Below are 57,671 nucleotides of genomic sequence, written 5' to 3'. Positions count from 1 at the left end.
GTTCCTGACCAGGTCAGCGAGGGTCTGGCCATCTGTCAGCTGCGCGATGTGCTCGACCGGGTCGGCGACAAGTGGAGCGTTCTGATCATGGCGATCCTGGGGGACGGTCCCCGGCGCTATTCGGAGCTCCGGCGCTCGATCGACGGCATCTCCCAGCGCATGCTGACGCTCACCCTGCGCAGCCTGGAGCGCGACGGCCTGGTGATCAGGACCGTGACGCCCAGCACGCCGCCGCGGGTCGACTACGAGCTGACGCCGGTCGGGCACACCCTGTCCACGGAGGTGGGCTCCCTCATCAAGTGGTCCGAGCAGCACCGCGAGTACATCAGCATGGCGCGGCGGACCTTCGACTCCGAGTGAGTCGAGCGAGCGGCGTGACCGGGTGACACGTACGGGTACGGGGCGGCGGTCGCCGCCCCGTACCCGTATCGCCCGCCCGCCCGTCCGCCCGTCCGTCCGTCCGTCCGGTCAGACGATCTTCATCGTCGCCATCATGCCCATCGCCGCGTGGTCGAAGATGTGGCAGTGGTAGAGGTACGTGCCCCGGTAACCGGTGAACGTGGCCTGGATCTTGACCGTCTCCCCCGGGTTCAGGTTCACCGTGTCCTTGAGCCCGACCTCCGGACCCGAGGTGACCGGCACCCCGTTGCGCTCCAGCACCCTGAACTGCACCAGGTGGATGTGGAAGTTGTGCGGGATGATGGTGTTGGCGTTGGTGACGGTCCAGATCTCCGTGGTGCCGTAGGTGATCTGGGTGTCGATCCGGTTCATGTCGTAGACGAGGCCGTTGATGTAGCCCATGTCCGAGGCCATGCCGTTCTCGTCCATGCTCAGCGTGATGGAACGGTTCACCGTGGCCGGCGGGAGGGCCGGCAGGGTGCGCAGCTCGTACGGGATGGTGCCGAACTCCTTCCCCGTGCCGGTGACGCGGAACTGGATCACCTTGGTGATCGCGTCGGCGGGGCCGCCGGGCATCGCGTCGGGCGCGTTCTTGAGCTCCAGCGTGGTGCCGATCGGGTACTCGTAGAAGTCGATCATGATGTCGGCGCGCTCGCCCGGGGAGAGGGTCACGCTGGTGACCTCCTGCGGCTTGGGCAGGAGTCCGCCGTCGGTGCCGATCAGCGTGAAGGGCGCGTTGCCGGTGAGGCTGAGCTTGAAGTACCGCATGTTCGCGGTGTTGAAGATGCGGAAGCGGTACAGCTTGCGGGCGACCTCGAAGTACGGCCAGGCCTTGCCGTTGGCGAGGATGACGTTCCGGTTGAGGAAGTCGTCCATGGCGTAGACGAGTTGGCCCTGTTCGTCGAAGCGGGCGTCGCGGAGCTGGATCGGTATGTCGTACGCGCCCTTCGGCAGGATGTTGCCCTGCTCGACGTCGTCGGTGAGCAGGTAGGTGCCGGTGAGGCCGAGGAAGACGTTCTCGGACTCCTGGTGGTGCGCGTGGTCGTGGAACCAGAGGTTCGCGTGCGGCTGCTGGTTCGGGTACGTGTAGGTCTTGGTGCCGCCGCCGGGCGCGATGAGGTCCATCGGGCCGCCGTCGCTGTCCTCCGGCACGTGCGCGCCGTGCAGGTGGACCGAGGTGGCCACGGGCAGGGTGTTGGTCTGCTGCACCACGGCCCGCACGCCGGACTTGGCGCGGATGACGGGGCCCGGGAAGCTGCCGTTGAAGGTGCGGACCCGGGTGAGCCGACCGGGGATGATCTCGACGTCGGCCTCCTTCATCGTCATCGCGTAGTAGTCCGCGGTGCCCGTGGAGGAGTACGGGGCGAGCGTCGGGGCCAGGGGCATGGGCTGGGTGAACTTGGGGATGCCCGCCGGGTCGAGGTCGGCCGCCTGCGCGGAGCCCCCCGTCGCCGGGACCAGCAGGCCGGCGGCGCCGACCGCGCTGGTGGCGACGCCCGCCTTGAGCATGTTTCTGCGACTGATCACGAAATCCCCCATGGTGATCCCGGAAATGAAGACGCCGGGTGTCCGTCCTGAACGAGAGAGAGGCCGGCCGCGGAGAATCGGGCCGGATCATGGCCTTGATTCTCCGGTGGGCCGGAAACCTCGATCAACGGAAGGGGATTCAGGGCTGTGCGCACTTTCGCAGGTCATGCGCACGCTCTGTCGGTTTTCGCCAAGCGAATGTCAATATTCCGCTAGGACGGGCGCGGGAGCACCCCCGTCACGCGCGGCCGGAATTCGATGTTCCGTGCGGGATCGGGCGATGGACTCGTGGTGCCGGATCACCTCCGCCACGATGAAGGTGAGGAACTTCTCGGCGAACTCCGGATCCAGCCGGGCCGACTCGGCGATGCTCCGCAGCCGGGCGATCTGCCGGGCCTCGCGGCCGGGGTCGGCGGGCGGCAGGCCGTGCCGGGCCTTCAGCTCGCCGACCCGGCGGGTGTGGGTGAAGCGCTCGGCGAGCAGGTGCACCACGGCGGCGTCGATGTTGTCGATGCTGTCGCGGAGCCGGCCCAGCTCGGCGCGTGCGGCGCTCACGCGTCCTCCTCCGGCCGGGCGGGCGTCGTCACGCGCCCTCCCCGCCGTGCAGGAACTCCGCGACCAGGAACGCCAGGTCGAGCGACTGGCTGCGGTTGAGGCGCGGGTCGCAGGCCGACTCGTAGCGGGCGAAGAGGTCGGGGAAGCCGAGGTCGTGGCCGCCGCCGACGCACTCCGTGACGTCGTCGCCGGTGAGCTCGACGTGGATGCCGCCGGCGTGGGTGCCGAGGGCGCCGTGCACCTCGAAGAAGGCGCGGACCTCGCCGAGGATGTCGTCGAAGTGCCGGGTCTTGTGTCCGGAGGGGGCCCCGACGGTATTGCCGTGCATCGGGTCGCAGACCCACGCCACCCGGGCTCCGGAGGCGGTGACCTTCTCGACGAGCTCGGGCAGCACCTCGCGCACCCGGCCGACGCCGAGCCGTACGACGAAGGTGAGCCGGCCGGGCTCCCGGTCGGGGTCGAGCCGGTCGATGAGCCGCAGCGCCGTGTCCGGGGTGGTGGTGGGGCCCAGCTTCACGCCGATGGGGTTGGCGACGCGGGAGAAGTACTCAACGTGGGCGCCGTCCAGGTCACGGGTGCGTTCGCCGATCCAGAGCATGTGCCCGGAGGTGGCGTAGACCCGGCCGGTGTCGGGGTCGTGGCGGGTGAGCGGGGCCTCGTAGTCGAGCAGCAGGCCCTCGTGGGAGACGTAGAACTCGGAGTCGTCGAAGGCGCGCGGGCTGGCGCCGGTGGCGTGCATGAACTTCAGGGCGCGGTCGATGCCGTCGGCGATGGCCCCGTACTGCTCGCGCAGCGGCGAGCCGGCGATGAAGTCGCGGTTCCACTCGTGCACCTGGCTGAGCGCCGCGTAGCCGCCGGCGGTGAACGCCCGTACCAGGTTGAGGGTGTTGGAGGAGGCCTGGTACATCCGCAGCAGGCGTTCCGGGTCGGGGACCCGGGCCTCGGAGGTGAAGGCGAGGCCGTTGACGGCGTCGCCGCGGTAGGTGGGCAGGGTGAGGCCGTCGCGGGTCTCGGTGGGCTGCGAGCGGGGCTTGGCGTACTGGCCGGCGATGCGGCCGACCTTCACGACGGGCATCGCCGCCGCGTACGTGAGGACCGCGGACATCTGCATCAGGGTGTTGAGCTTGCTGTGCACCGTCTCGGCGGAGACCCGGTCGAAGGTCTCGGCGCAGTCGCCGCCCTGGAGGAGCAGGGCCTCCCCGCGCGCGACGGCGGCCAGCCGGTCCTTGAGGCGGTCGCACTCGCCGGAGAAGACGAGCGGCGGGGCGGTGGCGAGCTCGCGGGTGACGCGGTGCAGGGCGGCGGGGTCGGGGTACGCGGGCTGCTGGGCGGCGGGGAGGCCGGCCCATGTGTTCACCAGTTCGAATGCGGGGGTCTCGGGCTTCAGGGTCTCCATGACGAAACCTCTCGGAGAGGAAGACAAAAGGGGAGGTGCGGCAGGGCGGGAGGGCGGGAACGGCGTCGTTCCGTACGTCAGAGGTGCACGCGCCGGGCGTGCGCGCGGGCGCCCTCCAGCGCCTCCTTCAGCGACTCGGCCGCCAGCCGCTGGAAGCCGGCCAGCCGGGCCACCTGCCCGGACTTCGTCAGCTCGGCGTGCAGGAAGACCAGGTCGTCGGCGAGGGCGACCATGCCGAGGGCGGCCCGCAGGTAGGGCTCCTGGAAGTCGTAGGCGTGCCGGGGCGTGCCCGGCCCGTACGCGCCGCCGCGGGCCGTGACCACCACGACCCGACGGCCGGCCAGCGGGCCGGTGCCGGTCTCCGGGTCGACGACGAGCGGCGGGATGAGCACCCGGTCGAGCCAGGCCTTGAACGTGGAGGGCAGCGAGAAGTTGTGCATCGGCAGGCCCAGGACGATCGTGTCGGCGGCGAGCACCTCGTCGACCAGCTCCCAGGTGGTGGCCCAGCTCGCCTTCTCGCCGGCCGTGCGGGCCGCGTTCCGCGCCTCGTCGAGGTCCCGGACGCCGGCCGCCTCGATGCGCTGCGTCACGGCGATCTGGTCGCCGTCGATGTGCGGCACGGGGGTGGCGGCGAGGTCGCGGTGGAGGTGGGTGCCGCCCTCGTTGGCGGCGCGCCAGGAGGCGGCGAACTCGGCGGTGACGCGGCGGGTGGTCGAGCCGAGGCGGGCGCTGGTGTCGATGTGGAGCAGGGTGGGCGGCATGGGGACCTCCTGGAGGGGGCGGGTGCCGGGCCCGGCGGCGGTGGCGGGCCCGGCGGCCCGAGGCGCCCTCAGGTGCGGGCGCTCGGGGCGAGCTGGTCGGAGCGGAGGCGCTCGCCCGGGTGCCGTTCCGCCTCGGTGGTGCGCACGGCCGCGGGGCGGGGGCGCCACCTCGGGTAGCTCCCCAGGAAGCGGGCCGTCGCGCCCAGGGCGTACAGGCTCGACAGGGCTCCCCGCACCGCCGGGTTCTCCACGTGTCCGTCGACGTCGACGAAGTAGCGGTAGCTGCCGAGGCGTTCGCCGGTGGGCCAGGCGTGGACGCGGCTCACCTCGATGCCGCGGTCGGTGAAGAGGGCGAGGATCGCGGCGAGCCGGGCGGGCCCGCCGTCCTCGGTGGTGACGACCAGGGAGGTGCGGTCGCGGGTGGTGCGGGCGGGCGGGAACCATGCCTCGGAGACCGCGACGAAGCGGGTGACCGCTCCGCCGCGGCGCCCGAGGCCGGCGGCCAGCACCCGCAGGCCGTAGCGCTCGGCGGCCGGCGGGGCGGCGATGGCCGCCACCCCGCCGGCCGGCCGCCGCGCCACCTCGTGCGCGGCGGCGGCCGTGGAGTCGGCGGGCACGGCCCGGGCGCCCGGCAGGTGCTCGTCCAGCCAACCGGCGCACTGGGCGAGCGCGTGCGGGTGGCTGTACACCTCCCGTACGTCGCCCAGGTCCGTGCCGGCCGGTGCCATCAGGGCGAAGGTCACCGGGAGTTCGACCTCGCCGGTGATGTGCAGCCCGGACTCGGCCAGCTGGTCCATGGTGGCGGGCACGACGCCCTTCACCGAGTTCTCCAGCGGGACCACGGCCGTCGCGCAGTCGCCGCGGCGGACCGCGTCCAGGGCCGCGGGGACACTGGGGTAGGGGCGTCGGGGCGGTTCCTCACCGTGGGCGGCGTACGCGGGAAGTCTGCGCAGCGCCGCCTCGGTGAAGGTGCCCTCGGGGCCCAGGAAGGCGTACGCGGTGGCGGATGTCATGGCCGAGGGCGCCCGTCAGCTCTCGATCACCCGGTGGAACGCGACCGTGTCGAAGATGTCCTCCATGCGGACGGCCTTGCCGTCGCGGAACGTCCAGGAGTGGACGAACTGGAGCGTCTCGGTGTGGCCGGTGCGGGAGGTCACGTCGCGGACGCCGAAGACGACGACCCGGTCGCCGTGGTCGAGGAACTCCAGGGGCTGGAGCCGCATCCCGCCGAGGACGGTCGGGACGTGGGCCAGGAAGCCCCGGACCCCGGCGTGGCCGTGCTTGGTGCCGCCGAGGCCGTAGGCGTGCATGCCCTCGGGGTGGATCCACTCCATGTCCTCGGCCATCGTGGCGACGAGCGCGTCGACGTCACGGTCGCGGAAGGCGGCGTAGGCCGCGTGGATCAGGTCCAGGTTGCTGGTGGTGGTGGTCATCGCTCGCCGCTCCTCAGCGCTGCTTCGCGTACTCGGGATACATGGACTCGACCGTGCGGCGGATGCCCTCGCGCCAGTCGACCTTGCACGGGCCGGTGAGCCGCTTCCGCAGCGTCGGGTCGAACTGGTAGGTCTCGCGGGTGACCTCGCTCGGCACCAGCTTGGCCTCGACGCCGGTGAGCTCCTCCAGGTGCCGGACGCAGTCGGTGATGCCGACGGACTCGTCGCCGCCCCAGTTGGTGAGGGTGGCGGGCACGGTCGCCGCGTTCCACAGGTGGGGGACCTGCTCGACGAGGTCGTCGGTGTAGAGCAGGGAGCACCAGTTCTGGCCCTCGACCGGGACCGGGATGGGCTCGCCGGCGAGCATCCGCTTGAAGTAGAGCATCGGGACGCCGCCGTAACCGCCGGGGCCGTACGCGATGTTGAGGCGGGCGATGATCGTGGGCAGGCCGAGGGTCGCGGCGTACGCGCGGACCGCGCCCTCGGTGGCGATCTTGACGACCGGGTAGGCGGGCAGCCAGTCGGCGACGCCGTCGACCGGGTCGTCCTCCCGGTAGGCGTGGTCGAGGGTCTGGCGCTTGTAGAGGGCGCCGGTGGAGACGTACAGGAACGCCTCGGCGGTGCGACAGTGGGTCATCAGGCGGCCGGCGGCCACGGTGTTGACCTCGACCGCCCGGTTGAAGTCGCCGTCCTCGCCGCGGTTCACCGCGGAGTGGATGACGTGGGTGAAGTCCTCGGGCAGGCCCTTGAGGGCGTCCTCGCCCGTGTCGTCCATGTCCCAGCGGAAGGTGGTGATGCCGTGCTCGCGCAGGGCGTCCTCCGAGCCGGGGGTGCCGAAGCGCCCGAGCGCCCAGACCTCGTTGTCCTGGGCGAGCGCCTTGGCGACCGGTCCGGCCACCTGGCCCGTGCCGCCGGTGACCAGGATCTTCTTGCCGTTCATCTGTGCAGTCCCCTTCGATTCGTGCTTACTTGCCGTCGCCGAGCGTCCGGTCGAGCTCCTTGCGGAGGATCGACTGGAAGCCGGCCACGTGCTGCGGGCCCATCAGCGTGTAGTGCTCGCCGGGGACGTCGATGAAGCTGACGTCGTCGGCGTGCTCCTTCCAGCGGCTGAGCTCGTTGTTCAGCCAGTCCTCCTTGGTGCCGCGCAGCGGTATCGCGTAGAAGACGGACATGCCACGGACATGACCGGACGGCGCGTAGCTGCGGCCGAGGTCGGTGAGCCCGTCGGCGAGTTCGGCCCAGGCGGTGAACTTGGCGAGGTCCAGGTCGAGTTCGGCGAGACGTGCCTGCGGCGCGTGCTCGATGAAGTAGGCCAGCTGCTCCTCCTTCGACAGGTGGCCCAGCCGCTTCGGCAGCTCCAGCGACTGCTTCTTGTCGATGAGGGCGAGGAAGAAGGCCAGGTTGGCCGCGGTCTCGACGAAGTCCAGCTCGTCCATGCGGTACTTGATGTGCGGGGGCAGGTTGAAGCTGCCGATGAAGTCGACCCGCTCGCCCTCGGCCTCCAGGACCTTGGCGATCTCGAAGGCGACGGCGCCGCCGTACGAGTAGCCGGCGACGGCGTAGGGGCCGTGCGGCTGCTTCTCGCGGATGGCGGCCACGTAGGTGCTCACCATCTCCTCGAAGCTCTCGAAGGGCTTCTCGCCGGGGTTGAAGCCGCGGGCGCGCAGGGCGTAGAACGGCCGGTCGCCGACGAAGTACTTGGCGAGGTTGACGAAGACGAGGACCTCGCCGACGCCGGGGTGGACACAGAACAGCGGCGTCTTGTCACCGACGACCTGCATCGGCACGATCGGGTCGTACGGGCGGTCCGCCGCCCCGCCGGCCGCGTCCTCGGCGAGCCGGGCGGCCAGCGCGCGGACGGTCGGCGCCATCAGGACGGTGATGATCTGGAGGTCGTTCGCGCCGAGCCGGCGGGCGACCAGGCTGCGCAGCCGCAGGATGTCGAGGGAGGTGCCGCCGAGGTCGAAGAAGTTGGCGGTGGCGCTCAGCTTCGCGGGGTCGGTGTCGAACATCTCGGCGTAGATCCCGGCGAGGACCGTCTCGGTCTCGCCCTCGGGCGCGGTGTAGCCGCCGAGGCGGCGCAGGATCAGGTCGGCGACGGCGTCGGCGGTCTCCGCGTACGCCCCGGCTTCGAGGCGCTTGCGCATGAGCGGGCGCTGGATCTTGCCGAGGCTGGTCTTCGGGAAGGCGTCCTTCGGCAGCGGGAGGATCAGCGAGGGGCGGAAGCCCCAGTGCATGACGACGCTGGCGCGGACCGCGGACAGGACGCGGTAGAGGGCGAGTTCGTCGCCGTCCTCGACCTCGGGGTGGAAGGCGACGACGAGCTGCTCGGTGTCGGAGCCCGGGGCGCGGGTGGGGAAGGCGGCGACGTAGGAGCGGGCGACGTCGTCGAGCTCCTGGAGCAGGGTCTCGACGTCGTGGCTGAAGTAGTTGACGCCGTTGACGATGATGCTGTCCTTGCTGCGGCCGACGAGGGTGAGGCGTCCGTCGTCGATCCGGCCCAGGTCACCGCTGCGGAACCAGCCGTCGGCCGTGAAGGCGTCCTTCGTGGCCTGCTCGTTGTTGTGGTAGCCGGGCGTGATCATCGGGCCGATGAGCTGGAGCTCGCCGGTCCGCCCCTCCCCCAGCGGCCGGTCCTGCTCGTCGGCGACGCGGATCCGCAGGCCGTCGACGGGGCGCCCGAGGTTGGCGAACTCCTGGCCCTGGTCGGAGGCGGGGAACTCGCGGGAGTAGATGGACCCGGCGCAGGTCTCGGTCATGCCGAACGCGGGCCACAGGGTGTCGCCCTTGAGGCCGTGCGGCGCGAAGTGGGCCAGGAACGCCTCGCCGGTGGTGCGGACGACGGCCTCGCCGCCGCTGATGATGTGCCGCAGCTTCGACAGGTCGACGGGGCCGTGCTCGTCGAGCCGGTCGGCGGAGGCGTTGAGCAGCCCGAGCAGGAAGTTCGGGGTGAAGGTCATCGTGACGCCGTAGCGGGAGACCAGCCGCAGGAAGTCCAGCGGCTCGCCGAGGACGACGGCGGCCTCGACGTGCAGCTGGGTGGCGCCGACCGAGAGCGGCAGCAGGTGGCACTCCAGGAGCGCGGCGACGTGGTCGAAGGAGACCCAGTTGAGCGAGATGTCCTCGGGACCGATGTGGTGGGCGGTGTTCTTGCCCGCCATGGAGGCGATCAGGTTGGCGTGGGTGAGGCGGACGGCCTTGGAGTTGCCGGTGGAGCCGGAGGTGAGGACGAGCAGCGCGGTGTCCTCGGGCGCGGCCTCGTGCAGCAGGTCGGCGGGCTCGGTCCCGTACAGGGTGTCCAGGGCGGTGACGGCGAGGCCGTCGACGCGGGGCAGCTCGGCGGCCAGGCTGTCGTTGGTGACGACCAGCGGCCCGTCGAGCAGGGTGTGGACGTGGCCGAGCTGGGCGGCCCAGCGCTCCGGGTCGCCGCCGAGCGGGGCCATCGGGACCGGCACGTAGCCGCCGAGGAGGCAGGCCCAGAAGGCGGTGAGGAACTCCTGCGGGCGCTCCAGGAGCAGGACGACCTTGTCCTGCGGGGCGAGCCCGCGGGCGCGCAGGCCGGTGAGGACCCGGCGGGCCTCGTGCACGAGCTCCGGGTACGTCTGGAGCCGCGCGGCGGCGGCGCCGGCGTCGCCCTCGTGGTGGAGGACGCCGGAGCCGGGGTGGGCCTCCGCGGCCTGGAGCAGCAGGTCCGCGACGGTCCGGGTCGATGGGATGGCCACGGTCATGGCGATGTCCTCTCTCTGGTGTGCGGTGGGTGGTGCGGTGTCCCCGTGGAGGGGTTCGCGACGGGTGCCGGAACACGGCCGCCGCCGGCTGCGGGATGGGCAGCACGACGGCGACGGAGACGGCGTGGGGGCGGCCGGGGGACGGTGGATCCGGCCGGGCGGGCCGCGCGGTGGAGACAGCGCACCGACCTTCGCGTCCAGCTTCTTCGGACGGGCGCCGGCGTTCAATGGGGCTTGTGTCAGAGCTGTGTCGGGTTTCTCAAATCCCGGTCGGACTGTGCGGGTTCTCTCACAGCTCGGTCAGGGACGGCACGTGGTGCGCCACCGGGGGCCGGGTGTCGGGGCGGGGCGCGCGCAGGGCGACGGCGGCGTGGTGGCGGGGCCCGCAGGGCAGGTCGTCCACGGTCCAGCCGGCCGGGTCGGCGGCCAGGTCGTCGAGGGTGCTGTCGCGGCCGAGACCGGTGCCGAGGCCCTTCAGGTACGCCTCCTTGCGGGCCCAGACCCGGCCGAACGCGGCGGCCCGCCGGGCGGGGTCGGTCTCGGTCGCGAGGGCGGCGCGTTCGGCGGGGTGGAGGGCCGGCAGCAGTCCGGTCACGTCCTCGGGCGCGGGGCGCAGCTGGGCGTCGGCGCCGACGGGGACGGGGGCGGTGGCGACGAGGACCAGGCCCTGGGTGTGCGAGAGGGAGAAGTGCACCGGCGGTTCGGGGACGGCGAGCACCGGCCGGCCGTGCGCGGCCCCGCAGCACGGGCAGGGCTCGCGGGCGAACACCAGCTCCTCGGGGCGGGCGCCGAGCCGCCGGGCGAGGAGCGTGCGCAGGGCGAGGTGCGCGACGGTGTACAGCCTGCGGTCGGAGGCCCGTACGAACGAGGCGGCGCGCTGCCGCTCGTGGGCGTCGAGGGCGGTGGTGTCGAGCACGTCGGCGGACGCGACGGGGTCCACCTCAAGGAACCAGGCTTCGGCCTGCATCGGGCGCGATCTCCTCGGAAACGGCCCCGCCCCGCCGTCCGGACGGGAGCCGGGGCGGGGCGGGGCGGGGTTGGGCTGGGTCGGGCGGCGTTGGGCGGGGCGGGGTTGGTGGACGTGGGCCTGCGGTGGGTACCGGGGGTACCCGGGGGCGGCCGCCCTCCCGGTCACTTCATCGCGGGAGTGCGGGGCCGGCGACCGCTGAAGCTGCCGTGGACGTCGCTCTCCGCGTAGTACGTGCGGCCGCACCGGTTGCGTCTGCGCCAGCGCTGTTCGCTGGCCAGCCGGTACACGGTGCCGGTGGGCGCGCCCCACAGGTCCGCGATGTCCCGGGCGGTGAGCCAGCGCTCGACCGGTTCGGGCGCGGGCGGCGCGGCCTGGGCGGGGACCTGTGGCGCGCTCTGGGCCTGACCCAGTGCCGTCCCTTGGGCGGGCACCCGTGCCGCGCCCTGGGCCGGCACCCGCTGGCCGGGCATGGCGCGGCGCAGGCGGGTCCACTCGTGGCTCGCCCACTGGTGGGCCGGGTCCGCGTCGCACAGGATGCGGCGGGTGCCGCCGACGACCGCGAGCCCGCCCGTACAGCCGGGTTCCACGCAGGGGCCGACCGGGAGGTGGCGCACGGGTTCGCGGGCCACCCGGCGGGCGGCGCCGACCAGCCGGTCCAGCTCGCGGGTGGCGTCCGCGACGGCGGGGTGGGCGGCCAGCCACTCGGCGCTGCGCAGCAGGAAGGCCGCCAGGTGGACGGGGGTGCGCCGGGGTGCGGGGAAGCCCCGCTCGTCGGCGACGAGTCCGCTCCAGGAGCCGAGGGTGGCGACGATCGCCGAACGTACCTCGGCCGCCGGGCCGTTGAGCGGGATCCCGGCGGGTCTGCCGCCGGTGCCGCGCCGTTCGCCGGACCCGCGCGCCGGTCCGGCGCCGCCGAGCACCCGCTCGCACGCGGCGTAGAGACCGGGAAGTTCTTCGAGGGCCGCGACCAGCCGGCCCAGACATGGGGGGCAGAGCCGGAGGTCCGGCCGTACCCGTCGTTTGCCGCCGCCGTCGACGGCGCTCCGCCTGCAGTCCTCGCCCACGCACACGGCCCGCGGGGGCAGGTGCGTCGCCGGGTGAGCCATTTTCCGATTCTCCGTGTTCCGAAACCGTGCGCCGACGCTGCTTATTACACTTTGCCGAGTTTGAATCCGACACCGCGAATGGTGACGATCCAGTCCCGACAGCCGAGCTTGTTGCGGAGGCTGCTCACGTGCGTGTCAACGGTTCTACGGGACCAGGAATCTCCCCATATCTGCTGCATGAGCCTTTTGCGGGGGACGACGTTTCCGGGATTGGAGGCGAGCAGGTAAAGGACGTCGAACTCTTTTCTGGTGACGTCGATCTGCTTTCCGTGGAGGCTGACCTGACGGGCTCCGGCGTCAATGCGGAGCGGGCCCTGGTCGATGACGTCCACGACGCGCGGCCGGGGCCTGGCCCGGCGCATGACGGCCTGCATGCGGGCCATGAGCTCGCGGAATCCGTACGGCTTGACCATGTAGTCGTCGGCGCCGGCCTGGAGGCCGAGGACCCGGTCGAGTTCGGAGCCGCGGGCGGTCACGGCGATGATCGGGGTGTCTCCGGCGGCGCGGATCGCCCGGCAGACCTCGAGACCGTCGAGGTCGGGCAGTTCGAGATCGATCAGGACCAGGTCGGCCGAGGTGTAGACCTGGAGCGCGGCGCCGCCGGTCTCGACGGTGGACACCTGGTGACCGTGGCGGCGCAGGCCCGTCACGAGCGACTCGGCGTACCGGAGCTCGCTCTCCACGACGAGGATGCGCCAGCTGTCGCTGCCGACGGAATCACGGTCGATATAAAAGTCGGGTATCAGAGGTTTCGGTTTCTCCTGCGTACGCTGACTCATCGTCTCCCCCTAGACTGTTGTCCAACGAGTCTAAAAACCACCGCTTCGCTTTGTCAAAGATCGACGCCGTAAACGGGCTGTGTCTGCGAAGTAAAGGGGAACATTGAATTCCGGTTACATTTTCCGGACCTTTTTTGATCCCCGAGGATACACCGGCCCCATGTACGGCCCGTGGCGGCCGAAGCATTCCGGACACACCGACCCCACCCCGGCCGGGCCGTCAGCAGGTCGGGGCGGCCCCCGGCCAGCGCGCTTCGCGACCGAAAACAGTCAGGAACACGCGTGTGCGCTACCCACAGACGTGTACGCGAGACCCCTCGACCACATATCGAGACGCGGCCGGGACTTCATGGCGAATTCTTTACCCGCGCCCTCATTCGGGATGTGGCTGGGGTCACTTCCGGCCACCCCGCCGGATCACGCGGAGCGCTTGCGGGGGGCCGCCTTCTTCGCCTGCCGCTTCGACGCGGCGGCGCTCTTGGCCGGGGCCTTGGCGGCCGACTTGGCAGGGGACTTCGCGGTGCTCTTGGCGGCACCCCCGGCCGCGCTCCCGGACGTGTCCTTCGCGGCGGTTCCGCCGGACGCCGCCCTGGAGGTCGACTTGCGGGCCGGTGGTGCCGCCGTCTTCTTCGCCGCCGTCCGCGCCGTGGACTTCTTCGCACCCGTCTCCTTGGGCGCGGCGGGCGCCCGGGCCGCCTTCTTGCGCGGCTTGAGCTCGGTCACCTCGGCGACCTTCTCGGCGGCCGCCGCCCCGCCCGTCGCCGCGGCCCCCTCGCCCCGGGCCTCCTTGGCCGCGCGGACGCTGCTCTCCAGGGCCGCCATCAGGTCGATGACCTGTCCGCCGCCCTCCGCCTCGGGCTCGGCGGGCCCCAGGGCCGCGCCGCCCTCGGCCTTCGCCGCGATCATCTCCTCCACGGCCTCCCGGTAGTCGTCGTGCAGGCCGGTGATGTCGACCTCGCCCAGGGTGGCCATCAGGGCGTCTGCCAGGTCGAGTTCGGCGTCCCGCACCGTGACGGGGGTCTCGGGGGCGACCCCCTCGGGGGCCCGGATCTCGTCCGGCCAGAGCAGTCCGTGCATGGCGATCACGTCGTCGACCACCCGCAGCATCCCGAGCCGCTCGCGCCCGCGCAGCGCGTACTTCGCCACCGCCACCTTGTCGCTGCGCTTCAGCGCCTCGCGCAGCAGGGTGTACGGCTTGGCGGCCGGGACCCCGTTCGCGGAGAGGTAGTACGCGGCGTCCATCTGGAGCGGGTCGATCTCCCCCGCCGGGACGAAGGCCACGATCTCGATGGTCTTCGCCGTCGGGAGCGGCAGGGCGGCCAGGTCCTCGTCGGTGATCGGGATCATGGACCCGTCGGCGTCCTCGTACGCCTTGCCGATCTCCGCCGCGGAGACCTCCTCGCCGTCGAGCTCGCACACCTTGCGGTAGCGGACCCGGCCGCCGTCCTCCAGGTGGATCTGGCGGAAGGAGACCGACCGGCTCTCGGTGGCGTTCACCAGCTTGATCGGGATGCTGACCAGCCCGAAGGATATGGCGCCGTTCCAGATGGATCGCACGTTTCATCACCTTTCGAGCCGATTGACCTTGATCGCCCCGTGGAGTCGGGAATCATGGGATTCTCATCGTATGACGCCCATCACAGAGGTGGAGGGGCGGCGGCTGGCGCTCAGCAACCTGGACAAGGTCCTCCACCCCGCCACCGGCACCACCAAGGGCGAGCTGCTGCACTACTACGCCACCGTCGGGGCCGCGATCCTGCCCCATCTGCGCGACCGCCCGGTCTCCTTCCTGCGCTACCCGGACGGCCCCGACGGCCAGCTCTTCTTCACCAAGAACCCGCCGCCCGGCACCCCCGCCTGGGTGAGGACCACCCCCGTGCCCCGCTCCGAGGACCCGAGGGCCCGGCAGGTGATGGTCCAGGACCTGGCCTCGCTGATGTGGGCGGCCAACCTGGTCGTCGAGTTCCACACGCCCCAGTGGCGGGAGGGCTCCCCGGCCGTCGCCGACCGGCTCGTCCTCGACCTCGACCCGGGGCCGCCCGCGAGCGTCGTCGAGTGCTGCCTGGTCGCCCGCCACCTGCGGGAACGCCTCGCGGCCGACGGTCTCACCGCGTACCCGAAGACCTCCGGCGCCAAGGGCCTGCACCTGCTCGTCCCGCTGGAGCCGACCCCGTCCGAGCAGGTCTCCGCGTACGCCCGCAGGCTCGCCGTCGAGGCGGAGGCCGAGCTCCCCCGGCTGGTCGTCCACCGCATGGCCAAGGCGCTGCGGCGGGGCAAGGTCTTCGTCGACCACAGCCAGAACGCCGCCGCGAAGACCACCGCCACGCCCTACACGCTGCGGGCCCGCCCGCTCCCCGCCGTCTCCGCGCCGGTCACCTGGGCGGAGGTCGAGACCTGCACCTCCCCCGACCGGCTCGTCCTGCTCCTGGACGACATCGCCCCGCGCCTGGAGCGGTACGGGGAGCTGCTCGCCCCGCTCTTCGACCCGGCCGCGGCCGGAGCGCTGCCGTGAGCGGCGACGGGGCCGGCGCCCGCACCCCCGAAGGAGCGCCATGACCACGGACCGGACCCCCGACCCCGCCGTCGTGCTCCGCCCGCCCCTCGACGTGATGCGCCCGCGGTCCGCCGACGAGCTCCCCGCGCAGGGCAGCGTCCCCGGCGGCCTCCAGTACTCCCTCAAGCTGGACGGCTTCCGCGCCCTCGCCTTCGTCCTCGACGGGGGCCGGGTCCTCCTCCAGTCCCGGGCCCGCCGCGACCTCTCCCCCGAGTTCCCGGCCGTCGCCGCGTACCTGGGCGAGCGGCTGCCGCCGGGCGTCGTCCTGGACGGCGAGCTCTGCGCGTACCGCGAGGGGCGGCTGAGCTTCACCGACCTGCTCCGCTCGCACCGGGAGCGCGAGCGGGCCGGCGTCCCCGTCTCGTACATCGCCTTCGACCTGCTCGCCCTGCCCGGCCACGACCTGCGGGCCCGGCCCCTGCGGGAGCGCTGGGAACTGCTCGGCGCGGCCCTCGCCGGGACCGGCCCGCCGCTCCAGCGGGTGCTCGCGACCGAGGACGAGGACACCGCGCGGGAGTGGTTCGGCAGTCTGCGGGGGACGGGCGTCGAGGGGATCGTGGCCAAGGCCTGGACCTCGGCGTACCGGCCCGGCGGCACCTGGTCCTGGCGGAAGGTGCGGTACGCGGACACCCAGGACGCCGTCCTGGCCGGCGTCTTCGGGCCGCCCGACCGCCCGCACGCCGTGCTCGTCCGGCTGCCCGACGGGCGCACCCTGCGCACCAGCCCCCGGCTGACCGCGCCGCAGGCCCGCGAGGTCGCCGAGCTGACGGCGGGGCTCCTCGCGGGACCGATGGCCGACCCGGAGCACGGCACGGTGCGCCCGCTGACCGCGCACCTGCCCGTCGAGCTGCGCATGCCGGCGGGCCGCCAGGACACCGCGCGCTTCGTCCGGGTAAGGGAGCCCGGGCGGGACGGGGCAGGGGAGCCGGACGGCGGCGCCGGCCCTGACTCCGGCTCCGGTCACGGCCCCGACCCCGGCCCTGAATCCGGCCCCGCCCCCGACTCCGGCTCCGGTCAAGCCACGAACGAGCCCACTGGCTGATTCCCCCGCCTGTCCCGTCCCCCTCCCCCGGCGCTCCGTTCAGGACAAACTCAGCAAACGCCGCCGCGGCCGCCCGACGGCCCACCCGGTGCGGAACAGGGCCGGTCGGCCGTCGGTGGGTACGGGTATGGACCGGGTGCGGGGGCCTCGTGAGGGTCCTGAGGGGGTCCGGGAGGGGTACCGCGGGGCTCCGGCGGGGTGACGGGCGTTCCGCCGGGTGGCGCAAAGCGAGCGGCCGCGCGGGGGTTCGCCGAGAGCGTCCGGCAGGCGGGCCCTCGTTATCGGCACGTTGGTGCACACTTGCTGCCTGGTACAGCGCTCACGGGGAAGGCGGCCTGGCATGCTGACGGGGATCGAGGAGGTCGACTGGGCCTCGCTGGGGCACGCGTACGGCCCGGCGGACGATGTGCCGGAGCTGCTCCGCGGACTCGCCTCCGCCGATCCCGCGGAGCGGGAGAACGCGATCGACGGCATGTACGGGGCGGTCCACCACCAGGGCGACGTGTACGACTCGACGCTCGCCTGCATTCCCTTCCTGCTCGAACTCGTCGCCGACCCCGAGGTCCAGGACCGGGGCTGCATCGTCGAACTGCTGACCAGCATCGGCGGCATCGACCTCGGAGACGACGAGGAGCTCGCCGAACTCGACGCGGAGGACGAGGACTTCATACCGGCGGCGAACTTCGCGATGGCCGCCGCCGCCATCGCCGCCGGGGCCGACGTCTTCCTCGGCCTGGTCTGCGACCCCGACCCCGAGGTGCGGATCGCGGCCCCGTGCGCCCTCGCCTCGCTGCACCCCGACCCCGTGCGGGTGCTCGGCCTGCTGCGGGAGCGGCTGACCGTGGAGCGGGACACCGAGGTGCGGCTGGCCCTGGTCGCCGCCGTCGGCCGGCTCGCGCTGCGGCACGAGACGCTGCGCGCGGAGACCGCGGACTGGCTGGCCTGGCTCTCGCGCGCCGCGCAGGCGCCCGGGCTGCGGCTCGCCGCCCTCGCCCAGCTGGCCCGGGTAGCGCCGGCCGAGATCCCGCACGACGTGGTGGAGCGCGTCACCGTCCTCCTCGACGAGGTGCGCACCGCGCCGGGCGAGCCGGCCGGGGAGACCCCGCGGGCGGCCACGCCGACCCTCATCGGGCAGGTCCGCGAGCTCCTGGAGGAGCACTCGGCGGGCCGCCCCACGCCGTGGACCGAGGAGCTGCTGCGCACCCTGCACACGGCCCTCGACGACCGGGTCGACGACCGCATCGCGCTCATCCTGGCCCAGCTCCGCAGCCCCGACTGGGGGCAGCGTTCGGACGCGATCTGGCTGTGTGGCGCCCTGATACGGGTGTGGCGAGGGCGGTACGAGGAGGTGGTCCGGCTCGTCGGCGCGCAGCTGAGCGACCCGGAGCCGCGGCTGCGCGAGGCCGCGACCTCCTTCCTGGAGCGCCTCTTCGAGCTGGCGGGCCCCTCGGCGGACGCGCTGGCGGTCCGGCTCTCCGCCGCCCCTCAGGGTCCGCTGGGCCTGCCGGGTCCGGGGGCGCGGGCCGGGCGGGGCGGAGCCCTGCTCGCCCTGGCGCGCTGCGGGGACGCGCGGGCGATCCCGCTGCTCGCGCGGGCCCTGGAGGAGGGCGAGGTGCGGCGCGAGCTGCTGTACGCGGTGAAGGCGCTGGGCCCGGCGGCGCTGCCGCTCGCCCCGGCGCTGCGGCGCAGGCTGGCCGAGGTGGAGCTGGACGAGCTCCTGTACGACCGGGCGGCGCCGCTGCTGTGCGCGCTGGGCGCGGTCCGGGGCGTCCAGGCGCTGCCGGAGGTGCTGCGGGTGCTGCGCGGGGCGCCGCCGAACCGGCGGGACTGGGTGCGGGAGGCCTGCCTGCGGACGCTGGCGGCGTTCGGACCCGCGGCCCGGGGGGAGGCGCTGGAGGACGCGCGGGCGCTGCTCGGCGCCGAGTCGGCGGCGGTGTCCTCGATGGCGGCGCAGGCCGTGTGGGCGCTGGACGGCTCGCCGGCGGAGGCCCTGGAGGCCCTGGAGCGCTGGCTGCGGCCGGGCGCCTCGGGCGCGGAGTGGTGCGCGGCGGCGCGGGCGCTGGGCGCGATCGGCCCGGCGGCGGCCGGTGCGGCCCCGGCGCTGCGGGCCGGGCTCGGGGCGCGGGACCTGTGGGTGCGGGTGCGTTCGGCGGCGGCGCTGTGGCGCGTGTCGGGCGACGCGGAGACGGTGCTGCCGGTGCTGCTCTCGGCCTGGGAGGAGAACCGGCACACGCGGGTGACGGTGGCCGAGTGCCTGGCGGAGATGGGTCCGGCGGCGGCGGAGGCGGAGTTCGCGATCCGTACCGAGCTGGCCCGAAGACACCGCCACAACGCGCGCGAGGACGGTGCGGGCTCGCACGACGTGCACGACGACGAGAAACTGCTCACGCTGTGCCGGGCGGCGCTGGCCCGGATGGAGCGGCACCGGATGTGACGGCGGGGGCGGGGGCCGGCACGTCGGCGGGGGTGCGGCCGGGACGTTCGCGGAGCCGCTACGGAACGTGACGCCCCTCGGGGCGGGGCCCTTGATCGAAGTCCGAAGGGCGGACGGTGCCGGGCCCGGTTCGCGGTCCGTGCGGTACAACGGGTAGACAAAAAGGACTTCCCTACGAATAAGGTCTATGGGAAGACCGACCTCCCCGAGCCCCGCCTCCGCGCAAGCGGGGGCCCGTCCGGGACGGGCACCCCACCCCCGACATCATCGTCATCACTGTCCTCACCGACCCGGTGAAGTGAGACGCGAAGGAACAGCGTGACACCGCGCGGAGTGCAGCTCATCGGCGCCGTGGCCGTCCCGGCCGCGGTGCTGTTCGGCGCGCTCGCCCTGGCCGGCTGCGGCAACCAGGGCGAACTGAAGAGCGCGGGCCCCACCCCCACCGCCGTGGGGCCGGTCCGGCTCTGGCCCGACCTGCCGCCGGCCACGAACCCGCCGATCGACTACGGCGAGTCCGACACCGAGCGGGTCCCCGGCGTCGACGTCCCCGACAACGACGTCCACTCCGTCGACCCGGTGGCGGTCGTCCAGGCCGAGGTCCGCGCCCACGGCGACGCCCGCAGCGGCGCGGACGGGCTGTACGAGCAGACGGCCCGGGCGATCGGCGCCTGCGCCACCGACCGGAAGGACTGCCCGGTCCTCACCCCGTACTACCGCGATCTCACCGGCAACGGGCGCGACGAGCTGATCGTCGGCATCCGGATGCCCGACCAGCAGCTCGGCGTGCGGGTCTACCTCGCCGAGAACGGCGGGCTGACCCGGATCATGTCCACCGTCGACCAGGTGGTCAACGTGGAGCTGGCCGGCCGGGACCTGATCATGCGGGTCAGCTCGGCGGGCATCCCGGGCTACGAGTACCGGACCGCCTGGTCCTGGGACGAGCAGCAGCGCACGATGCTGCCCGCGCGGGACGAGATCGTCCGGGTCAAGCCGCCGGGCCGCGGGACCTCGGTCGTCCCGGCGCCCGCGTTCGTCAGCCCCAGCGCCACCCCGCGCCCGGTCGCGCCGCCGTCCGCCGCGCCCGGGGCCGGGCGGGCCGACACGGCCCCGCCCGAGGTGAGCCAGTGAGGCGACCCCGGCTGCCCGCCTGGACCGCGACGCTCACCTGGAAGGCCGCGGTCTTCATCACCGTCATGTGCTGCGCGCTCGCGGCGCTCCTCGGCGTGCTCGTCCACGTGTCGGTGGCGAGCCAGACGGTCAAGGACTTCCGCGACAAGGCGCTCGGCCGGCTCGACGAGGTCGGCCGGCTGTACGAGTCGGGCGAGCCGCTCCCCCGCTTCGCCGGGGTCGACCCGGCCGGGCTGCCCCCCTCGCTGCGGGCGCTCGCGCTGCGCGGCGACCGGGGCACGATGGTCACCGAGTACCTGGGGCGGCCGACGATGTGGGCGGCGGGTCCGGCGGACGGCAGGGCCCTCGCCGTCCGCGTGGACTACACGGCCGGCGCGGCCACCATCGACGGCCTGGACCGCTCGATCCTCGGCTCCTCCGTGCTCGCCATCGGCGCCACCCTGCTCGTCGGCGCCTTCGCCGTCACCCGGATCACCCGGCGGCTGCACCTGACCGCGCAGGTGGCCCGGCGGATCAGCGCCGGCGACCTCGACGCGCGCGTCAACGACCCCCGTACCGCCGACCCTTCACGCCCCCAGGACGAGGTGGCCACGGTCTCCGGGGCGCTCGACACCATGGCCTCCTCGCTCCAGCGCAAGCTCCAGACCGAGCAGCGCTTCACCGCCGACGTGGCGCACGAGCTGCGCACCCCGCTGACCGGCCTGTCCGCCGCGGCCGAACTGCTGCCCGAGGGGCGCCCGTCGGAGCTGGTGCGGGACCGGGTGAAGGCGATGCGCGGGCTCACCGAGGACCTGCTGGAGATCTCCCGGCTCGACGCGGGCACCGAGACCGTCGACCTCGCCGTGCACGACCTCGGCCCGCTCGCCGAGCGGGTGGTGCGCCACTCCGGCACGGCGACCGAGGTGCGGATCGCCCGGGACGCGACGGTGGAGACGGACAAGCGGCGCCTGGAGCGGGTGCTGGGCAACCTGGTCGCCAACGCGCACCGGCACGGGCTGCCGCCGGTGGTGCTGAGCGTGGACGGGCCGGTGGTGACGGTACGGGACCACGGCCCCGGGTATCCGGAGTACCTGCTGGCCGCGGGCCCGCAGCGGTTCCGCACGGAGAGCGGCGGCAAGGGCCACGGCCTCGGCCTGACGATCGCGGTGGGGCAGGCCGAGGTGATCGGCGCGGAGCTGGTGTTCGCCGACGCTCCGGACGGCGGGGCGGTCGCCCGGCTGACGCTCCCGGAGTACGTGCCGTTCACGGACCCCGACGGCGGGCCGGACACCCCCGGGACCGCGGACCCCCGGCCCCGGGGGAACTGACGCCCGCCCGACGGCACACCGTCACACAAAAGGGACATACGGCTTACTGCTTGCTACGTTGCGGACCATGACCGCACCGCCGCCGACGAACACGAAGGACGCGCGGGACGCGCCCCCGCCGGGGCTGCGCATCCCCAGGCGCCGCGGCGTGGAACTCTCCCTCCTCGTCTGCGCCGTCCTCATCTGCGTCTACGGCTACGCGGAGGTCGGCCTGGCCCGCAGCGGCGCCGTGCCGCCGGACGCCGCCCGGTACGGCGCCGGGCTCGGCACGCTCGCCCTCCTCGCGCACCTGGCGGTCCGCTGGCGCGCCCCGTACGCCGACCCGCTGCTGCTGCCGATCGCGGTCCTGCTCAACGGACTCGGCCTCGTCCTCATCTACCGGCTCGACCTGGAGACCCCCGGCGACCGGGCCGCCCCCACCCAGCTGATCTGGTCGACCCTCGGCGTCGGCCTGTTCATCGTGGTGGTGGTGCTGCTGCGCGACCACCGGGTGCTCCAGCGGTACGCGTACCTGTCGGTGGCGACGGCCCTGGTCCTGATGATCCTGCCGATCTTCTTCCCCGCGGTGAACGGGGCCAAGATCTGGATCCGGCTCGGCGGACTCTCCTTCCAGCCAGGGGAGTTCGCGAAGATCCTGCTCGCCGTCTTCTTCGCCGCGTACCTCGCCGCCAACCGCAACGCGCTCGCCTTCACCGGCCGCACGTTCTGGCGGCTCCAGTTCCCCACCGGCCGGGTGCTCGGCCCGATCGTCGCGATCTGGTTGCTCAGCGTCGGCGTCCTGGTCCTGGAACGCGACCTGGGCACCTCGCTGCTGTTCTTCGGCCTCTTCGTGATCATGCTGTACGTGGCGACCGGCCGCACCGGCTGGATCGCCGTCGGGCTGGTCCTCGCGGCGGCCGGCGCCTTCCTGGTCGGCTCCCTCGAACCGCACGTCCACAGCCGGGTCCAGGACTGGCTCGACCCCTTCGCCTCCATCCGGGCCGGCGACGGCCCCGGCCAGCTCGCCCAGTCGCTCTTCGCCTTCGCCGCCGGCGGGATGCTCGGCACGGGCCTCGGCCTCGGCCACTCCGTCCTCATCGGCTTCGCCACCAAGTCGGACTTCATCCTCGCCACCGCCGGCGAGGAGCTCGGCCTGGCCGGCCTGACCGCCCTCTTCCTCCTGTACGCCCTGCTGGTCGCCCGCGGCTACCGCGCCGGGCTCGCCCTGCGCGACCCCTTCGGCCGGCTCCTCGCCATCGGCCTCGCCTCGATCCTGGCCCTCCAGGTCTTCGTCATCGCCGGCGGGGTGATGGGCCTGATCCCGCTCACCGGCATGCCGATGCCGTTCCTCGCCCAGGGCGGCTCCTCGGTCGTCACCAACTGGATCATCGTGGCCCTCCTCGTCCGGGTCTCCGACTCGGCCCGGGCCCCACGCCCCGACATGGCCGACGGCGGGGTCATCGCGCCGATCACGGAGGACACGAAGTGAGAACGGGCCGAGACACCGGGGACACCGAGGACACCGAGGACACCGAGGACACCGAGGACACCGAGGACACCGAGGACACCGAGGACACCCGATGATCCGCTACATCCGCCGCGCGGCCGCCCTCTGCCTGGTCCTCCTCGTCGCCCTGCTCGTCAACGCGGCCCGGGTGATGGTCTTCGAGGCCGACGCGTACGACGACAACCCGGCCAACCGCCGGATCGCGATCACCCGCTGGGGCGAGCCGCGCGGCGAGATCGTCGTGGACGGGCGCCCGGTCACCGGCTCCCGCGACAGCGGCCAGCAGCTGCGCTACGAACGCACGTACACCCAGGGCCCGTTGTACGCGCCGGTCACCGGCTACGCCTCCCAGACGTACGGCACGAGCCTGGTCGAGAACGCCGAGGACGCGCTCCTGTCCGGCACCGACCCGATGCTCGCGCCGCTGCCACTGTGGAACGACGTCAGCCGCGGCCGGATGCCCGGCGGCGACGTCGTCACCACCATCCGGGCCCGGATGCAGGAGGCCGCGTACCGCGGGCTGGACGGCAGGCGGGGCGCGGTCGCCGCGATCGAACCGGCGAGCGGCCGGATCCTCGCGCTGGTCTCCTCCCCCTCGTACGACCCGGGCGTCCTGTCCGGCACGGGCCCGGCGGTGGCCGACTCCTGGAAGCGGCTCACCACCTCGCCGAACCAGCCGATGCTGAACCGGGCGCTGCGCCAGACCTACCCGCCCGGCTCCACCTTCAAGATCGTCACGGCGGCGGCGGCCCTCGACGCGGGCGTGGTCACCGACGTCGACGCCCCCACCCGCACCCCCGACCCGTTCGTCCTGCCCGGCACCCGCCGGGTCCTCCCCAACGAGGCCACGGGCTGCGGCGACGCCTCCCTCGCGTACGCGATCCAGTGGTCCTGCAACACCGTGATGGCCGGCCTCGGGGTGAAGGTGGGCCTCGCGGACATGGTGACGGCGGTCGGGCGGTTCGGCTTCAACGACACGGGCCTGAAGGTCCCGTCCTGGGTGGCCAGGTCCACCTTCGACACCGACATGAGCGACGACCAACTGGCCCTCTCCTCGATCGGCCAGTTCGACACCGCCGCCACCCCGCTCCAGATGGCGATGGTCGCCGCGGCCGTCGCCAACAACGGCGAGATCGCCGCCCCCCACCTCGTCGAACGCACCACCACCGCGGGCGGCGGCACCGTCGACACCACCGGCCGCCGCAGCTACCGCCAGGCCATGCGCCCCTCCACCGCCAACCAGCTCCAGAACCTGATGGTCCGCGCGGTCGAGGAGGGCACCGGCACCAACGCCGCCATCCCCGGCGCCCGCGTCGGCGGCAAGACCGGCACCGCCCAACACGGCCTCGGCAACACCGGCACCCCCTACGCCTGGTTCATCGCCTGGGCCCAGGCCACCGACTCGGCCCAGCCGGCCGTCGCGGTCGCCGTCGTCGTCGAGGACGCGGAGGCGAACCGCACGGACATCAGCGGCGGCGGGAACGCGGCGCCGATCGCGCGGGCGGTGATGGAGGAGGGGCTGCGGCTGGAGGCGGAGGGGCGGGGGCGGTGAGGTTCCGGAAACGGCGGAACGCCCGGCCGAGAAGACTCGGCCGGGCGTCCCGGATGTTCGGTTACCGCTTCGCGGTCAGAGCTCGCCGCGGCGTGCGAGCTGCTTCAGCGCGTTCTCACGGATGATCTCGTTCTCGTCATCACGCAAGCCTTCGAGGGCTTCCTGGGCCTCCGGGCCGGGAATGCCGCCGAGCGCCCAGATCGCCTTCACCGCGAGCGCCCGGAACTCGTCGTAGTCCAGGTGCTCGGGAACCCAGCGAGTCGCCAGGACCAGCGTCGGCACCGTCCTGGGCGAGTGGAGCGTCCCCAGCAGGGACACGATGTCCTCGTGGTCCCTGTGCCATTCGCCGGGGAACAGCTCGATCAGCGGCTCCAGGAACTCCTCGACCGAGGCGTCGGAGGCGCGACGGACGATCAACGCCATCTCGACGTCGTCGGCGTCCTGGCGCTCGATGGCGCCTTGGAGCAGCCGCAGCGCGAAGGCCTGACCGTCCGACTCGCCGAAGTGGGCGAGAACCTCGTCAAGCGTGCGCGTCGGACCGTCACCCAGTCCGACCGCCAGGTCCATGATCAGATCCTGCTCCTCAGGGGTCATCGCCTGACCACCTCCCATCCCGTGATGTTCTCGTTGAAGAGCTTAAGTGCCTTACCGCCGCCCAGACCGATGTTGATGTGGTTGTCGCCCTCCTTCTTGAAGAAGGCGTGGTTGTCGCGCCAATTGTCCACGTTCTTGATCCAGGGCATGTTCGGGTACTTCCTCTTCACCAAGTTGGAAGCGTCCCGCACGCCGATCGCCTCGAGGGCCGCCTTGGTGCCCGGCTTCACCGTGAACTTGACGGTGACACCGGTGTAGCTGTCCGAGAACGCCTGCGTCGGGGAGGTGAACGTCTCTCCGGTCGCCGACAGACCGCCACCTTCCTCCAGGATCTTGAAGTGCTCCTCGGGCATCGTCCGGAAGAATTCTTCCCCGTCCGAGTCGCCACCGCCGCCACCACCATCGGCCTTGCCGGAGCCACCGCTGCCGCTGGAGCCACCGTTGCTGCGGGAGGAGCCGCCGGACTTGCCGCCGCCTCCGCCGCCGGAGCTCTTGCCGTTGCCGGCCGCGGGCTTGCGCTGCGGCATGGAGGACGGCTTGGGCGCCGCCTTGGCCTGGGCCTGCTTGTGGGTGTTGTTACCCGTCTTGCGCTTGGCCGCGGCTGCCGCGTCGGCCTTTCTCTTGGCTGCTTCGGCGGCCTTCTTCTTGGCCCGTTGCGCGGCCTCCTTCTTGGCCTTCTCGATGGCCAGCTTCTTGGCCTTCAAGGCCGCTGCCTCGGCCGCCTTGGCGGCCTTGAGGACGATCTCGGCGGCCTTCTTCGCGGCCTTGAACGCCTGGATGGCGTCGATGGTGCGGTTGATCGCCTTCAGGACCGACGGGATCTTGCCGAGCTTCGTCCACGGAATGGCGTCCAGGATGATGCTGCCGCACGACCACATGTCACCGCCGAAGCAGGCCATGGCGTCGGTGATGCCGATGAAGTCCTTCAGCGTCGACCAGGCGATCGAGAGGATCACCGAGGACAGCGACTTGCCCATCATGGACTGCGCCTGGGCGACCTGCGCCGGGGACAGTCCCGCGCCCTTGAGGGCCGCGCCCCGCTCCGAGGCGGTCAGGGTGATCGCGAGACCGCTCGGGTCGGCGTACGTGAGCGGGTTGTTCTGCGCGTACGCGTACCCGTTGGACTGCAGCGGGTCGTTCAGGTCGAGCTCGGCGTCGACGGACAGGAAGCGTCCGACCACCGGGTCGTAGAAGCGAGCACCCAGCGGCTGGAAGCCGGAGGAGTCGTCACGCGTCTGACCCAGGAACCCCTTGCTCGTCTGGATGTTCTGCCCTGCCCTGTCGGCACCGCGCTGGTTGCCGAAGGGGTCCTGCTTGCGCACGCGCACCGGCATGGCGGTGTAGAGGCCGACCTCCGCGTACACGCTGCCCTGGTGATCCGTGGCGAGCGCGGTGAGCGTCTCGGAGCCCGTGCCGTTGGCGTAGCGCAGGATCGCGCCGTCGGGCGTCGAGTACGTGCGCTCGCTGCGGACCAGGACACCGCCCTGCTGGACGGTGATCTGGGATTCGCCCAGGTGCAGCGTGGCCTGCTTGCCCTGGACGGTCAGCAGGCGGCTGCCGTCGGGGCCGTAGATGTGACGGGTGTCGTTCTGCGGCAGCCACTGCTGGGCCGCGGCAGCGGCGTCGCAGGTGGCGAGCACGATGGCGGTGCCGTTCACGTTCGCCGCGCCCTGCACCGCGAGGCACAGGTTGGAGGCGACGTGGATCAGCTGACCGGAGGCGTTGCGCTTGACCTGCTGGTTGCCGGCGCCGCTGCACTTCTGCAGCTGGACCGCGGAGCCCGCCGTGTTGGCGGCCGGCTGGAGGCACCAGTTGCCGTAGACCTTCAGGGTGCCCAGGTTCGGGTCGGCCTGCGGGGTCTGCGGCGTGCCGGGAACCGGCTCGAACTGCCAGCTCTGCGCCACCGTGCCGTTGCACTGGTAGAGCTGGATCGCCTGGCCGGCGGACGCGAGGCCCGACTTCAGGTCGAGGCACTTCTGGCCCAGACCCACGTACGGGGTCTTGCCGCCCGAACCCTGACCGGTGATCCGGTCCACCTGACCGTCGTAGGTCCAGCCCAGTTCCTGCTTGTCACCGTTCTCGGCCGAGGTGATCGTCTTGGTATCGCCGGTCAGCTCGTACAGACGCGTGGCCTCGGCCTTGACCTGCTGCCCCGCGGGGGTGGTGTAGGTCTTCGACACCTTGGTCAGCGTGTGCGGCTGGCTGCCGTCGGCCTTGCCGTACGCGTAGGTGCTGACGGCGTCCTTGGCGGTGTTGCCGGTGAGGTCCTTCTCGGTGAGCTTGGTCCGGTTGCCGAGAAGGTCGTACTCGTACTCCTGCCAGTAGCCGGAGCCGTCGGTGCCGGAGACGGCGTTGAGCGTGCCGTCGGTGTTCTTCGGGGTGGTGCAGCCCTGCGTCGCCGGCGCCTTGTTGGTCCAGGCGGACTTCAGCTGGCCCAGCGGGTCGTACGAGAAGCACTGACGCTCCTCGATCCCGACGGACTTCTCCTCGATCGAGCTGACGTTGCCGGCCGGGTCGTAGGAGTACGCCCGGTTCGACACCAGGGTCCCGCCGACGAGGGTCCGGTCGGCGGTCGTGTCGTTGGGGCCGCCCTTCTCGCGGTGGACCGACTGCTCGGTGAGCTCACCGGTGCTCTCGTCGTACGTGTTCTGCGTCCACACCCGGTACGGCATCGCGCCGAGGGTGGAACGGAGCACCTGGCCGTACGGCGAGTAGATCGTCTCGGAGCCGTACCAGTCCTTTCCGGAGATCGCGACCGGCTTGCCGTCCTCGTTGTAGCGGACGACCAGCTTCTCGCTGGCGAACTTGCCGGCAGCGGGAAGGGTGCTCTCGTTGAGCATGCCGTTGTCGGAGTACGCGTAGTCGTACGTGTACTCCTTGGCGAAGCCCCACGTGTCGACGATGGACTGCGGCAGGGTCAGCGCGGTCGAGGTCGGCTGGTAGTCCTTCGTGTAGCCGTTGACCTTCTGCGTGTACGCCAGGCCGTCCGTGTAGCGGGTGGCGCTGGCGGGCATGCCCTTGCCGCCCGGGACGGAGTCGTAGGTGAGGTCCTCCAGCAGCTTGCCGGCGGAGCTGGTCTCACGCGTCTGGGTCGGCCGCGACAGCTCGTCGTAGCCGGTCCAGACCTTGACGCCACGAGCGTTGGTCGTGGTCAGCGGACGGTCGTAGGAGTCGTACTCGATCCGGGTGGTGCCCTTGTCCGGGTCGGTGGTGGTCTCCAGGTTGCCGCGGTGGTCGTACGTCCAGGACCAGGGGTGCGTCGGGTCCGCCGAGGCGGTCGCCTTCACGGGCTGGCCGTCCGCGTCGTACTCGTAGCGGGTCGACGTGTAGCCACCCGGCGCCGCCGGGTTGAACGTGTCCGTCCGGACGGAGCGGCCCAGCGCGTCGGTCCAGACGCGGTAGGTCGAGTCGCCCTGCGGCTGGATGACCTTCGACCAGTCCGGTCCGTACTCGTAGCGGACGGCCTTCGCCGGGACGTCCTGCGAGATGGCCTCGGTCGTGCCCGGGGCCTTCACCTTGAGGACCGGCATCTCCTCGAGCACGCGGCCGAGACCGTCGTACGTGTACCGAGTGATGTTCGGGACCGTGGTGTCCGCGAGCGGCGTGAACAGGTCTCCGCTCGGGGCGTCCTGGTTCAGGTAGGCGTTGTTGGTCTGGTAGATCTCACCGGCACTGTCGTACAGCGTGTCGGTGATCAGACGGCCGCCGCCGTCCGCCTGCTCCTGGGACTGCCGCTCGCGTCCCATGCCGTCGTAGATCGTGACCGACTTCTCGATCCGGTCCTCGTAGCCGCGCGCGTACGTGGCGACGTAGGGAGGCTTGCGGATCTTCTTGCCGTCCGGGTCGTCCGGGTCCGTCTCCTCCTTCGGGATCACGTACTCGGCACGGAAGTCCGGCACGCCGGAGCCCGGGGCGCGGCCCGTCGCCCATGCCTCGGCCATACGGCCCAGCGGGTCGTAGACCGCCTCGCTGACGTAGCCGTTGGCGTCGGTCGTCTTCAGCGCGACCGAACGGCCCGGCTCCAGCTCCTGGATCTGGCTGTGACCGAGGATGTTGCTCGTGGTGACCTTGAAGACCTGGCCCGTGGCCGGCCCCTCGGAACCGTAGGTGATCGTGGAGGACTTCGGAGCCGGCTTGGCCAGCTGCTCCGCGTTGGTCTGCCGGATCACCCGGCCGATCTCGTCGAAGCCACTGGTGCCGTTGGTCTGGAAGTCGGTGCCGGTGCGGTTCAGCGACCACGACTCGGTGGCCAGGCCACGGGTCGTGGCGCCGAGCACCGTTCCGAACGTCGTTCCGTCGTACGCCGTCCGCTGACCGCCGCTGAGGGTGGCCAGATTGTTCCAGTTGGCGTTGTCGCACAGCGTCGGCGAGACGAGGACCTGCTTCGACAGACCGATCAGGTTCTTGTCCGTGCGGTGCAGGTACTCCAGCTTGGTGCAGCTGTCGTCCGCGCCCTTGTCGGCCGCGTCGTCGCCCAGCGACTCCACCAGCACCGGCAGGCCGTACGTCGGCTCGTACGTCGTGCTCGTCCGCACGGTCCGCAGGGTGCGCTTGTCGTCGCCCGTGCCGGACGACTTGGTGTACGCGACCTCCTCCGGCTCCGTCACCCGCCACGCCTTCAGCGCGGTCAGGCCGTCGCCTCGGTCGCGGCTGGCCAGTTCGGTGGCCTCGGGGATGGTGATGCTGCGGGTCAGCCAGTTGGTGTCGGCGTCCGTCGCGTTGCTGTAGGCCAGCTCTTCCGCGATGCGGCCCGCGAACGCGTCGCGGTCGTAGACCGGCCGGCCGTCCGCCGTCTTGATCGGGTTGCCGTGGACGTCCTTCACGGCGACGGTGTCGCCCATGCCGCGGTAGAAGCGGGTGACGGCCTTGGTCTTGGGCGCCTCGGCGCCCGGGCCGCCCTGGCCGGGGGTGTCCTCGCCGGGGGCGGAGCCCTCGCCGCTGTCGGAGGCGGCCTTGCGCTCACCGGTGATGACCGAGGTCTGCTCGAAGCCCGCGAACTGCGAGTAGGTCCGGGTGGACTTCTTCGTGAACTCGGCCTCGGCCAGCTTCCAGCCGGCGTTCTTGTAGTCGTACGCCGTCGTCGTCGAGAACGAGCCGGCGACGTTCGGCAGCTCCTCGATCGAGTCGACCACGTACTTGTTGAACCAGTCGATGTCCTCGACTTCGGAGTCCGGGTGCCAGTACGAGGGGTAGCACAGGCGCGTGTTGGACTTCAGCGCCGCCGTGTCGGTCTTGCCCGGCAGGTTGGTGCCGGACAGGCACTCGTCCTTGCGCTTCTTGTACTCGACGACCGTCTCGCCGCCGTACTCGTTGACGACGCGGGCGACACGCAGCCGGGAGAAGCCCGGGCGCGGGTCGGTGGCCTCGCTGCCGCCGCGCAGGACGCGGTTGGGCATGTCGTCGGCGTTGTACTCGAAGCGGACCGGGTTCAGCTCCACCTTGGCGTCGGTCGAACCCTTGCGGGCGAAACCGGTGCGCTGGATGGACTCCAGCCACAGGGCCGTGTTGGCGCCCGTCCGGAGGACCGGGAAGCTCTGCTTGAGCTGGTACTCGTCGACGACCTGGCGCGCGGAGGTGGTGGTCAGGCGCTGCGCGGACGTGACGATCTTGTCCAGGCGCTTGGTGGTCCAGAAGGTCGGACCGGCGTTCCAGCACTTCCGCTTGTACGTCGCGGTGACGGCCTGGCAGCGCAGGTCGGCCGGGGTGTCGTACCAGATGCGGTACTTACCCGGGTCGGGCGACGCGAAGTTCTCGTCCGAGCAGGTCAGCGCGCCCTCTTTGTAGCAACGCTCGCCGACTTCGAAGCCGATGCGCGCCGGGGCGGTGGCGGTGAAGATCGAGTCCTTGCGCTGGCCGTAGTAGATGTGCGACAGGTAGCCGCCGCGGTCGTACTTGACCGGACCCTTGAAGTAGAAGTTCTTCGCGTAGTAGTTCACCTCCTTCTTCCACCAGAAGGACATCGCGTTGCCGTGGATGTCCTCGACGTAGTCGAGGTTCCACTGCCAGCCCTGGGTGCAGGACGACTTCTTCCAGTCCTCCTTGGTCGGGCCCGCGTAGCAGGGCTCGTCCGGGTGGTTGCCGTAGACGGGCGCCGTGAGGACGGAGTCGGTGGTCGGGTCGTCGGGGTCGGCACCGTGGTTCGACCAGCCCGGGAGCCGGTTCAGACCGAAGTGGTACTTGGTGCCGTCCTTGGTGGTGACGATCCAGTACTCGTTGTTGCGGGCCTTGTTGTCGGTGTCCTCACCGGTGACCTGCTGGATCGTGGAGCCGTCGCCGTTGGCGGTGAACCACTGCTTCTTGCCGGCGTCCCACACCAGCTCGGTGGTCATGCCGCCGAGGGAGAGGGTGGCGTTGTTGGAGCCCCAGCACAGGTCCGCGGTGCGGTGTTCCTTGTTGTTGGCCCCGGCCTTCTTGGAGTCCTGCCGGCAGTTGGTGTAGTTCCGGCTGATGGAGCCCGGGTTGTAGTCCCAGCCGTCGCCGACCCAGGAGGCCTGGTTGTTCGACGAGGAGGTGCGGCCGTCGACGGACTGCGAGTTGTACGACAGGTTCACCTTCGGCATCAGGCCGCCGGCGGTCTCCGGGGACTGCACCTGGTAGGCGTAGGTGAAGGCGCCGTTGGAGGAACCCGCGGCCCACGAGCCGGCGGACAGCAGCGGCGAGGCCGTGAAGTCACCGGACGCCGAGGAGCCGGTGTCCATCGCGCCGACGACCTGGCGGCCGGAGGCGTCGACGACCTGGAGGCCGTCCGCGGCCGGCAGGGACGCCTTGCGCGCGGAGGCGCCGGAGACGCCGGACGTGGCACCCGCGTCGGGGAGCAGATTCGCGACCGGAACGGTTCCCGACAGGATCTGCCGGGTCGCGGAGCCCTTCTTCGCGGTCGGCTTCAGACCGGCCTGCGCCGTCGGCACGTCCTTGACGGTGCTGCGCAGCCGCTCGACGCCGTGGTCCTGCTCGGCCTTCCCGGCCATGGTCTCGACGCCCTCGTCGGGGGCGCAGTCGCCGGTGTCCGGGGAGTCGAGGACACAGCTCGGCAGCAGCATCAGGCCGAAGCGCTCGGCGGCGAGCTGGCCGTAGCGGTCCTTGAAGCCGCTGGTGTCGACGTCGAGGAGCACCTGCGCCGTGGGGTCGGCGGTCGCCGGGGGCACGACCTCCATGACCATGCCGGGGACGCCGGACTCCTCGGAGGTGGTGGTCGACTTGATCGCGACCTGCCAGTCACCGGCGATCGTGGCGGGGTCCTGCCCGACCGGGACACCGACACCGACCGGCAGCAGCGCCGAGGTGGCCGTGTTGGTGACCTGGACGGTCTTGCCCGCCTCGATCTTGGAGGGGTCGGCCTTGCCGGCGTCCGCCACCCAGGGGTCGACCGCCTGCGGTACGTACGGCGTGACCTCTTGGGCCTGAGAGGTGTTCAGGACCTTCTGGGCCGCGACGTCGTCGGCCAGGGCGGTGCTCTCCGGGATGTCCGGGAGGTCGACCTCGGCGGTCGTCTCCTCGCGGCTCATCCCGTCTCCGGGGACGGCCAGGGCCTGCGAGCCCAGGCTGGTCACCGTCAATGTCGATGACAACAATAGGACGATCGCCGTGCGGCTTCGCCGACGGCGTCGTCGTTGTGACTCGGTCATGGTGAGGCGACGTCGCCCCAGCCATGACAGTGGACCTGAAGCACGCATACGCGTCGACTCCCACCCAGACGAACAAGACAACGGATGAGGTGCGGAAACACCAAAACGCACGCGCCCGGATCAGGCGCGTGCGTGCGCACTCTCTGTCATGAACGGCTCTGGATTCAAGATCGAGGATCACGTCCGGAATCGCGCGAGGTGAGATTCGCCACGGTGCATTCGCAAACAGAGCGTCGCATTGTGGATCTTTGCGATGGAGCGGACAGTTCGCGACATCCGGAATCTAATGTTCCGACAAATGGGCGGGATGCAGCCATCTTGACGATCCGTCGGATTCTCGCACACGCCTTCATAACATCTTCATAAAACTCTAAGATATGGACGTTTCTTGGTTGTCGTGTGATCGTGTGCGCGCCTGCGCCCCGTGGTCTGTACCGCGGGGCTGTCTGTGCTGTCCGAAATCCTCTGGTTCACACGGGAGTCGACCGCCGTGCCCGCGCCGCCCAGCCTTCTCAGCCCGTTCGTGCGCACGCGCACACGGCTGAGCCTCACTCTCGGCCTCGTCCTGGCCGCACTCACCGCCGCGCTGCTGCCCTGGTGGCAGCCGAACGGCCCGACCGTCCCGAATTCCCAGACCTCCACCGAAGCGCGGAACGCGTCGGTGGGTCCGCGAGACGAGGCCACCGCGGTGGCCGAGGCGAAGCGGACGGGCAAGAAGGTGCTCGTCGAGACGGCGACCACCGAGACCCAGCTGATCTGGGCGCAGCCCAACGGCAAGATGCTCACCCAGATCGACGCCCTGCCGCAGCGGGCGAAGAACGCCGAGGGCAACTGGGCGCCGATCGACACCACGCTGCACCGCACCAAGGCCGCCGGGTCGCTGAACGTCAGCCCGGCGAACGCGGTCGTCCCGCTCCGGTTCTCCGGCGGCGGCAAGGCCGGGCGCGCCGACCGGTCGTTCAGCCGGCTCCCGCTGGCCGAGGGGACCTCGAACGGCACCCCGCTCGCCGAGGTCGACATGGGCGACCACACCGTCACGTACACCTGGCCGACCGCTCTTCCCGAGCCGGTGCTCGACGGTCCGCGTGCGCTCTACCCCGAGGTCTTCCCGGGTGTCGACCTGCTGCTCGTGGCCCGCGCGGAGGGGGGCTTCGGCCAGGTCCTGATCGTGAAGAACCGCGAGGCCGCGCGGAACGAGGCGCTGGCGACGGTGACGTTCGGGGTGAGCTCGAAGACCGCCGTCTTCCGGCAGAACACCGCGGCGAACGTGATCCGGGTCCTGGACAAGGCGGGCGAGGAGATCGGCTCCATCCCGACCCCGTTCGCCTGGGACTCCGCCGGACGTGACTCCGAGAAGCCGGACGCCGCGCCGCGCACCGCCGTCGCCACCCCGGCGGACGTGCTCAAGCTGTCGGGTCTGACCGGCATCGAGCCGGGCGCGAAGTCGGCCCAGCTGCCGGTGGCGCTCGACGGCGAGGGCACGGGCGATCTGACCATCGGTCTGAAGGTGGCCGAGACCGGGCTGCTGAGCCGGCCGGACACCACGTACCCGGTCTTCATCGACCCGCCGCTCAACACGGGCTTCCTCAACTGGACCGTGGCGTACAAGAAGTACGCGAGCTCCAGCTTCTGGAACGGTACGAACTTCTCCTCCGGCACCTCCGACGCCCGGGTCGGCTACGAGAGCGACACCGGCGGTCTGGCCCGGTCCTTCTGGCAGATGCGGTTCTCCTCCTCCTACAAGTACGCCAAGTTCGACTGGGCCTACTTCAAGGTCAAGAACAACCACTCCTGGTCCTGCACCGAGCGGCAGATGGAGTTCTGGCTGACCGGCGGGATCTCCTCGGGCACCACCTGGAACGCGCAGCCGAGCTGGGCGAAGGTGCTGCACAAGAAGTCCTTCGCGCACGGCTGGTCGAGCTCCTGCCCGGACGAGTACGAGTCGTTCACCGTCACCTCCGCCGCCCAGGAGGCCGCCGACAAGGGCTGGTCGAACATCACCTTCGGCATGCGGGCGACCAGCGAGTCCGACACCCAGACGTGGCGCAAGTTCGCCGCCACCGGTGCGACCCTGACCGGTCAGTTCAACCGCCCGCCGACCCAGCCGACCTCCGGCACCTCCGCCCCCGGCGGCGCGTGCGTGACGGGCAGCTCGGGCACCGGCGCGCTGATCGGCCGTACCAACATCACCCTGAAGGCCAAGGGCGCCGACGTCGACGGGAACCTGTCCAAGCTGCGCTTCCGGTTCTGGAAGGACGGCGGCTCCGCGCAGGACCGGCCGCTGGCGACCCCGGACTCCAACGGCTGGGCGCAGGTGATCATCCCGGCCACGGATCCGCTCCTGAAGGACATCACGGCCAACACCACGTTCCTCTGGGACGTGCGCTCCGAGGACTCGACGTACCCCGCCACGGGCTCCAGCTCGTCGTTCTTCCCGGAGGGCTCCTACCCGTGCCGGCTCACGGTCGACCCGACCGCGCCGCCGCAGCCGGAGATCACCAGCACGGTGTTCGAGGAGGCCACCCCGGACGGCAAGACCTGGGCGAAGGTGAACTTCGGCAAGCCCGGTGACTTCACCTTCACCGCCCCCGGTGCGACGCGCTTCTCGTACGGCTTCGAGGGCCAGGGCTACCAGGACACCCCGAAGCCGGTCAACGGCAAGGTCACGCTGACGGGCGTCGCCCCGCCGCACGCCGGTCCGATCCAGATCAACGTGTTCGCGTACGACGCCAACGGCAACCAGAGCCTGCGCGGCGACTACTCCTTCTACCTGCCCCCGCGCGACACGGCCGACGGTCCGATGGACACCGGCGGTGACGGCATCCCGGACCTGCTCGTCCTCTACGCGGACGGCAAGCTGAAGAACTGCGTCGGCGCTCCCGCCGACCCCGCTGTCGCGGGCACCGGCGGTGAGCTCTACAGCTGCCTGGCCGCGTCCTACGTGACGGCCGGCAAGAAGACCGATCCGCCGAACCACTGGATCGACGCCGCGGGCACGCCGTCCCTGATCGCGCACTACAACGACGCCTACCCCGGCGACGGTACGACCGACCTGTTCGCGGTCACCCCGGACAAGCAGTTCTGGCTCTACCCGGGCGACGGCTACGGCACCTTCAACGTGGACAAGCGGATCAAGGTCCGGCTGCCGTCCAACGCCCCCGCGCCGAGCACCTGGACGCAGATGAAGGCGATCGGCGACGTCACCGGCGACAAGCACCCGGACATCGCGCTGCGCGCGGGTACCGCGTTCTGGATCCTGTCCGGTTACAGCGGCGCCTCCTTCCAGACGGCCACGCTCATGGAGGGCACCGCCTGGGCCCGCCGCGACATCGTCAACATCGCGGACATGAACAAGGACGGCACGCCCGACCTGCTCTGGCGGAACCTGGACAACGGCAACATGTACGCCCGTCACGGCAAGCCCGGTCCGGTCACCGGCAGCGTCGACCTGGAGTCGATCAAGGTGGCGGCGAACTCGCTCAACGGCGACGTCGCCTTCGGCACCGGCTGGACCGAGGTCGCCGTGAGCTCGGCGATCGGCATCCCCGACGTCAACAAGGACGGGATCCCGGACATCTGGGCCCGCTTCGGCGACACCGGCAACATCAAGCTGTACAACCCGTCCACCACCAACACGAACGGACCGGTCAAGACGGTCCTGGCGGTCGACTGGCGGACCGTCAAGGCCTTCGGCTGATCCCAGGCCGTCCGCACGACACCGAGCCCCCGGCGCCCGCGAAGGCGCCGGGGGCTCGGCCCGTTCCCGGGGGCTCACCCCTTCCCCCGCGAGCTAGGCGGAGGCCGCGCCCTCCGCGATCGCCGTCCCGACCTCCTCGACCCGCGCCCGCTCCTCGGCCGCGAACCGTTCGCGGTCCAGGGCCTCGGCGATCTCCTCGTCCTGGGTCATCAGGAGGTCGAGGTTGGAGTCGCCGAGGTCGAAGACGCCCATGTCGAGGTAGGCCTTCTGGAGGCGCTCGCCCCACAGGCCGATGTCCTTCACGCAGGGCACGATCCGGCTGAACAGCAGTTTGCGGAAGAGGTGCAGGAACTCGCTCTGCTCGCTGAGCTCCTCGGCCTCCTGCTTCGGGATGCCGAAGTTCTCCAGGACCTCGACCCCGCGCAGCCGGTCGCGCATGAGGTAGCAGCCCTCGATGACGAACTCCTCGCGCTCGCGCCGTTCGGCGTCGGAGAGCTGCCGGTAGTAGTCGCGCAGCGCCATCCGCCCGAAGGCGACGTGACGGGCCTCGTCCTGCATCACGTACGCGAGGATCTGCTTGGGCAGCGGCTTGTCGGTGGTGTCCCGGATCATGCCGAAGGCGGCGAGCGCGAGGCCCTCTATGAGGACCTGCATGCCGAGGTAGGGCATGTCCCAGCGGGAGTCGCGCAGGGTGTCGCCGAGCAGGCTCTGGAGGTTGTCGTTGATCGGGTAGAGCATCCCGATCTTCTCGTGCAGGAAGCGCCCGTAGATCTCGGCGTGCCGGGCCTCGTCCATGGTCTGGGTGGCCGAGTAGAACTTGGCGTCCAGGTCGGGCACCGACTCGACGATCCGGGCCGCGCAGATCATGGCGCCCTGCTCACCGTGCAGGAACTGGCTGAACTGCCAGGAGGTGTAGTGCCGGCGCAGCTCGCCCTTGTCCTTGTCGGTGAGCTTGGCCCAGTGCCGGCTGCCATGGAGGGCCAGGGCCTCGTCGGGGGTGCCCAGCGGGTCGTACGGGTCGACCTCCAGGTCCCAGTCGATCCGCGTGGCGCCGTCCCACTGCTTGTCCTTGCCCTTCTGGTAGAGGGCCAGGAGGCGCTCGCGCCCGTCGTCGTAATCCCAGCTGAACCGGGCTGCGCCGGTCGCGGGCACCTGCCAGACAGGCTCCTCGGGGGCCCGCGCGTAGAGGTCGTGCGTCGACACTGACGGCTCCTTCCTACGGTTCCCAGCAGGCTCACACGTTGGTAGACGCAGGGTCAACAAGTCGTGCGTGAGGGATTGACGACGTTACTGACGAGGAGTCTTATAGCTTGCATGGCCAGTCTCATCGAGCCCGACTTCACCCTCCTCCGTGACGCCCTCGGCCCGCTGCGCGACCGCGAGCAGGTCGCCGAACGGCTCCTGGAGTCCTCCCTCAAGCACTCCTTCGACCCCGAGACCGAACTCGACTGGGAGGCCCCCTTCGAGGACGGCAAGTGGTTCTGGCCGCCCGAGCTGGTCTCCCTCTACGACACCCCGCTGTGGCGGCGGATGTCCGAGGAGCAGCGGATCGACCTCTCCCGGCACGAGGCCGCCTCGCTGGCCTCGCTCGGGATCTGGTTCGAGATCATCCTCATGCAGCTGCTCGTGCGCCACATCTACGACAAGTCGCTGACCAGCAACCACGTCCGGTACGCGCTGACCGAGATCGCCGACGAGTGCCGGCACTCGATGATGTTCGCCCGGCTGATCACCCGCGGCGGCTCCCCCGAGTACCCGGTGCCGCGGGTCTACCACCACCTCGGCCGGGTCCTGAAGACCGTCTCCACCACCCCCGGCTCCTTCGCCGCCACCCTCCTCGGCGAGGAGATCCTGGACTGGATGCAGCGGCTCACCTTCCCCGACGAGCGGGTCCAGACGCTGGTCCGCGGGGTCACCCGCATCCACGTGGTCGAGGAGGCCCGGCACGTCCGGTACGCGCGGGAGGAGCTGCGCCGGCAGATGGCGACGGCCCCGCGCTGGGAGCAGGAGTTCACCCGGCTCAGCTGCGGCGAGGCCGCCCGGGTCTTCTCCACCTGCTTCGTGAACCCGCAGGTGTACGAGAACGTCGGCCTGGACCGCCGCGAGGCCGTCGCCCAGGTGAAGGCGAGCGGCCACCGGCGCGAGGTCATGCAGTCCGGGGCGAAGCGGCTGACCGACTTCCTGGACGACATCGGCGTGCTGCGCGGCGCGGGCCGCCGGCTCTGGAAGTCCTCCGGGCTGCTGGCCTGAACGCCCCTCTGAGCTGCCCCGATCCGTACGGAGCCGCCCGGCGCGGCCCCGTACGGCGTTACGCTGCGGGCATGACGAGTCCCGCCTCGCCCGCGTACCGCCGGCTCAGCGTCGAGGAGCGGAAGCGCCAGCTGCTCGACGCCGCCCAGACGCTCTTCGCGCACCGGGCCCCCGAGGAGGTCTCCCTCGACGACGTCGCCGAGGCCGCGGGCGTCTCGCGGCCCCTCGTCTACCGCTACTTCCCCGGCGGCAAGCAGCAGTTGTACGAGTCGGCGCTGCGCTCCTCGGCCGACGCCCTGGAGCACTGCTTCGCCGAGCCGGCGGAGGGGCCGCCGACCGAGCGGCTCGCGCGGGTCCTGGACCGGTACCTGGCCTTCGTGGACGGGCACGACGCCGGGTTCGCCGCGCTGCTGCGCGGCGGCAGCGTCGCCGAGACCTCCCGGACCTCGGCCATCGTCGACGAGGTCCGGCGGGCGGCGGCCGAGCAGATCCTCTTCCACCTGGGCGCCGACCGGCCCGGACCGCGGCTCGGGATGATGGTGCGGACCTGGATCGCGGCCGTCGAGGCGGCCTCCCTGATCTGGGTCGACGAGGGGAAGCAGCCGCCGGCCGGGGAGCTGCGGGGCTGGCTGGTGGACCATCTGCTCGCGCTCCTCGCCGCGACCGCCGCGAGCGACCCGGAGACCGGCCGGGTGGTGGCCCGGCTGCTCTCCCAGGAGACCGCGGCGGGGCCGGTCGGCACCCTGGCCAGGAACGTCATCCCGGTGGTCGGCGAGGCCGCGCACCTGCTCTGAGCCCGGCGGAGGGGACACTGGTGGGGTGAGAAGCGAGAACACCCCCTTCCGCGGCGGCCCCCTCGACGGCCGGACGCTGCCCGTCCTGCTCGGCCCGACCGGCCACCCCCCGAAGTGGTACGAGGTCCCGGTCCCGGCCCACGAGGGCCGCCCCGCCGCCGTGTACGCCTACCACCGCGAGCCGGCCGGGTACGGCAAGCGGCTCGGGCTCCAGCAGGGCTGGGTCTACGTGTACGCGCCGGAGGGCCGGGAGCGCCGCGAGATCCGCTGGCCGTGGTCGAAGCCCCGGAATCCGGCTGCGCCGAACGAGTGAGCCCCGCACCCACCGCCACGCCGGTCCGCTCATCACACTAACCACCGCGCCATCATCCCGATGGAGGTGGTGACGTGTCGGTACGGCTGCTGCGCACGGTCTGCACGGGGATCCTGGCCGCCCTGACGGGGGTGACGGCCCTGACCGGGGTGCCCGGCACGACCGGCCACCCGGCGACGGCCGCCGAGCCGCCGGGGCCAGGGACCGGGACGGGGACGGAAACGGGGCAGGGGCCGGGGAGCACGGAAGCCGGCCCAGGAGACGGAACGGCGCCGCCCCCGCCGCCCGCGGCCGGCCCGCCGGATTCCCTCGCCTCGCTCCTCGGGCGGCTGCGGAGCCTCTACCGGGAGACCGAGCGGGCCACCGAGACCTACAACGCCGGCGAGGAGACGCTCAAGCGCCAGACCTCCGACACCCGGCGGGTCACCGTGCGGCTCGCCGCCGCGCGGGCCGAGCTGGAACGCGGCCGGAACGAGGCCGGGCGCCTCGCGCGGGAGCAGTACCAGGGGCGTTCCGAACTCTCCCCGTACCTGCGGCTGCTGCTCGCCCGCGACCCCCAGCACGCCCTGGACCAGAACCACCTGTTCGCCCGCGCCGCCCGCGACCGCGCCGGGGCCGTGAGCCGGCTCCAGGCGGCCGAGCGGCGGGCCGCCGACCTCGCGACCGCCTCCCGCGAGGCGCTGGACCGGCGCACCGCGCTCGCCGCCCGGCAGCGCGCCCACCGCGACGAGGTGCAGACCCGGCTCCGGGACGTGGAGGGGCTGCTCGCCGCCCTCTCCCCCGAGCAGCTCGCCGGGCTCGGCGACCTGGAACGCGCCCAGACCGCCGGCGCCCAGGCCGAACTCCTCGGCTCCGGCGTCCTGGACGGCCCCCGCGCCCCCTCCCGGGCGGGCGCCGAGGCGCTGCGGTTCGCGGTGGCGCAGATCGGCAAGCCGTACGAGTGGGGCGCCGAGGGCCCCGACACGTACGACTGCTCGGGGCTGACCCAGCGGGCCTGGGCGGGCGCGGGCCGCGAGCTGCCCCGTACCAGCCAGGAGCAGTGGCGGACGCTGCCGCGCGTCCCGCTGTCCCGGCTGCGCCCCGGCGACCTGGTCGTCTACTTCCCGGAGGCCACCCACGTCGCGATGTACCTCGGCGACGGCCTGGTGGTCCACGCCCCGCGCCCCGGCGCCCGGATCAAGGTCTCCCCGCTCGCCGCGAACCCCCTCCTGGGCGCCGTGCGCCCCGACCCCGACGCCCCGGCCCTGACGACGTACGCGCCGCCCGAGCTCCCGGCGGGAGCCACGGACGGCGCGGACGAGGGGTACGGCGGGGACGGGGCCCCGGCGGTGGGGGGCCCGGCGGATCAGGCGCCGGTGACCGAGGCCAGGTAGGCGGCGGTCTTCTCGGGGTCGAAGAAGAAGTCCTCGAAGTCGGCCGGGTCGTCGAAGCCGTTCGCGAAGCGGTCGGCGACGGGCTGGAGGTCGCCGGCGGCGCCGAGCAGGTTCAGGACGTGCTCCGGCGGCGGCGCGAGCATCGCGTTGGTCCACTTGGTGACGTGCCGGGCGGTCTGCCAGTAGCGCTCGAACGTCGCCCGCATCCAGCTCTCGTCGAACTCCCGGTCGCCGTGCTCGACGATCGCGGCCAGGTAGGCGGCGGCGCACTTGGCGGCCGAGTTGGAGCCCTGCCCGGTGATCGGGTCGTTGGCGACGACGACGTCGGCGACGCCGAGGACCAGGCCGCCGCCCGGGAGCTGCCCGACGGGGTGGCGGACGGTCGGGGCGTAGCGGCCGGCCAGGGTGGCGCCGGCGTCGGTCAGTTCGACCTTGGTGGCGCGTGCGTGCTCCCAGGGCGTGAACTTCTCCATGAGCTCCAGCGTGAGCGCCAGGTGCTCGGAGGGGTCCTTGACGCCCTTGAAGGCGTCGACCGGGCCGCCGGGGACGCCCTCCCAGAAGAGGATGTCGGCGCGGCCGGAGGTGGTGAGGGTCGGCATGACGAACAGCTCGCCGACGCCCGGCACCACGTTGCACCGCACCGCGTCGAAGTCGGGGTGCTCGGGCCGCGGGCCGAGCCCGTGGACGTAGCTGACGGCGAGGGCGCGCTGCGGCTCGTCGTACGGGGAACGGGCGGCGTCCCGGCCGAACATGGAGACCAGCTCGCCCTTGCCGGCCGCGACCAGCACCAGGTCGTAGCTGCGGGCGAAGTAGTCCAGGTCGCCGACGGCCGCGCCGTGGATGACGAGCTGGCCGCCGCGCTGGGCGAAGGTCTCCATCCAGCCGGCCATCTTCACGCGCTGGTCGACGGACTGGGCGTGGCCGCGGAGCCTGCCGACCCAGTCGATGACCCGGCCGGCGTCGGGCATACCCACGGAGACGCCGAGGCCCTCGATCCGCGGGGCCTGGGACTCCCAGAAGCCGAGGCCGAGGTCGCGTTCGTGCTGGAGGGCGGTGTCGAACATGCACTGGGTGGACATGACCCGGCCGGACCGGATCTCGTCCGCCGTGCGGTTGGACATCAGGGTGACTTCGTAGCCCTTCGACTGGAGGCCGAGGGCGAGCTGGAGACCGGACTGACCGGCGCCGACTATGAGTATCTTCCGCATGTGCGACCGACCTTGAGGGGGACTCGGGGGCTATTCGGGGGAGGCTTCGAGCGCGTGGGCGACCATCGCGAGCAGGGTCTCGACGACGCTGTACCGCTTGCGCGCGTCCATGATCACGACCGGAACGTGCGCCGGTACGGTCAGCGCCTCGCGCACGTCGTCGGTCTCGAACGACTCGGTGCCCTCGAAGTGGTTGACGGCCACGATGTACGGCAGGCCGCAGCTCTCGAAGTAGTCGAGCGCGGGGAAGCAGTCGGTCAGCCGCCGCGTGTCGGCCATGACGATCGCGCCGATCGCGCCGCGCACCAGGTCGTCCCACATGAACCAGAAGCGCTGCTGCCCCGGCGTGCCGAAGACGTACAGCACCAGGTCGTCGTCGAGGGTGATCCGCCCGAAGTCCATCGCCACCGTGGTGGTGAGCTTGTCCGGGGTGGCGGTGAGGTCGTCGTGGTCCTCGCTCGCCCGGGTCATCAGGGCCTCGGTCTGCAGCGGGGTGATCTCGGAGACCGCGCGGACGAAGGTGGTCTTGCCGACACCGAAGCCGCCCGCGACGACGACCTTGGTCGCGATCGGGGCACGGGTGTGGTCCAACTGCCAGTCCTGGGCGCCCTCTTCGGGTTCCGGTTCGACGGGGCCGGTGGGCTGGGCGGGGATGCCGACGACGGCGGTCGGCGGTTCAGAGACGGCGGAGTCCACTCAGCACCCTTTCGAGGAGCGCGCGGTCGGGCCGGTCGGTGCCGTGCCCCGTCCCGTACACGCGGATCTTTCCCTGGTCGGCCAGGTCGCTGAGCAGCACCCGGACGACTCCCAACGGCATCTTCAGGAGCGCCGATATCTCCGCCACGGTACGCATGCGGCGGCAGACCTCGACGATGGCCCGCATCTCCGGCATGAGCCCGCGCGCGGCGAGCCCCCCTCCGGTCAGGACCTTCCGCTCGGGGGCGGCCTCCAGCGCGGCGACGAAGGTCTCGACGAGGAGGATGTGGCCGAAGCGGGTGCGCCCGCCGGTGAGCGAGTACGGGCGGACGCGGGCCGGGCGCCGCCCCTCGCCGCGTATCGGCAGCCGGTGCGGGTGGTGGGCCGAGAACCCCGACGGGACCGACGTCACTGGTAGCTCTCCATCGACTTGGCCAGTTCGCTGCGGAGTTCGGGGGTGAGCACGTGGCCGGCGCGGCCGACGAAGAGCGCCATGTGGTACGCGATGACGCTCATGTCGCAGTCGGGCGTGGCGTGCACGCCGAGCAGCGAGCCGTCGCTGATCGACATGACGAAGACGCTGCCCTCCTCCATCGCGACCATGGTCTGCTTCACGCCGCCGCCGTCCATCAGCCGGGCGGCGCCGATGGTGAGGCTGCCGATGCCGGAGACGATGGTGGCCAGGTCGGCGGTGGAGCCCCGCGGCCCCTCGGACCGGTCGGCCTCGGCCGCCGCGTTCTGGACCTCCGGGTCGGACGAGAGCAGGAGCAGCCCGTCGGAGGAGACGACGGCGACGGAGCGGACCCCCGGCACCTCCTCGACGAGGTTGCCCAACAGCCATTGCAGATTGCGGGCCTCACTGCTCAGCCCGAATGTTCCGGTCGCAGTCAACTGCGTGCCTCCTCGACTGTGTCCCCCGTGTTCTCCTCGGTACGTGCTGTGTGCCCGGCATCGATCTCGGCGGCCACGTCGCGGCGGCCGTGCTCGGCGCCCCGCTGGAAGCCGCCGAGCCGGCGGCGCAGGGCCTCCGCGTCGACGCCGCGGGAGCGTATCGGCGGGGTGGTGCCGCCGGCCTGCCGCACGATCCGCGGCGTCCGCTTGGGCAGCCCCTTGTCCGTGACCCGCTCCCAGCGCCCGGGCCGCGGCCCGGCCTCGTCCGCGGGGATCTCCGCCTCCTCGACGCTCCGCTCGTGCGCGTCGGGCTCCGGCGGGGGGTCGGGGAGCCGGACCTGGAGGGTGGTCTCGGAGACGGACTCCACCGGGGTCCCGGCGGGGAACTCGTCCTGGGCGACGGGCACGGCGGCGGGCTCGGGCTCGTACGCGGGTCCGGGGGCGGGCTCGTACGCCGCCGCCGGCTCCGGCTCGTACGCGGGTACGGGCTGGGGCTCGGGCTCCGGCTCGTACGCGGGCGCGGGCTGGGGCTCGGGCTGGGGCTCCGGCTCGTACGTGGGCGCGGGCTGGGGCTCGGGCTGAGGCTCCGGCTCGTACGCGGGCGCGGGCGCGGGTGCCTGCTCCTGTGCCTGCTCCTGCTCGCGCGCCTCCGTCGCGGCGCGGGTCTCCGCCTCCGCGGCGGCGATGGCGCGTTCCGCGGCCTCCACCAAGGGGTCGCGGTGGCGGGAGGGCAGGGCGTTGGAGTTGGCCTCGGCGACCGAGCCGGGGAGCGTCACGACGGGCGCGTCGGCCGCGACCGGGACCGGGACGGGCGACGGGACGAGGTCCGGCGGGCCGGCGGGGAGCAGCGGAAGCGGCAGGACCACGACGGCGGCGACGCCGCCCGGCTTCTGCTCGCGCAGCTCGACCCGTACGCCGTGGCGCGCGGCGAGCAGCGCGGCGACCCGGATGCCCAGCCCCTCGCCCTCGGTGCCGGCGAGGGCCGGGTCGGCGAGCCGGGCGTTGAGCTCGGCGAGCCGGTCGGGGGTGATGCCGATGCCGGCGTCCTGGACCGAGAGCATGACCTCGCCGGACTCCAGGAGCCAGCCGGAGAGCTGGACCTGGGAGTCGGGCGGCGAGAAGGAGGTGGCGTTCTCCAGGAGCTCGGCGACCAGGTGGCTGAGGTCGTCCGCGGCGAACCCGGCGACCTGCGCGTGCGGCGGCAGCGCCTGGATGCTGACCCGCTCGTACCGCTCGATCTCGCTGACCGCGGCCCGCAGCACGTCGACGAGCGGCACCGGGCCGGGGTGCCCGTGGTGGTGCTCGTGGCCGGCGAGGACGAGGAGGTTCTCGCTGTGCCGGCGCATGACGGTCGCCATGTGGTCCAGCTTGAAGAGCGTGGCGAGGCGGTCCGGGTCCTGCTCGCGCTCCTCCAGCTTCTCGATGACGCCGAGCTGGCGGTCGACGAGCCCGAGGCTGCGCAGCGAGAGGTTGACGAAGGTGTGCTGGACGGTCTGCTTGAGGCCCTCGAGCTCGGCGGTGAGCCGTGCGCTGTGGCCCTGGAGTTCGGCGCGCTGGGCGGCGAGCTCCGCGGTGAGGGCCTCGCGGGCGCCGGTGAGGTCGGCGTGCTCGGCGTCGAGGCGCTCGGCGCGGGCGGCGAGCGCGGCCAGCTTGCCCTGGAGGGTGTTGAGGGACCGTACGACCTGGGCGAACTCGTCGTTGCGGCCGGTGAAACGGATCGGTTCCTCGGTGTGCGGCTCGGCGGCGGTGGCGAGCCGGGCGGCGCCGATGCGCAGCACGGCGAGCGGCCGGGTGAGGGTGCGGGCCACGTAGGTGGAGATGCCGACGGCGACGAGCAGGCAGCCGCCGAGGAAGGCGATGCGCACTTCGAGGGCGGTGACGTCGTCGTCGCGGAGGGCGGTGAGGCGTTCGGCGCGCTCGGTGGCGAGGGCGGACTCGACGCCGCGCATCTGCTCGATGCGGGCGGAGAGCGCGGCGTCCAGCTTGGCCGGGTCGGTGTTGAGCTCGGACTCGGAGAGCTCGGGCCGGTCGGTGAGGCGGGCCAGGTAGCGCTCGGCGTTCTTGACGTCGGGGCCGGTGACGGTGGCGGCGAGGGAGTCGCGCGCGGGGGTGGCGGCGGCCTGGTCGAAGTCGCCGAGGGCGGCGAGCTCGCGGACCCGGGCCTGCTGGGCGGCCGAGGTCAGCGCGGTCCGGAGCCGGTCGGCCTCGGCGGAGCCCTCCGCCTCGTCGGCGACGTAGGTGCCGGTGGCGGGGTCGTAGTGGGTGCCGCCGGTGGGCTCGGGCCGGGGGACGGCGAGCGCGGCGAGCAGCAGGCCGCGCTCGGCGGAGGCCTGCTCGGTGGCCCGGCCGAGGGCGGCGGGGGCCCGGACGGACTCGGCGGCGCGCGCCGGGGTGCCTTCGGCGAGCCGGTCGGCGAGGGCCTGCAGCTTGCCGATGACCTCGGTGTAGGCGCGGTGCGCGTCGAGGGCGGAGCCCTTGCCGGTGAGGGCGGTGCGGCGGATCGACGGCACGCCGGAGAGGTCGCGGCGCAGCTCGTCGGGGGCTGCCGGGCGGATCTCGTCGATCTGGCGGTCGACCCGGGCGGACCGGGCGCTGGTGACCTGCCGCTTGGCGTCGCCGGTCTGCTCGTCCCGTCCGGCCGCGATGTACGCGACGACCTCGTCGCGCTCGTCGGAGAGGGAGTGGGCGAGGGTGACGGCCTGCCGGTCGAGCTCGGCGAGGGCGACCAGGCTGACGGAGTCGTCGAGGTCGCCGGAGGCGGTGAGGATCGCGGGGGCGCCGGCGGCGAGCACGGTGACGCCGACCAGGGCGACACCGGCGACGAGACGGCCGCGGACCCGCTTGGGGCGGCCCGCGGGGGCCTGGGGGGCGCTGTCGGTGCCGTGCGCGGGCAGGCCGGGGTGCTGCGGGTCACCGGGGGTCTGGCTCCGCGCGCCGTTGTTGCTCCGAGGCCGCTTCTTCTGCACCGGTGCTCGCATTCTTGATCGTCCGCCCATGAAGCAGAGGTGACGACCGGTCACATGTCGAGAGCCCCCACCCCTGGTGTGTCTTCCGACCATTTCAGCGGTTCTGGTCAAGGGACTCGCATCGGCCGCTCCGCCACCCGAACGAGTGAACAACATGCATGAGTTGGCGAACAACTCCTCCCGGTGGGCTCCGGGGCGCCGGACTTACCCCCGGTTGGATCTTCCGCGCGGCCTTTGGCAGGATGCCCGCCCGCAGCTTCCCGGACCTTGCCGTTCCGGGATTCCGGCCCCGCCAGGCCCCTTTGGTACAGGCCAGATCCGGGCGTCTGGAGGCACTGTGAAGGAGTGATGCAGGGCGGGCCCGCCGGGGGCAGACTGGGGATCATGCGCACCGAAGCGGTCACCCTCCCCGGCAGTCCCGAACGGCCCAACGAGGACTGGGCCGCCGCAGCCCTGCCCGCCTCGGGCGCGGGCGGCACGGTCGTGGTCCTCGACGGGGTGACGCCGCCGGAGGGCGACGCCGGTTGTGTGCACACGGTGCCCTGGTTCACCGCGCGGCTGGGCGGCGCTTTGACGGAACTGTCCGCTTCGCGCCGCGATCTGACGCTGGCGGAGATCCTCGGCTCCGCAATCCGGCGCACCGCGGACGCTCACTGGAGCACCTGTGACCTTTCTCACGTGCGTACTCCGCAGGCGACGGTGGCCATGGCGCGCTGGGACGGGACGACGGTGGAGCACCTCGTCCTGTCGGACGCGGCGCTGCTCCTCCGCTCCCCGGACGGCGCGGTACGGGCGGTGCTCGACGACCGGCTGGACCGCGTCCCGAAGGAGGTGCTGCGCTCGCTGGAGGCGACGGACCGGCTGCGCAACCGGGAGGGCGGCTTCTTCACGGCGGCGGCCGATCCCTCGGTGGCCGCGCGGGCGGTGACCGGCACGACGCCGCGCGCCGAGGTCCGGGCCCTGGCGGCGCTGACGGACGGGGCGACCCGCTGGGTGGAGCTGTTCGGCGAGGGCGACTGGGCGGACTGCTTCGGGGTGCTGGACCGGGAGGGGGCGCAGGGCCTGCTGCGGCGGGTGCGGGCCCTGGAGGCCGCCGACGCCGAGGCCGGCGGGGTCCACCGCTGGAAGCTGCACGACGACGCGACGGCCGTGTACGTAGAGCTCTGACGGCCGTATGCGCGGAGCGCTGACGACCGTATCCGCGGAACTCCGACGGCCGTACGCACGGGGCTCCGGGGCCCGCCGTCGGCCGTGCGCGCGGAGTTCCGACGGCCGTGCGCGCGGAGCTCCAGGTCCCGCCGTCGGCCGCGTCCGTTCCGGCGCGGTGGGACCGCGCCGGGGGTCAGCCCTCCGAGCGCACGTTGAAGTGGTGCAGCAGCCGGGCCAGTTCGGCGACCTCGGAGCGGTCCCAGTCGGCCAGCTTGCGCACGTACCGCTCGCGGCGGGCGTCCCGGACGCTGCGGAAGCGGCCCTGGCCCTCCTCCGTCAGGCGGACCAGCGAGGCGCGGCCGTCGGCGGGGTCGGGGTCGCGGGCGACCAGGCCGAGCTGTTCGAGGGCGCGCAGCTGGCGGCTCATCGTGGCCTTGCCGACGCCGAAGTAGCCGGCCAGGTCGGTGGCGCGCTGGGGTCCGGCGTCGTCGAGCCGTACGAACAGGCCGTAGGCGGCGGGCTCCAGTTCGGGGTGCACCTCGCGGGCCATCTCGCCGGACTGGGCCCGGGCGCGGCGCAGGAAGACCGCCAGTTCGCGCTCCAGGGCGAGGAACTCCTGGTCCACGCCGCTCCCGCCCTTGGACACGGATTCACTCCCCGTACCGCTTCCGTGCACGTCAGCACCCCTCACGCGCTTTCCGCTCGCTGAAAGTTTCTTCCGTCCGCGGCCATCGCCGCAGCTCCCCCAGTATTTCGCAGGCGTAGACCAACGGCAGCGGTCGGGCCCTCTTCCGCCGGGCGGGTCTACGTGCGTAGCGTCTCATCCAAGCGTCTTCGCTGACATGTCCACACCAGGACTCGTCGACCCCGCTCCCCCCACCGAGCCTTTCGGAGGCACGCAATGCGTGTGCACAGATCCGGGACGTCCCTCGCGGGCGCCGCCCTCGCGGCCCTGACCCTCCTCCTCCCCCTCACCCTCGCCGGCCCCGCCGCCGCGGCCCAGGACCCGGGCGCCCGACAGGTGCCCGCCCGCGGCTCCGCCTTCATGGGCATGGGCGTGGCCGCGCACGACGGCCAGGGCGCCAAGCCCGCTGGCCTCTCGATCCAGGCCGCCCAGACCGAGGGCGTGGACGTGTCCAGCCACAACGGCAACGTGGACTGGGGAACCCTGTGGAACAGCGGGGTGAGGTGGGCCTACGTCAAGGCGACGGAGGGCACGTACTACAAGAACACCTCCTTCACGCAGCAGTACAACGGCTCGTACAACGTGGGCATGATCCGCGGGACGTACCACTTCGCGACCCCCGACACGACGACGGGCGCGGCCCAGGCCGACTACTTCGTGAACAACGGCGGCGGCTGGTCCAAGGACGGCCGGACGCTGCCGGGCGCGCTGGACATCGAGTGGAACCCGTACGGGGCGACCTGCTACGGCAAGACCCAGGCCGGGATGGTGGCCTGGATCAGGGACTTCCTCGACCGGTACAAGTACCGCACCGGCCGGGACGCGGTGATCTACACGGCGACGAGCTGGTGGACCCAGTGCACCGGCAACTACGGCGGCTTCGCCTCGGCCAACCCGCTGTGGGTCGCGCGGTACGCCTCCGACGTCGGCACCCTGCCGGCCGGCTGGGGCTACTACACGATGTGGCAGTACACGTCGTCCGGCCCCACGGTCGGCGACCACAACCACTTCAACGGGGACTACTCGCGGGTGCAGGCGCTCGCGAACGGCTGACGGCGCGGGGCGGCGGGCCTCCCGGGTGTGCGGCGGCGCACCCGGGAGGCCCGCCGCTTTCGCGTGCCCCCGCCTCCCGGTCCACCCGCTTCCCCTCGCCTCCCCGCTTCCCGGCTTTCTCGGGCACACCCCTTGCCCATTGGTATGGACCAATGCGACCCTCGGTGGGCCGCGGACGAGCCGCAACTCGCCCGCACCGTGCGCACGTTGCTCGTCCCGTACTCCCCCACGCACGAGAGAGAGCTCCGCCATGCCCCGCATCACGACCTCCCGCTCCCGCCGCGCCGCCGCCGCGACCGCGCTCACCGCCGCCGTGCTCGTCCCCCTCACACCGTCCGCCGCGAGCGCGCACGGCGCCGTGTTCAACCCCGTCAGCAGGGTCGCCGCCTGTTACGCGGAAGGCCCGGAGACGCCCAAGTCGCAGGTGTGCAAGGACCTCGTCGCCGACTCCGGCACCCAGCCGCTCTACGACTGGAACGAGGTCAACATCGCCAACGCCGACGGGCAGCACAAGACGCTGATCCCGGACGGCAAGCTCTGCTCGGCCAACCGCGCGAAGTACCGCGCCCTGGACTGGGCCCGCACCGACTGGCCGGCCACCGCCGTCGCCTCCGGCGCCTTCGGCTTCAAGATCCGCGCCACGGCGGCGCACTCCGGCACGATGACGATGTACATCACCAAGCAGGGCTTCGACCCCACCCAGCCCCTGAAGTGGTCCGACCTCGACACCGCGCCGGTCGCCGTCTACAACACCACCCGCACGGCCACCGACGGCTACTACGCCTTCAACGGCACCCTCCCGGCGCGCTCCGGCCGCCACATCGTCTACATGGTGTGGCAGCGCAACGACAGCCCCGAGGCCTTCTACAGCTGCTCGGACGTCACCTTCGGCTCCGCCGCCGCCACCACGGCCCTGAAGGCCGAGGCCCCGACCGAGGCCGAACTCGCCGCGGGCGCCCAGCTCTCCACCGTCAGCCACAAGGGCCACGGCGGCGACGAGCAGCCCCCCGCCCTCTCCGCCGAGACCGCCGAGACCCCCGCCTCCCCGCTCCCGCTCGCCCTCGCGGGCGCCGGCGCGCTGGCCGCCTTCGGTGCGGGCAGCATCCTGCTGGCCCGGCGCCGGAACGAGTCCTGAGCCGAGGCCACCAGGTCCCGCCCGGCCGTCCGCCGGGCGGGACCTACCCCAGATCGGCCCGGGCCGGGAAGAGCGCGGCCAGCTCGGGTATCGCGTCCTCGTCCAGGGGCTCCTCGCGCGGCGGCGCCTCGGGGTCCGGGGCGTCGTCGCCCTCGGCCGCGTCGAGCGCGTCGTAGAAGGCGTCCCCCTCGTCGGCCACCCCCGTCAGCTCCTCGTAGGCGTCCGCCGCCACGTAGTCCAGCAGCTCCCACTCGGGCCACTCCTCCTCCTCGCTCCAGGAGGCGGGGCCCCGCCCCGCGAGCCGCAGCACCTCGGGCACGACCGCCAGGCTGTCGGGGGACGCCAGGGCCTCCTCGAAGACCTCGCGCCCCAAGGTCACCAGCCACAGCCGGAAGTAGTGGAACCCGTCGTCGGTGCACCAGCCGCTCAGGATCCGCTGGGCCGCCGACCACAGATCGGCCCGGTAGGCCCGGTGACAGGCGGCCCCCAGCTCCACCTGGAACGCCACGCACTCCTCCGCCGGCCCCCGCGCCAGCTCCCCCCGCAGCCAGTCCAGCCGTTCGTCCCGCGACCCCGGCCGGTGCCGCAGCTCCCCCATCAGCGCCCAGAAGGCCTTCTCGTCCATACCCCGCAGCATCGCAGCCGGCACTGACAACGGCGGTGGGGCGCCCTCCACTTGGAAGGGCGCCCCACCGCCGTACACCGGGAGACGCGGCCGTCAGGCCGCCGCGCCCACCGCGACCTGGGCCGGGGCGAGGGCGATCTCCAGGACCTGCCGGACATCCGTCACCGGGTGGACCTCCAGCTTCTCCAGGATCTCGGCCGGGACGTCGTCCAGGTCGGCCTCGTTCCGCTTGGGGATCACGACCGTCGTGATGCCCGCCCGGTGGGCGGCGAGCAGCTTCTGCTTCAGGCCGCCGATCGGGAGCACCCGGCCGGTCAGGGACACCTCGCCGGTCATCGCGACGTCCGTGCGGACCAGCCGGCCCGACAGGAGCGAGGCGAGGGCGGTGGTCATCGTGATGCCCGCGCTCGGCCCGTCCTTCGGGACCGCGCCCGCCGGGAAGTGGATGTGCACGCCGCGGTCCTTGAGGCCGGTGACGGGCAGTTCCAGTTCCGCGCCGTGCGAGCGGAGGAAGGAGAGCGCGATCTGCGCGGACTCCTTCATCACGTCGCCCAGCTGTCCGGTGAGGGTGAGCCCCGCCGCGCCCGTCTCCGGGTCGGCCAGCGAGGCCTCGACGAAGAGCACGTCGCCGCCCGCCCCGGTCACGGCGAGACCGGTGGCGACGCCGGGCACCGAGGTGCGGCGCTCGGCCGGGTCCTGCGCCGACTCCGGCACGTGGTGCGGGCGCCCGATGAGGCCGCGCAGCTCGTGCGGGCCGATGGTGAACGGCAGCTCCCGGTCGCCCAGTTCGTGCTGGGCGGCCACCTTGCGCAGCAGTCGGGCGAGGGACCGCTCCAGGGTGCGGACGCCCGCCTCGCGGGTGTACTCGCCGGCCAGCCTGCGCAGCGCCGCCTCCTCCAGGACGACCTCGCCGGGCTCCAGACCCGCCTTCTCCAGCTGCCGGGGCAGCAGGTGGTCGCGGGCGATGACGACCTTCTCGTCCTCGGTGTAGCCGTCGAGCCGGACGAGCTCCATGCGGTCGAGCAGCGCCTCGGGGATGGCTTCGAGCACGTTGGCGGTGGCGAGGAACACCACGTCGGACAGGTCGAGCTCGACCTCCAGGTAGTGGTCCCGGAAGGTGTGGTTCTGCGCGGGGTCGAGGACCTCCAGGAGGGCCGCCGCCGGGTCGCCCCGGTAGTCGGAGCCGACCTTGTCGATCTCGTCGAGCAGCACCACCGGGTTCATGGACCCGGCCTCCTTGATGGCGCGGACGATCCGGCCGGGCAGCGCGCCCACGTACGTGCGCCGGTGGCCGCGGATCTCGGCCTCGTCGCGGACGCCGCCGAGGGCGACCCGGACGAACTCACGGCCCATCGCGTGCGCGACGGACTCGCCCAGCGAGGTCTTGCCGACGCCGGGCGGGCCGACGAGCGCGAGCACGGCGCCGCCGCGGCGCCCGCCGACGACCCCGAGGCCCCGCTCGGCGCGCCGCTTGCGGACCGCCAGGTACTCGGTGATCCGCTCCTTCACGTCCTCCAGGCCGGCGTGCTCGGCGTCGAGCACGGCCTTGGCGCCCCGGATGTCGTACGCGTCCTCCGTCCGCTCGTTCCACGGCAGTTCGAGGACCGTGTCGAGCCAGGTCCTGATCCAGGAGCCCTCGGGCGACTGGTCGCTCGACCGCTCCAGCTTCTCGACCTCCTTGAGGGCGGCCTCGCGGACCTTCTCCGGGAGGTCGGCGGCCTCCACGCGGGCCCGGTAGTCGTCGGACTCCTCGGCCCCGTCCTTGGTGGAATCGCCGTTGAGCTCGCGGAGTTCCTTGCGGACGGCTTCGAGCTGGCGGCGCAGCAGGAACTCGCGCTGCTGCTTGTCGACGCCCTCCTGGACGTCCTTGGCGATGGTCTCGGCGACGTCCTGCTCGGCCAGGTGCTCGCGGAGCTGGGCGGTGGCCAGCTTGAGGCGGGCGACCGGGTCGGCGGTCTCCAGGAGCGCGACCCGCTGTTCGACGGTGAGGAAGGGCGAGTAGCCGGAGTTGTCGGCGAGGGCGCCGACGCCGTCGATCTGCTGGACGCGGTCGACGACCTGCCAGGCGCCGCGCTTCTTGAGCCAGGTGGTGGCCAGCGCCTTGTACTCCTTGACCAGTTCGGTCACGGAGCCGGGCAGCGGGTCGGGCAGGGGCTCCTCGACGACGGCGCCCTCGACCCACAGGGCCCCGCCGGGGCCGGTCGTACCGGCGCCGATGCGGACCCGGCCGCGTCCGCGGACGAGCGCGCCGGGGTCGCCGTCGGAGAGCCGCCCGACCTGCTCGACGGTGCCGAGCACGCCGGTCGCGGCGTAGGTGCCGTCCACCCGGGGCACGAGCAGCACGCGCGGCTTGCCCGTCCCGCCGCGGGCGGCGGCCTGGGCGGCCTCGACGGCGGCGCGGACGTCGTTGTCGGACAGGTCCAGCGGCACCACCATTCCGGGCAGCACGACCTCGTCGTCGAGCGGCAGCACAGGCAGAGTGAGCGGCGCGGTCTCCATGGACTCAGAAGCCATGATCTCCCCTTCGGCAGTCAAGTTGAGCTATGTGGACTCAATGCACGTGAGCCGAGGAATGTTCCCCTCCGACTGTTCGCTCTGAGCGATCACCCTCACACGCCCCGCGAACAGCAGCTGTAATACCCCCATGGACACTGCATCTATTACCTCCGCCTGGGTCTCCGGTTGGACCGTCTCCCGCGGCACCGAGCCCGCCGTCGTCGAACCCTGGGGCTACCGGATCCACGTCGGACTGCCCGAGCACCCCTTCCGGCACGTGCTGCCGCACCCGGACGCGACGTGCGTGGGCACGCTGTGCGCCGGGATCACCGAGCCGTACGCGTGGCTCAAGGTGATGGCGGCGCCCGAGGAGGTGGCGCGGTGGATCACCGACGACTGGACCATCCCGGACGACCCGGGCTTCATGATGACCAAGAAGCTGGACCCGGCGGCCCGGCCCGCGCCCCCGGACGGCTACGCGCGGACGACGGAGACCAAGGACGGCGTGATCCGGGTCCGGATCCTCACCCCGGACGGCACGCTCGCCGCGCGGGGGCAGATCGCGCCGACCGGGGAGACCGCCGTCGCCGACCAGATCGAGACGGACGCCGCCCACCGCCGCCGGGGCCTCGGCGCCAACGTGATGCGCACCCTGGAGGCCGCCGCCGCACAGGCGGGCGCGGAGACCGGCGTCCTGGCGGCGACCACCGACGGGATGGCGCTGTACGACTCGCTCGACTGGTACTACCGGGGGCCGCTGACCGGCATCGTCCGCGCGGCTTGAGGCGTTCCGGCTGCGCGGCGGGGGCCGAGCGGGCATGCTCGGCTCCATGGAGAAGAGGTACGGTGCCGCGGTCCTGCTGGCCGCGGTGATCACCGTGACGGGCTGCGGCCAGGCCCCGGCGGCCCCCGCCACCACCCCGGCGACCGCGCCGCCCACCGCGGACACCGGGCAGCCGGCCCCGCGGGACGTCCTGGTCGAGGTGGCGGTCACCGGCGGCTTCGCCGGCGTCGACAACCGGCTGGTCGTGAAGTACGACGGCACCTACACCACGGTCACCGGCGCCAAGTCGCCGAAGAGCGGCCGGATGGCCCCGGCCGAGGTCGCCGAGCTGCGGTCCGCGCTGGAGGACCCGGCGTACGCGGCGGTCCCGGCCCGCCCGACCGGCAGCCCGATCGCCGACGGCTTCCAGTACTCCCTGACGTACGCCCACCGGACGGTGATCGCGGGCGACGGCGCACGCCCGCCCGCCCTGGACCGCGTCTTCAAGGCCCTCCCGGACGGCGGCCCGCCGACGGGACGCTAGACCGCGTCCACGGCCCTGATCTCCTCGTACTGGCGCCGCAGGAAGTCCCTTACCCGCCCCGGCATGTCCAGGGCCCCGGGGTCGAGCGCCCACTGGATCTGGAGCCCGTCCATGACGGCGAGCTGCTCCCTGCCGACGGCCTCGCAGTCGATGCCGGCGCGCAGTTCACCGCGCTCGACGCAGGCTTCCAGGAGTTCGACGGTGTGCCGGAGGACGCGCGCGTACCGCTCCTTGAAGTACGCGTGGGCGGGGTGTCCGAGGTTGCCGGACTCGCCGACGAGGACGTTGAACATGCGCACGATGCCGGGCCGCCGGGTGTTGTCCTCGATCAGGCCGACGAGCGTGTCGACGTACGCCGCGTAGGACTCCGGCTCCTCACTGAAGAGCCGCTCCACGTCGTGCTCCTCGCTCTGCGCGAGCACGGAGAGGAGCAGGTCCTCCTTGCCGCGGAAGTGATGGAGGAGCCCGCCCTGGGTGATGCCGCAGTCGGCGGCGATCCGGGCGAGCGAGGAGGCGTGGAAACCCCAGCGCCCGAAGTGCTCGACGGCGGTGTCCAGGATCTTCAGCCGCCGCGCGTCACCGACCGCGTAGCTGCCCCGGCCTGCGCTCTTGCGCCCCGACCGCCCCTCGTTCTCCGCCATGCGGCCACCCTAACGAAGCGGGACGACCCCACCCCTCACCCTGTGACCCACGCCACACCGCACAAACCTAGTAGGTACTCGGTTTTCGCGTTTAGCCTGGCCGTCCGATCAGCGACGCAAGAGCAGGTATGGACATGCACCCCTACCAGGACCCCTCCCGGCCGGTCGCCGAGCGCGTCGAGGACCTCCTCGCCCGCATGACCCTGGAGGAGAAGGCCGGCCAGCTCTTCCACTCCATGCTGATGATGAACCCGGACGGCACCCCGGTGACCGAGACGGACGGCTCGATGCTGGAGTGCACGACCCCGGAGCTCATCGAGGGCCGCGGGCTCACCCACTTCAACCTGCTCGGCAGCTACGGCGCCCGCGAGATGGCGCTGTGGCACAACGCGATCCAGGAGATGGCCGCCGGCACCCGGCTCGGCATCCCGGTGTCGCTCTCCACGGACCCCCGGCACGCGTTCACCGACAACATCGGCGCCTCCTTCAACTCCGGCGCCTTCTCCGCCTGGCCCGAGGCGCTCGGCCTCGCCGCGATCCGCGACCCCGAACTGGTCTTCCGCTTCGCCGACACGGTGCGCCGCGAGTACCTGTCGGTCGGCTTCCGCACCGCGCTGCACCCGCAGATCGACCTGGCCACCGAGCCCCGCTGGTCCCGCCAGTCCGGCACCTTCGGCTCCGACGCCGCCCTCACCGGCGAACTCGTCCGCGCCTACGTCCTCGGCCTCCAGGGCGAGGAGCTCGGCCGGGACTCCGTCGCCGCGATGGTCAAGCACTTCCCGGGCGGCGGCCCGCAGAAGGACGGCGAGGACCCGCACTTCCCGCACGGCAAGGAGCAGATCTACCCCGGCGGGCTGCGCGACCACCACCTGGAGCCGTTCAAGGCCGCCATCGCCGCCGGCTGCTCGCAGATGATGCCGTACTACGGCCAGCCCGTCGGCACCGACTGGGAGGAGGTCGGCTTCGGCTTCAACCGGGGCGTCATCCAGGGCCTCCTGCGCGACGAGCTCGGCTTCACCGGCATCGTCTGCACCGACTGGGGCCTGCTCAACGACAGCGAGATCTTCGGCGAGCACCACGAGGCACGCGCCTGGGGCGTGGAGCACCTGAGCGTGGCCGAGCGGGCGGCGAAGGCCCTGGACGCGGGCGCGGACCAGTTCGGCGGCGAGGAGTGCCCGGAGGTCATCGTCGAGCTGGTGGCCTCGGGCCGCGTCGCCGAGTCCCGCGTCGACGCCTCCGTACGGCGCCTGCTGCACGAGAAGTTCACCCTCGGCCTCTTCGACGAGCGCCGGTACGTCGACCCCGACGAGGCCGAGGAGACCGTCGGCCGCGCCGACTTCACGGCCCTGGGCGCGGCGGCGCAGCGCCGCTCCCTCACGGTCCTCACCGACGGCCCGCTGCCCCTCGCGGGCCGGCCGAAGCTGTACGTGGAGGGCGTCGACCCCGCCGCGGCGGCGGCGTACGGCGAGACGGTGGCGACCCCGGCGGAGGCGGACCTGGCGATCCTCCGCCTGCGCACCCCGTTCGAGGACCGCCCGAACAAGTTCGAGTCGTTCTTCCACTCGGGCTCGCTGGCCTTCCCCGACGCCGAGCTGGCCGGCATCCTCGCCCTCCTCAAGACGACCCCCACGGTGGTGTGCGTCAACCTGGAGCGCCCGGCCGTCCTCCCGGAGATCGCGGAGCACGCGGCGGCCCTGATCGCCGACTACGGGGCGAGCGACGAGGCCCTGCTGGACGTGGCCTTCGGCCGGGCGAAGCCGGAGGGCCGCCTCCCCTTCGAGCTGCCGCGCTCCATGGCGGCCGTGGCGGCCTCCCGCCCCGACGTCCCGAACGACACGGAGGACCCGGTCTTCCCGTACGGCCACGGCCTGGAGCTCTAGACGGCGGGGAGGGCGCCGGTGCCGGAGCGGGGGTAGGGGGTGTCCGGACGTGGTGGCGCCCGTAACGAGCGCAGCGAAGTGAAGGTCGCAGTCCGGACACCCCCCCCCCCCCCCGGGGCACCGGCGGAGCGGAAGA

43 protein-coding genes (1 of these 43 running past the window's edge) are annotated in these 57,671 nt (G+C 72.4%); 19 read left to right on the top strand and 24 right to left on the bottom strand.

The window, feature by feature from the left end; translation table 11 throughout:
- Nucleotides 1-360, top strand: partial view of a helix-turn-helix domain-containing protein gene (locus AB0Q96_RS29710; protein ID WP_365330772.1) — the 3' portion only. The gene continues 6 nt to the left of window position 1, outside the view; 360 of the gene's 366 nt are visible here — the last part of the coding sequence; its start codon lies beyond the left edge, outside the window; the stop codon is at nt 358-360.
- Between the two features lie 108 nt (nt 361-468).
- Here the strand turns inward: AB0Q96_RS29710 and AB0Q96_RS29705 are convergent, their stop codons facing one another.
- The 12 genes from AB0Q96_RS29705 to AB0Q96_RS29650 all read right to left on the bottom strand — a co-directional run bounded on the left by AB0Q96_RS29705 (nt 469) and on the right by AB0Q96_RS29650 (nt 14,211).
- Nucleotides 469-1,926 (bottom strand): multicopper oxidase domain-containing protein, encoded by a 1,458-nt coding sequence (locus AB0Q96_RS29705; protein WP_365330770.1) that lies wholly within the window; start codon nt 1,924-1,926, stop codon nt 469-471.
- Nucleotides 1,927-2,127: 201 nt separating this feature from the next.
- Nucleotides 2,128-2,481: a chorismate mutase gene (locus AB0Q96_RS29700; protein WP_365330768.1), complete on the bottom strand. Its 354-nt coding sequence runs from the start codon at nt 2,479-2,481 to the stop codon at nt 2,128-2,130.
- A 28-nt stretch (nt 2,482-2,509) separates the two neighbouring features.
- Nucleotides 2,510-3,877: a class II 3-deoxy-7-phosphoheptulonate synthase gene (locus tag AB0Q96_RS29695; protein ID WP_365330766.1), complete on the bottom strand. Its 1,368-nt coding sequence runs from the start codon at nt 3,875-3,877 to the stop codon at nt 2,510-2,512.
- A 77-nt stretch (nt 3,878-3,954) separates the two neighbouring features.
- Nucleotides 3,955-4,638 carry an NAD(P)H-dependent oxidoreductase gene (locus tag AB0Q96_RS29690; RefSeq protein ID WP_365330764.1) on the bottom strand — a complete coding sequence of 228 codons (684 nt, stop codon included), beginning with the start codon at nt 4,636-4,638 and terminating at the stop codon, nt 3,955-3,957.
- 68 nt (nt 4,639-4,706) lie between these two features.
- Nucleotides 4,707-5,651, bottom strand: coding sequence for a prephenate dehydratase (pheA, locus tag AB0Q96_RS29685; RefSeq protein ID WP_365330762.1), 945 nt, complete (start codon nt 5,649-5,651; stop codon nt 4,707-4,709).
- 15 nt (nt 5,652-5,666) lie between these two features.
- Nucleotides 5,667-6,071: a nuclear transport factor 2 family protein gene (locus tag AB0Q96_RS29680; protein WP_361178899.1), complete on the bottom strand. Its 405-nt coding sequence runs from the start codon at nt 6,069-6,071 to the stop codon at nt 5,667-5,669.
- A gap of 13 nt (nt 6,072-6,084) precedes the next feature.
- The gene (locus AB0Q96_RS29675; protein WP_365330760.1) at nt 6,085-7,011 is read right to left on the bottom strand and encodes an NAD(P)-dependent oxidoreductase; all 927 of its coding nucleotides are present in this window, start codon (nt 7,009-7,011) and stop codon (nt 6,085-6,087) included.
- A 25-nt stretch (nt 7,012-7,036) separates the two neighbouring features.
- Nucleotides 7,037-9,799 carry a non-ribosomal peptide synthetase gene (locus AB0Q96_RS29670; RefSeq protein ID WP_365330758.1) on the bottom strand — a complete coding sequence of 921 codons (2,763 nt, stop codon included), beginning with the start codon at nt 9,797-9,799 and terminating at the stop codon, nt 7,037-7,039.
- Nucleotides 9,800-10,088: 289 nt separating this feature from the next.
- Nucleotides 10,089-10,766, bottom strand: coding sequence for a 4'-phosphopantetheinyl transferase superfamily protein (locus AB0Q96_RS29665; RefSeq protein WP_365330756.1), 678 nt, complete (start codon nt 10,764-10,766; stop codon nt 10,089-10,091).
- Nucleotides 10,767-10,930: 164 nt separating this feature from the next.
- A complete protein-coding gene (locus AB0Q96_RS29660; protein WP_365330754.1) occupies nt 10,931-11,875 on the bottom strand; it encodes a hypothetical protein in 945 nt (314 codons plus the stop codon).
- Between the two features lie 44 nt (nt 11,876-11,919).
- Entirely contained in the window at nt 11,920-12,654 is a 735-nt protein-coding gene (locus AB0Q96_RS29655) for a response regulator transcription factor (protein WP_365330752.1), read from the bottom strand.
- Nucleotides 12,655-13,071: 417 nt separating this feature from the next.
- Nucleotides 13,072-14,211, bottom strand: a complete 1,140-nt coding sequence (locus tag AB0Q96_RS29650; protein WP_365330751.1) for a Ku protein — start codon at nt 14,209-14,211, stop codon at nt 13,072-13,074.
- A 70-nt stretch (nt 14,212-14,281) separates the two neighbouring features.
- On the opposite strand from AB0Q96_RS29650, the gene ligD reads away from it, so the two are divergent.
- The 7 genes from ligD (at nt 14,282) to AB0Q96_RS29615 (ending at nt 24,157) form a co-directional block, all read left to right on the top strand.
- Nucleotides 14,282-15,166 (top strand): non-homologous end-joining DNA ligase, encoded by an 885-nt coding sequence (gene ligD, locus AB0Q96_RS29645; protein WP_365330749.1) that lies wholly within the window; start codon nt 14,282-14,284, stop codon nt 15,164-15,166.
- Nucleotides 15,167-15,206: 40 nt separating this feature from the next.
- On the top strand, nt 15,207-16,250 hold the full coding sequence (locus AB0Q96_RS29640) for a DNA ligase (protein WP_365330747.1): 1,044 nt from the start codon (nt 15,207-15,209) through the stop codon (nt 16,248-16,250).
- A 340-nt stretch (nt 16,251-16,590) separates the two neighbouring features.
- Nucleotides 16,591-18,684, top strand: a complete 2,094-nt coding sequence (locus AB0Q96_RS29635) for a PBS lyase (RefSeq protein WP_365330745.1) — start codon at nt 16,591-16,593, stop codon at nt 18,682-18,684.
- A gap of 318 nt (nt 18,685-19,002) precedes the next feature.
- On the top strand, nt 19,003-19,812 hold the full coding sequence (locus AB0Q96_RS29630; RefSeq protein ID WP_365330743.1) for a hypothetical protein: 810 nt from the start codon (nt 19,003-19,005) through the stop codon (nt 19,810-19,812).
- On the top strand, nt 19,809-21,119 hold the full coding sequence (locus AB0Q96_RS29625) for a HAMP domain-containing sensor histidine kinase (RefSeq protein ID WP_365330741.1): 1,311 nt from the start codon (nt 19,809-19,811) through the stop codon (nt 21,117-21,119). The genes AB0Q96_RS29630 and AB0Q96_RS29625 overlap by 4 nt, the downstream gene beginning before the upstream one ends.
- Nucleotides 21,120-21,186: 67 nt before the next feature.
- The gene (locus AB0Q96_RS29620; RefSeq protein ID WP_365330740.1) at nt 21,187-22,587 is read left to right on the top strand and encodes an FtsW/RodA/SpoVE family cell cycle protein; all 1,401 of its coding nucleotides are present in this window, start codon (nt 21,187-21,189) and stop codon (nt 22,585-22,587) included.
- Between the two features lie 91 nt (nt 22,588-22,678).
- Nucleotides 22,679-24,157, top strand: coding sequence for a penicillin-binding transpeptidase domain-containing protein (locus tag AB0Q96_RS29615; protein WP_365330738.1), 1,479 nt, complete (start codon nt 22,679-22,681; stop codon nt 24,155-24,157).
- Between the two features lie 75 nt (nt 24,158-24,232).
- Here AB0Q96_RS29615 and AB0Q96_RS29610 read toward each other — a convergent pair whose 3' ends face one another.
- Together AB0Q96_RS29610 and AB0Q96_RS29605 are read right to left on the bottom strand one after the other, a co-directional pair.
- Complete coding sequence (locus tag AB0Q96_RS29610) at nt 24,233-24,751, bottom strand: HEAT repeat domain-containing protein (RefSeq protein ID WP_365330737.1); 519 nt, start codon at nt 24,749-24,751, stop codon at nt 24,233-24,235.
- Nucleotides 24,748-32,256, bottom strand: coding sequence for a ricin-type beta-trefoil lectin domain protein (locus AB0Q96_RS29605; protein ID WP_365330924.1), 7,509 nt, complete (start codon nt 32,254-32,256; stop codon nt 24,748-24,750). Before AB0Q96_RS29605 ends, AB0Q96_RS29610 begins: the two co-directional genes overlap by 4 nt.
- A 643-nt stretch (nt 32,257-32,899) precedes the next feature.
- Between AB0Q96_RS29605 and AB0Q96_RS29600 the strand changes: the two genes are divergently transcribed.
- Entirely contained in the window at nt 32,900-36,073 is a 3,174-nt protein-coding gene (locus tag AB0Q96_RS29600) for a DNRLRE domain-containing protein (RefSeq protein WP_365330735.1), read from the top strand.
- A gap of 93 nt (nt 36,074-36,166) precedes the next feature.
- Here the strand turns inward: AB0Q96_RS29600 and AB0Q96_RS29595 are convergent, their stop codons facing one another.
- On the bottom strand, nt 36,167-37,276 hold the full coding sequence (locus AB0Q96_RS29595; RefSeq protein ID WP_365330733.1) for a ferritin-like domain-containing protein: 1,110 nt from the start codon (nt 37,274-37,276) through the stop codon (nt 36,167-36,169).
- Between the two features lie 111 nt (nt 37,277-37,387).
- Here AB0Q96_RS29595 and AB0Q96_RS29590 point away from each other — a divergent pair, with 111 nt between their 5' ends.
- From AB0Q96_RS29590 to AB0Q96_RS29575, 4 genes are all read left to right on the top strand, one after another.
- Nucleotides 37,388-38,323 (top strand): diiron oxygenase, encoded by a 936-nt coding sequence (locus tag AB0Q96_RS29590; RefSeq protein ID WP_365330732.1) that lies wholly within the window; start codon nt 37,388-37,390, stop codon nt 38,321-38,323.
- A 71-nt stretch (nt 38,324-38,394) separates the two neighbouring features.
- Nucleotides 38,395-39,117: a TetR/AcrR family transcriptional regulator gene (locus AB0Q96_RS29585; RefSeq protein WP_365330730.1), complete on the top strand. Its 723-nt coding sequence runs from the start codon at nt 38,395-38,397 to the stop codon at nt 39,115-39,117.
- A 25-nt stretch (nt 39,118-39,142) separates the two neighbouring features.
- Nucleotides 39,143-39,430, top strand: a complete 288-nt coding sequence (locus AB0Q96_RS29580) for a hypothetical protein (protein WP_365330728.1) — start codon at nt 39,143-39,145, stop codon at nt 39,428-39,430.
- Nucleotides 39,431-39,504: 74 nt separating this feature from the next.
- The gene (locus tag AB0Q96_RS29575) at nt 39,505-40,803 is read left to right on the top strand and encodes an NlpC/P60 family protein (RefSeq protein WP_365330726.1); all 1,299 of its coding nucleotides are present in this window, start codon (nt 39,505-39,507) and stop codon (nt 40,801-40,803) included.
- On the opposite strand, the gene AB0Q96_RS29570 is transcribed toward AB0Q96_RS29575, so the two are convergent.
- From AB0Q96_RS29570 to AB0Q96_RS29550, 5 genes are read right to left on the bottom strand one after another with little or no spacing between them, the layout of a single operon-like run.
- A complete protein-coding gene (locus tag AB0Q96_RS29570; protein ID WP_365330723.1) occupies nt 40,776-42,011 on the bottom strand; it encodes a styrene monooxygenase/indole monooxygenase family protein in 1,236 nt (411 codons plus the stop codon). The genes AB0Q96_RS29575 and AB0Q96_RS29570 overlap by 28 nt on opposite strands.
- Before the next feature lie 30 nt (nt 42,012-42,041).
- Nucleotides 42,042-42,707 (bottom strand): ATP/GTP-binding protein, encoded by a 666-nt coding sequence (locus AB0Q96_RS29565; RefSeq protein WP_365330721.1) that lies wholly within the window; start codon nt 42,705-42,707, stop codon nt 42,042-42,044.
- Nucleotides 42,688-43,119: a DUF742 domain-containing protein gene (locus tag AB0Q96_RS29560; protein ID WP_329424121.1), complete on the bottom strand. Its 432-nt coding sequence runs from the start codon at nt 43,117-43,119 to the stop codon at nt 42,688-42,690. Before AB0Q96_RS29560 ends, AB0Q96_RS29565 begins: the two co-directional genes overlap by 20 nt.
- Nucleotides 43,116-43,598, bottom strand: a complete 483-nt coding sequence (locus AB0Q96_RS29555; protein WP_365330719.1) for a roadblock/LC7 domain-containing protein — start codon at nt 43,596-43,598, stop codon at nt 43,116-43,118. The genes AB0Q96_RS29560 and AB0Q96_RS29555 overlap by 4 nt, the downstream gene beginning before the upstream one ends.
- Nucleotides 43,595-46,564 (bottom strand): nitrate- and nitrite sensing domain-containing protein, encoded by a 2,970-nt coding sequence (locus tag AB0Q96_RS29550; protein WP_365330717.1) that lies wholly within the window; start codon nt 46,562-46,564, stop codon nt 43,595-43,597. Before AB0Q96_RS29550 ends, AB0Q96_RS29555 begins: the two co-directional genes overlap by 4 nt.
- 384 nt (nt 46,565-46,948) lie before the next feature.
- Between AB0Q96_RS29550 and AB0Q96_RS29545 the strand changes: the two genes are divergently transcribed.
- Entirely contained in the window at nt 46,949-47,731 is a 783-nt protein-coding gene (locus AB0Q96_RS29545) for a hypothetical protein (RefSeq protein WP_365330715.1), read from the top strand.
- A 175-nt stretch (nt 47,732-47,906) separates the two neighbouring features.
- On the opposite strand, the gene AB0Q96_RS29540 is transcribed toward AB0Q96_RS29545, so the two are convergent.
- Nucleotides 47,907-48,359 carry a MarR family transcriptional regulator gene (locus AB0Q96_RS29540; protein WP_365330714.1) on the bottom strand — a complete coding sequence of 151 codons (453 nt, stop codon included), beginning with the start codon at nt 48,357-48,359 and terminating at the stop codon, nt 47,907-47,909.
- Between the two features lie 255 nt (nt 48,360-48,614).
- Here AB0Q96_RS29540 and AB0Q96_RS29535 point away from each other — a divergent pair, with 255 nt between their 5' ends.
- Both AB0Q96_RS29535 and AB0Q96_RS29530 read left to right on the top strand, forming a co-directional pair.
- Entirely contained in the window at nt 48,615-49,451 is an 837-nt protein-coding gene (locus AB0Q96_RS29535) for a lysozyme (protein WP_365330712.1), read from the top strand.
- A 250-nt stretch (nt 49,452-49,701) separates the two neighbouring features.
- Complete coding sequence (locus tag AB0Q96_RS29530; protein ID WP_365330710.1) at nt 49,702-50,586, top strand: lytic polysaccharide monooxygenase; 885 nt, start codon at nt 49,702-49,704, stop codon at nt 50,584-50,586.
- Nucleotides 50,587-50,629: 43 nt separating this feature from the next.
- On the opposite strand, the gene AB0Q96_RS29525 is transcribed toward AB0Q96_RS29530, so the two are convergent.
- Nucleotides 50,630-51,211: a DUF4240 domain-containing protein gene (locus AB0Q96_RS29525; RefSeq protein ID WP_365330708.1), complete on the bottom strand. Its 582-nt coding sequence runs from the start codon at nt 51,209-51,211 to the stop codon at nt 50,630-50,632.
- 93 nt (nt 51,212-51,304) lie between these two features.
- Complete coding sequence (gene lon, locus AB0Q96_RS29520) at nt 51,305-53,725, bottom strand: endopeptidase La (protein ID WP_365330706.1); 2,421 nt, start codon at nt 53,723-53,725, stop codon at nt 51,305-51,307.
- 130 nt (nt 53,726-53,855) lie between these two features.
- Here lon and AB0Q96_RS29515 point away from each other — a divergent pair, with 130 nt between their 5' ends.
- On the top strand, nt 53,856-54,491 hold the full coding sequence (locus AB0Q96_RS29515) for a GNAT family N-acetyltransferase (RefSeq protein WP_365330705.1): 636 nt from the start codon (nt 53,856-53,858) through the stop codon (nt 54,489-54,491).
- A gap of 46 nt (nt 54,492-54,537) precedes the next feature.
- Complete coding sequence (locus AB0Q96_RS29510) at nt 54,538-55,014, top strand: hypothetical protein (protein ID WP_365330703.1); 477 nt, start codon at nt 54,538-54,540, stop codon at nt 55,012-55,014.
- Here AB0Q96_RS29510 and AB0Q96_RS29505 read toward each other — a convergent pair.
- Nucleotides 55,011-55,655: a TetR/AcrR family transcriptional regulator gene (locus AB0Q96_RS29505; RefSeq protein WP_365330701.1), complete on the bottom strand. Its 645-nt coding sequence runs from the start codon at nt 55,653-55,655 to the stop codon at nt 55,011-55,013. The genes AB0Q96_RS29510 and AB0Q96_RS29505 overlap by 4 nt on opposite strands.
- A gap of 134 nt (nt 55,656-55,789) precedes the next feature.
- On the opposite strand from AB0Q96_RS29505, the gene AB0Q96_RS29500 reads away from it, so the two are divergent.
- Nucleotides 55,790-57,535 (top strand): glycoside hydrolase family 3 N-terminal domain-containing protein, encoded by a 1,746-nt coding sequence (locus AB0Q96_RS29500; protein WP_365330922.1) that lies wholly within the window; start codon nt 55,790-55,792, stop codon nt 57,533-57,535.
- Nucleotides 57,536-57,671 lie beyond the last annotated feature (136 nt).

Source organism: Streptomyces sp. NPDC093111 (assembly GCF_040683955.1).
Taxonomy (GTDB): Bacteria; Actinomycetota; Actinomycetes; order Streptomycetales; family Streptomycetaceae; genus Streptomyces.
The sequence above is the reverse complement of the archived record's forward strand: the minus strand, read 5'-3'. Positions and strand labels throughout refer to the sequence as shown.

Bases quoted from the DNA above. Each gene is read 5' to 3' on its own strand.
- AB0Q96_RS29510 (WP_365330703.1), top strand. From the start codon at position 54,538: ATGGAGAAGAGGTACGGTGCCGCGGTCCTGCTGGCCGCGGTGATCACC.
- AB0Q96_RS29545 (WP_365330715.1), top strand. From the start codon at position 46,949: ATGCGCACCGAAGCGGTCACCCTCCCCGGCAGTCCCGAACGGCCCAAC.
- AB0Q96_RS29530 (WP_365330710.1), top strand. From the start codon at position 49,702: ATGCCCCGCATCACGACCTCCCGCTCCCGCCGCGCCGCCGCCGCGACC.
- AB0Q96_RS29500 (WP_365330922.1), top strand. From the start codon at position 55,790: ATGCACCCCTACCAGGACCCCTCCCGGCCGGTCGCCGAGCGCGTCGAG.
- AB0Q96_RS29695 (WP_365330766.1), bottom strand. From the start codon at position 3,877: ATGGAGACCCTGAAGCCCGAGACCCCCGCATTCGAACTGGTGAACACA.
- AB0Q96_RS29505 (WP_365330701.1), bottom strand. From the start codon at position 55,655: ATGGCGGAGAACGAGGGGCGGTCGGGGCGCAAGAGCGCAGGCCGGGGC.
- AB0Q96_RS29620 (WP_365330740.1), top strand. From the start codon at position 21,187: ATGACCGCACCGCCGCCGACGAACACGAAGGACGCGCGGGACGCGCCC.
- ligD (WP_365330749.1), top strand. From the start codon at position 14,282: ATGACGCCCATCACAGAGGTGGAGGGGCGGCGGCTGGCGCTCAGCAAC.
- AB0Q96_RS29585 (WP_365330730.1), top strand. From the start codon at position 38,395: ATGACGAGTCCCGCCTCGCCCGCGTACCGCCGGCTCAGCGTCGAGGAG.
- AB0Q96_RS29635 (WP_365330745.1), top strand. From the start codon at position 16,591: ATGCTGACGGGGATCGAGGAGGTCGACTGGGCCTCGCTGGGGCACGCG.
- AB0Q96_RS29590 (WP_365330732.1), top strand. From the start codon at position 37,388: ATGGCCAGTCTCATCGAGCCCGACTTCACCCTCCTCCGTGACGCCCTC.
- AB0Q96_RS29675 (WP_365330760.1), bottom strand. From the start codon at position 7,011: ATGAACGGCAAGAAGATCCTGGTCACCGGCGGCACGGGCCAGGTGGCC.
- AB0Q96_RS29670 (WP_365330758.1), bottom strand. From the start codon at position 9,799: ATGACCGTGGCCATCCCATCGACCCGGACCGTCGCGGACCTGCTGCTC.
- AB0Q96_RS29665 (WP_365330756.1), bottom strand. From the start codon at position 10,766: ATGCAGGCCGAAGCCTGGTTCCTTGAGGTGGACCCCGTCGCGTCCGCC.
- AB0Q96_RS29655 (WP_365330752.1), bottom strand. From the start codon at position 12,654: ATGAGTCAGCGTACGCAGGAGAAACCGAAACCTCTGATACCCGACTTT.
- AB0Q96_RS29525 (WP_365330708.1), bottom strand. From the start codon at position 51,211: ATGGACGAGAAGGCCTTCTGGGCGCTGATGGGGGAGCTGCGGCACCGG.
- AB0Q96_RS29605 (WP_365330924.1), bottom strand. From the start codon at position 32,256: ATGAGCCGCGAGGAGACGACCGCCGAGGTCGACCTCCCGGACATCCCG.
- pheA (WP_365330762.1), bottom strand. From the start codon at position 5,651: ATGACATCCGCCACCGCGTACGCCTTCCTGGGCCCCGAGGGCACCTTC.
- AB0Q96_RS29610 (WP_365330737.1), bottom strand. From the start codon at position 24,751: ATGACCCCTGAGGAGCAGGATCTGATCATGGACCTGGCGGTCGGACTG.
- AB0Q96_RS29535 (WP_365330712.1), top strand. From the start codon at position 48,615: ATGCGTGTGCACAGATCCGGGACGTCCCTCGCGGGCGCCGCCCTCGCG.
- AB0Q96_RS29680 (WP_361178899.1), bottom strand. From the start codon at position 6,071: ATGACCACCACCACCAGCAACCTGGACCTGATCCACGCGGCCTACGCC.
- AB0Q96_RS29640 (WP_365330747.1), top strand. From the start codon at position 15,207: ATGACCACGGACCGGACCCCCGACCCCGCCGTCGTGCTCCGCCCGCCC.
- AB0Q96_RS29660 (WP_365330754.1), bottom strand. From the start codon at position 11,875: ATGGCTCACCCGGCGACGCACCTGCCCCCGCGGGCCGTGTGCGTGGGC.
- AB0Q96_RS29690 (WP_365330764.1), bottom strand. From the start codon at position 4,638: ATGCCGCCCACCCTGCTCCACATCGACACCAGCGCCCGCCTCGGCTCG.
- AB0Q96_RS29615 (WP_365330738.1), top strand. From the start codon at position 22,679: ATGATCCGCTACATCCGCCGCGCGGCCGCCCTCTGCCTGGTCCTCCTC.
- AB0Q96_RS29570 (WP_365330723.1), bottom strand. From the start codon at position 42,011: ATGCGGAAGATACTCATAGTCGGCGCCGGTCAGTCCGGTCTCCAGCTC.
- AB0Q96_RS29515 (WP_365330705.1), top strand. From the start codon at position 53,856: ATGGACACTGCATCTATTACCTCCGCCTGGGTCTCCGGTTGGACCGTC.
- lon (WP_365330706.1), bottom strand. From the start codon at position 53,725: ATGGCTTCTGAGTCCATGGAGACCGCGCCGCTCACTCTGCCTGTGCTG.